This window comes from Arthrobacter sp. NPDC057013 (assembly GCF_042674585.1).
In the GTDB taxonomy this organism is placed as follows: Bacteria; Actinomycetota; Actinomycetes; order Actinomycetales; family Micrococcaceae; genus Arthrobacter.
Genome location: NZ_JBHUSE010000012.1, coordinates 57672 through 113962, shown reverse-complemented (window position 1 = coordinate 113962; position 56291 = coordinate 57672). Strand labels below are relative to the sequence as shown.

The 56291-nt window shown below is 61.7% G+C and carries 58 protein-coding genes and 3 pseudogenes (1 of these 61 only partly in view); 29 read left to right on the top strand and 32 right to left on the bottom strand.

From position 1 onward, the window contains the following. The 8 genes from ACFTSA_RS16020 to ACFTSA_RS15985 all read right to left on the bottom strand — a co-directional run. Positions 1 to 633, bottom strand: partial view of a bifunctional 2-methylcitrate synthase/citrate synthase gene (locus ACFTSA_RS16020; RefSeq protein WP_377952513.1) — the 5' portion only. 510 nt of this gene lie to the left of the window's left edge; the window shows 633 of its 1143 coding nt (coding positions 1-633); its start codon is at positions 631 to 633; its stop codon lies beyond the left edge, outside the window. Between the two features lie 32 nt (positions 634 to 665). Beyond that, positions 666 to 1571 carry a methylisocitrate lyase gene (prpB, locus tag ACFTSA_RS16015; RefSeq protein WP_377952512.1) on the bottom strand — a complete coding sequence of 302 codons (906 nt, stop codon included), beginning with the start codon at positions 1569 to 1571 and terminating at the stop codon, positions 666 to 668. Next, positions 1571 to 3091, bottom strand: coding sequence for an MmgE/PrpD family protein (locus ACFTSA_RS16010; protein ID WP_377952511.1), 1521 nt, complete (start codon positions 3089 to 3091; stop codon positions 1571 to 1573). The genes prpB and ACFTSA_RS16010 overlap by 1 nt, the downstream gene beginning before the upstream one ends. Positions 3092 to 3411: 320 nt before the next feature. Beyond that, positions 3412 to 3963: a gamma carbonic anhydrase family protein gene (locus tag ACFTSA_RS16005; RefSeq protein ID WP_377952510.1), complete on the bottom strand. Its 552-nt coding sequence runs from the start codon at positions 3961 to 3963 to the stop codon at positions 3412 to 3414. Continuing rightward, positions 3956 to 4741 carry an SDR family NAD(P)-dependent oxidoreductase gene (locus ACFTSA_RS16000; protein WP_377952509.1) on the bottom strand — a complete coding sequence of 262 codons (786 nt, stop codon included), beginning with the start codon at positions 4739 to 4741 and terminating at the stop codon, positions 3956 to 3958. Before ACFTSA_RS16000 ends, ACFTSA_RS16005 begins: the two co-directional genes overlap by 8 nt. After that, complete coding sequence (locus ACFTSA_RS15995; RefSeq protein ID WP_377952508.1) at positions 4738 to 5634, bottom strand: PCC domain-containing protein; 897 nt, start codon at positions 5632 to 5634, stop codon at positions 4738 to 4740. The genes ACFTSA_RS16000 and ACFTSA_RS15995 overlap by 4 nt, the downstream gene beginning before the upstream one ends. Then, the gene (locus ACFTSA_RS15990; RefSeq protein WP_377952507.1) at positions 5631 to 7292 is read right to left on the bottom strand and encodes an AMP-binding protein; all 1662 of its coding nucleotides are present in this window, start codon (positions 7290 to 7292) and stop codon (positions 5631 to 5633) included. The genes ACFTSA_RS15995 and ACFTSA_RS15990 overlap by 4 nt, the downstream gene beginning before the upstream one ends. Further along, entirely contained in the window at positions 7289 to 8461 is a 1173-nt protein-coding gene (locus ACFTSA_RS15985) for a thiolase domain-containing protein (RefSeq protein WP_377952506.1), read from the bottom strand. Before ACFTSA_RS15985 ends, ACFTSA_RS15990 begins: the two co-directional genes overlap by 4 nt. Positions 8462 to 8656: 195 nt before the next feature. Between ACFTSA_RS15985 and ACFTSA_RS15980 the strand changes: the two genes are divergently transcribed. Then, positions 8657 to 9871, top strand: coding sequence for a PucR family transcriptional regulator (locus tag ACFTSA_RS15980; protein WP_377952504.1), 1215 nt, complete (start codon positions 8657 to 8659; stop codon positions 9869 to 9871). Positions 9872 to 10156: 285 nt separating this feature from the next. Further along, positions 10157 to 11542: an MFS transporter gene (locus ACFTSA_RS15975; RefSeq protein ID WP_377952503.1), complete on the top strand. Its 1386-nt coding sequence runs from the start codon at positions 10157 to 10159 to the stop codon at positions 11540 to 11542. 737 nt (positions 11543 to 12279) lie between these two features. Here ACFTSA_RS15975 and ACFTSA_RS15970 read toward each other — a convergent pair. Together ACFTSA_RS15970 and ACFTSA_RS15965 are read right to left on the bottom strand one after the other, a co-directional pair. Beyond that, entirely contained in the window at positions 12280 to 13524 is a 1245-nt protein-coding gene (locus ACFTSA_RS15970) for an MFS transporter (protein ID WP_377952501.1), read from the bottom strand. Between the two features lie 30 nt (positions 13525 to 13554). Continuing rightward, the gene (locus ACFTSA_RS15965; protein ID WP_377952500.1) at positions 13555 to 16416 is read right to left on the bottom strand and encodes an FAD-binding and (Fe-S)-binding domain-containing protein; all 2862 of its coding nucleotides are present in this window, start codon (positions 16414 to 16416) and stop codon (positions 13555 to 13557) included. Between the two features lie 433 nt (positions 16417 to 16849). On the opposite strand from ACFTSA_RS15965, the gene ACFTSA_RS15960 reads away from it, so the two are divergent. From ACFTSA_RS15960 to ACFTSA_RS15915, 10 genes are all read left to right on the top strand, one after another. After that, on the top strand, positions 16850 to 17617 hold the full coding sequence (locus tag ACFTSA_RS15960; RefSeq protein WP_377952499.1) for an electron transfer flavoprotein subunit beta/FixA family protein: 768 nt from the start codon (positions 16850 to 16852) through the stop codon (positions 17615 to 17617). A 13-nt stretch (positions 17618 to 17630) separates the two neighbouring features. Beyond that, entirely contained in the window at positions 17631 to 18602 is a 972-nt protein-coding gene (locus ACFTSA_RS15955; protein WP_377952498.1) for an electron transfer flavoprotein subunit alpha/FixB family protein, read from the top strand. Positions 18603 to 18664: 62 nt separating this feature from the next. Beyond that, complete coding sequence (locus ACFTSA_RS15950) at positions 18665 to 19597, top strand: cytochrome b/b6 domain-containing protein (RefSeq protein ID WP_377952497.1); 933 nt, start codon at positions 18665 to 18667, stop codon at positions 19595 to 19597. Between the two features lie 80 nt (positions 19598 to 19677). Next, on the top strand, positions 19678 to 20814 hold the full coding sequence (locus ACFTSA_RS15945; protein ID WP_377952496.1) for an acyl-CoA dehydrogenase family protein: 1137 nt from the start codon (positions 19678 to 19680) through the stop codon (positions 20812 to 20814). 18 nt (positions 20815 to 20832) lie between these two features. Then, positions 20833 to 21900, top strand: coding sequence for an enoyl-CoA hydratase/isomerase family protein (locus tag ACFTSA_RS15940; protein ID WP_377952530.1), 1068 nt, complete (start codon positions 20833 to 20835; stop codon positions 21898 to 21900). 49 nt (positions 21901 to 21949) lie between these two features. Beyond that, positions 21950 to 22861 (top strand): 3-hydroxyisobutyrate dehydrogenase, encoded by a 912-nt coding sequence (mmsB, locus tag ACFTSA_RS15935; protein WP_377952495.1) that lies wholly within the window; start codon positions 21950 to 21952, stop codon positions 22859 to 22861. Continuing rightward, positions 22858 to 23634, top strand: coding sequence for an enoyl-CoA hydratase (locus ACFTSA_RS15930; RefSeq protein ID WP_377952493.1), 777 nt, complete (start codon positions 22858 to 22860; stop codon positions 23632 to 23634). The genes mmsB and ACFTSA_RS15930 overlap by 4 nt, the downstream gene beginning before the upstream one ends. 69 nt (positions 23635 to 23703) lie before the next feature. After that, positions 23704 to 25203: an aldehyde dehydrogenase family protein gene (locus ACFTSA_RS15925; RefSeq protein ID WP_377952492.1), complete on the top strand. Its 1500-nt coding sequence runs from the start codon at positions 23704 to 23706 to the stop codon at positions 25201 to 25203. Between the two features lie 2 nt (positions 25204 to 25205). Further along, positions 25206 to 26441 (top strand): CaiB/BaiF CoA transferase family protein, encoded by a 1236-nt coding sequence (locus ACFTSA_RS15920; protein ID WP_377952491.1) that lies wholly within the window; start codon positions 25206 to 25208, stop codon positions 26439 to 26441. Positions 26442 to 26497: 56 nt separating this feature from the next. Continuing rightward, complete coding sequence (locus ACFTSA_RS15915; RefSeq protein ID WP_377952489.1) at positions 26498 to 27268, top strand: enoyl-CoA hydratase/isomerase family protein; 771 nt, start codon at positions 26498 to 26500, stop codon at positions 27266 to 27268. A 40-nt stretch (positions 27269 to 27308) separates the two neighbouring features. On the opposite strand, the gene ACFTSA_RS15910 is transcribed toward ACFTSA_RS15915, so the two are convergent. From ACFTSA_RS15910 to panD, 3 genes are all read right to left on the bottom strand, one after another. Then, positions 27309 to 27842 carry a MarR family winged helix-turn-helix transcriptional regulator gene (locus ACFTSA_RS15910; protein WP_377952488.1) on the bottom strand — a complete coding sequence of 178 codons (534 nt, stop codon included), beginning with the start codon at positions 27840 to 27842 and terminating at the stop codon, positions 27309 to 27311. Between the two features lie 661 nt (positions 27843 to 28503). Beyond that, entirely contained in the window at positions 28504 to 29409 is a 906-nt protein-coding gene (panB, locus tag ACFTSA_RS15905; RefSeq protein ID WP_377952487.1) for a 3-methyl-2-oxobutanoate hydroxymethyltransferase, read from the bottom strand. Between the two features lie 66 nt (positions 29410 to 29475). Next, positions 29476 to 29925, bottom strand: coding sequence for an aspartate 1-decarboxylase (gene panD / locus ACFTSA_RS15900; protein ID WP_377952529.1), 450 nt, complete (start codon positions 29923 to 29925; stop codon positions 29476 to 29478). Positions 29926 to 30560: 635 nt separating this feature from the next. Between panD and ACFTSA_RS15895 the strand changes: the two genes are divergently transcribed. After that, positions 30561 to 31427, top strand: coding sequence for an ABC transporter ATP-binding protein (locus tag ACFTSA_RS15895; protein ID WP_377952485.1), 867 nt, complete (start codon positions 30561 to 30563; stop codon positions 31425 to 31427). A gap of 286 nt (positions 31428 to 31713) precedes the next feature. Further along, positions 31714 to 32373: pseudogene (locus ACFTSA_RS15890) on the top strand (transposase); the annotation flags it as partial. Between the two features lie 608 nt (positions 32374 to 32981). Here ACFTSA_RS15890 and ACFTSA_RS15885 read toward each other — a convergent pair. The 3 genes from ACFTSA_RS15885 to ACFTSA_RS15875 form a co-directional block, all read right to left on the bottom strand. Continuing rightward, positions 32982 to 33218 (bottom strand): hypothetical protein, encoded by a 237-nt coding sequence (locus ACFTSA_RS15885; RefSeq protein ID WP_377952484.1) that lies wholly within the window; start codon positions 33216 to 33218, stop codon positions 32982 to 32984. A 293-nt stretch (positions 33219 to 33511) separates the two neighbouring features. Further along, positions 33512 to 33640, bottom strand: a complete 129-nt coding sequence (locus ACFTSA_RS15880; RefSeq protein WP_377952483.1) for a hypothetical protein — start codon at positions 33638 to 33640, stop codon at positions 33512 to 33514. A gap of 6 nt (positions 33641 to 33646) precedes the next feature. Further along, positions 33647 to 33952, bottom strand: coding sequence for a transposase (locus tag ACFTSA_RS15875; protein WP_377952527.1), 306 nt, complete (start codon positions 33950 to 33952; stop codon positions 33647 to 33649). 337 nt (positions 33953 to 34289) lie between these two features. On the opposite strand from ACFTSA_RS15875, the gene ACFTSA_RS15870 reads away from it, so the two are divergent. Beyond that, a complete protein-coding gene (locus ACFTSA_RS15870) occupies positions 34290 to 34847 on the top strand; it encodes a DUF4334 domain-containing protein (RefSeq protein WP_377952482.1) in 558 nt (185 codons plus the stop codon). Positions 34848 to 34885: 38 nt separating this feature from the next. On the opposite strand, the gene ACFTSA_RS15865 is transcribed toward ACFTSA_RS15870, so the two are convergent. Continuing rightward, positions 34886 to 35185, bottom strand: coding sequence for an SDR family NAD(P)-dependent oxidoreductase (locus tag ACFTSA_RS15865; protein WP_377952481.1), 300 nt, complete (start codon positions 35183 to 35185; stop codon positions 34886 to 34888). Here ACFTSA_RS15865 and ACFTSA_RS15860 point away from each other — a divergent pair. The 3 genes from ACFTSA_RS15860 (at position 35107) to ACFTSA_RS15850 (ending at position 36950) form a co-directional block, all read left to right on the top strand. Next, the gene (locus ACFTSA_RS15860; protein ID WP_377952479.1) at positions 35107 to 35481 is read left to right on the top strand and encodes an SDR family NAD(P)-dependent oxidoreductase; all 375 of its coding nucleotides are present in this window, start codon (positions 35107 to 35109) and stop codon (positions 35479 to 35481) included. The two genes, ACFTSA_RS15865 and ACFTSA_RS15860, sit on opposite strands and share 79 nt — an antisense overlap. Before the next feature lie 144 nt (positions 35482 to 35625). Continuing rightward, positions 35626 to 36138: a TetR/AcrR family transcriptional regulator gene (locus ACFTSA_RS15855; protein ID WP_377952477.1), complete on the top strand. Its 513-nt coding sequence runs from the start codon at positions 35626 to 35628 to the stop codon at positions 36136 to 36138. A 566-nt stretch (positions 36139 to 36704) separates the two neighbouring features. After that, positions 36705 to 36950, top strand: a complete 246-nt coding sequence (locus ACFTSA_RS15850) for a hypothetical protein (RefSeq protein ID WP_377952476.1) — start codon at positions 36705 to 36707, stop codon at positions 36948 to 36950. Positions 36951 to 37145: 195 nt separating this feature from the next. Here the strand turns inward: ACFTSA_RS15850 and ACFTSA_RS15845 are convergent, their stop codons facing one another. From ACFTSA_RS15845 to ACFTSA_RS15805, 9 genes and pseudogenes are all read right to left on the bottom strand, one after another. Then, positions 37146 to 37352: an MmcQ/YjbR family DNA-binding protein gene (locus ACFTSA_RS15845; RefSeq protein WP_377922884.1), complete on the bottom strand. Its 207-nt coding sequence runs from the start codon at positions 37350 to 37352 to the stop codon at positions 37146 to 37148. After that, a complete protein-coding gene (locus ACFTSA_RS15840; RefSeq protein ID WP_377952475.1) occupies positions 37334 to 37471 on the bottom strand; it encodes a hypothetical protein in 138 nt (45 codons plus the stop codon). The genes ACFTSA_RS15845 and ACFTSA_RS15840 overlap by 19 nt, the downstream gene beginning before the upstream one ends. A gap of 114 nt (positions 37472 to 37585) precedes the next feature. Next, positions 37586 to 38518, bottom strand: coding sequence for an SDR family oxidoreductase (locus ACFTSA_RS15835; RefSeq protein WP_377952474.1), 933 nt, complete (start codon positions 38516 to 38518; stop codon positions 37586 to 37588). Further along, the gene (locus tag ACFTSA_RS15830) at positions 38515 to 39003 is read right to left on the bottom strand and encodes a MarR family winged helix-turn-helix transcriptional regulator (protein WP_377952472.1); all 489 of its coding nucleotides are present in this window, start codon (positions 39001 to 39003) and stop codon (positions 38515 to 38517) included. The genes ACFTSA_RS15835 and ACFTSA_RS15830 overlap by 4 nt, the downstream gene beginning before the upstream one ends. Positions 39004 to 39079: 76 nt before the next feature. Then, a complete protein-coding gene (locus ACFTSA_RS15825; protein ID WP_377952470.1) occupies positions 39080 to 39973 on the bottom strand; it encodes an alkene reductase in 894 nt (297 codons plus the stop codon). Positions 39974 to 40125: 152 nt separating this feature from the next. Continuing rightward, positions 40126 to 41031 carry an NADP-dependent oxidoreductase gene (locus ACFTSA_RS15820; RefSeq protein WP_377952467.1) on the bottom strand — a complete coding sequence of 302 codons (906 nt, stop codon included), beginning with the start codon at positions 41029 to 41031 and terminating at the stop codon, positions 40126 to 40128. Positions 41032 to 41279: 248 nt separating this feature from the next. After that, positions 41280 to 41560: pseudogene (locus tag ACFTSA_RS15815) on the bottom strand (transposase); the annotation flags it as partial. 187 nt (positions 41561 to 41747) lie between these two features. Then, positions 41748 to 43574 (bottom strand): GAF domain-containing protein, encoded by a 1827-nt coding sequence (locus ACFTSA_RS15810; RefSeq protein WP_377952466.1) that lies wholly within the window; start codon positions 43572 to 43574, stop codon positions 41748 to 41750. Positions 43575 to 43718: 144 nt separating this feature from the next. Further along, positions 43719 to 44129 (bottom strand): hypothetical protein, encoded by a 411-nt coding sequence (locus ACFTSA_RS15805; protein ID WP_377952464.1) that lies wholly within the window; start codon positions 44127 to 44129, stop codon positions 43719 to 43721. 1338 nt (positions 44130 to 45467) lie between these two features. Between ACFTSA_RS15805 and ACFTSA_RS15800 the strand changes: the two genes are divergently transcribed. Beyond that, positions 45468 to 45848, top strand: coding sequence for a helix-turn-helix transcriptional regulator (locus ACFTSA_RS15800; RefSeq protein WP_377952463.1), 381 nt, complete (start codon positions 45468 to 45470; stop codon positions 45846 to 45848). Positions 45849 to 45852: 4 nt separating this feature from the next. Here the strand turns inward: ACFTSA_RS15800 and ACFTSA_RS15795 are convergent, their stop codons facing one another. Then, positions 45853 to 46161 carry a hypothetical protein gene (locus ACFTSA_RS15795; RefSeq protein ID WP_377952462.1) on the bottom strand — a complete coding sequence of 103 codons (309 nt, stop codon included), beginning with the start codon at positions 46159 to 46161 and terminating at the stop codon, positions 45853 to 45855. Between the two features lie 49 nt (positions 46162 to 46210). Here ACFTSA_RS15795 and ACFTSA_RS15790 point away from each other — a divergent pair, with 49 nt between their 5' ends. The 3 genes from ACFTSA_RS15790 to ACFTSA_RS15780 all read left to right on the top strand — a co-directional run bounded on the left by ACFTSA_RS15790 (position 46211) and on the right by ACFTSA_RS15780 (position 47324). Next, entirely contained in the window at positions 46211 to 46414 is a 204-nt protein-coding gene (locus tag ACFTSA_RS15790; RefSeq protein ID WP_377952461.1) for a hypothetical protein, read from the top strand. Positions 46415 to 46804: 390 nt separating this feature from the next. Then, the gene (locus ACFTSA_RS15785; protein WP_377952460.1) at positions 46805 to 47125 is read left to right on the top strand and encodes a hypothetical protein; all 321 of its coding nucleotides are present in this window, start codon (positions 46805 to 46807) and stop codon (positions 47123 to 47125) included. A 7-nt stretch (positions 47126 to 47132) separates the two neighbouring features. Beyond that, a complete protein-coding gene (locus ACFTSA_RS15780; RefSeq protein ID WP_377952458.1) occupies positions 47133 to 47324 on the top strand; it encodes an LGFP repeat-containing protein in 192 nt (63 codons plus the stop codon). Positions 47325 to 47591: 267 nt separating this feature from the next. Here ACFTSA_RS15780 and ACFTSA_RS15775 read toward each other — a convergent pair. Then, positions 47592 to 47996: pseudogene (locus tag ACFTSA_RS15775) on the bottom strand (deaminase); the annotation flags it as partial. Between the two features lie 132 nt (positions 47997 to 48128). Here ACFTSA_RS15775 and ACFTSA_RS15770 point away from each other — a divergent pair. Next, a complete protein-coding gene (locus tag ACFTSA_RS15770) occupies positions 48129 to 48386 on the top strand; it encodes a helix-turn-helix domain-containing protein (RefSeq protein ID WP_377922869.1) in 258 nt (85 codons plus the stop codon). 383 nt (positions 48387 to 48769) lie between these two features. Beyond that, positions 48770 to 49936 (top strand): MBL fold metallo-hydrolase, encoded by a 1167-nt coding sequence (locus ACFTSA_RS15765; protein WP_377952457.1) that lies wholly within the window; start codon positions 48770 to 48772, stop codon positions 49934 to 49936. An 83-nt stretch (positions 49937 to 50019) separates the two neighbouring features. Here ACFTSA_RS15765 and ACFTSA_RS15760 read toward each other — a convergent pair whose 3' ends face one another. Beyond that, positions 50020 to 50451, bottom strand: coding sequence for a hypothetical protein (locus ACFTSA_RS15760; protein ID WP_377922868.1), 432 nt, complete (start codon positions 50449 to 50451; stop codon positions 50020 to 50022). A gap of 140 nt (positions 50452 to 50591) precedes the next feature. Between ACFTSA_RS15760 and ACFTSA_RS15755 the strand changes: the two genes are divergently transcribed. After that, the gene (locus ACFTSA_RS15755; RefSeq protein WP_377952456.1) at positions 50592 to 51092 is read left to right on the top strand and encodes a hypothetical protein; all 501 of its coding nucleotides are present in this window, start codon (positions 50592 to 50594) and stop codon (positions 51090 to 51092) included. A gap of 77 nt (positions 51093 to 51169) precedes the next feature. After that, entirely contained in the window at positions 51170 to 51454 is a 285-nt protein-coding gene (locus tag ACFTSA_RS15750) for a hypothetical protein (RefSeq protein WP_377952454.1), read from the top strand. A 112-nt stretch (positions 51455 to 51566) separates the two neighbouring features. On the opposite strand, the gene ACFTSA_RS15745 is transcribed toward ACFTSA_RS15750, so the two are convergent. Then, complete coding sequence (locus ACFTSA_RS15745; protein ID WP_377952453.1) at positions 51567 to 51701, bottom strand: hypothetical protein; 135 nt, start codon at positions 51699 to 51701, stop codon at positions 51567 to 51569. A gap of 34 nt (positions 51702 to 51735) precedes the next feature. On the opposite strand from ACFTSA_RS15745, the gene ACFTSA_RS15740 reads away from it, so the two are divergent. Together ACFTSA_RS15740 and ACFTSA_RS15735 are read left to right on the top strand one after the other, a co-directional pair. After that, positions 51736 to 52080, top strand: coding sequence for a hypothetical protein (locus ACFTSA_RS15740; protein WP_377952452.1), 345 nt, complete (start codon positions 51736 to 51738; stop codon positions 52078 to 52080). A gap of 51 nt (positions 52081 to 52131) precedes the next feature. Then, complete coding sequence (locus tag ACFTSA_RS15735; RefSeq protein ID WP_377952451.1) at positions 52132 to 53037, top strand: DNA/RNA non-specific endonuclease; 906 nt, start codon at positions 52132 to 52134, stop codon at positions 53035 to 53037. Between the two features lie 340 nt (positions 53038 to 53377). Here ACFTSA_RS15735 and ACFTSA_RS15730 read toward each other — a convergent pair whose 3' ends face one another. Then, entirely contained in the window at positions 53378 to 53812 is a 435-nt protein-coding gene (locus ACFTSA_RS15730) for a hypothetical protein (protein ID WP_377952450.1), read from the bottom strand. 1372 nt (positions 53813 to 55184) lie between these two features. Between ACFTSA_RS15730 and ACFTSA_RS15725 the strand changes: the two genes are divergently transcribed. Further along, complete coding sequence (locus tag ACFTSA_RS15725; protein WP_377922852.1) at positions 55185 to 55646, top strand: GIY-YIG nuclease family protein; 462 nt, start codon at positions 55185 to 55187, stop codon at positions 55644 to 55646. A 339-nt stretch (positions 55647 to 55985) separates the two neighbouring features. On the opposite strand, the gene ACFTSA_RS15720 is transcribed toward ACFTSA_RS15725, so the two are convergent. Next, complete coding sequence (locus ACFTSA_RS15720) at positions 55986 to 56216, bottom strand: hypothetical protein (RefSeq protein WP_377952448.1); 231 nt, start codon at positions 56214 to 56216, stop codon at positions 55986 to 55988. Positions 56217 to 56291: the final 75 nt, after the last annotated feature.

The following is a 56291-nucleotide window of genomic DNA, read 5'->3' as shown; positions in this document are numbered from 1 at the left end:
TGCCGAATGCAGGTCCGAAAGCGATGAGGTGACCACCCGCGCCGTGAACGTGGAAGCATTGAAGGAGTGCTCGGCGTAAAGGATCATCGACACATCAAACGCCTCGACGACCTCCGCTGCCGGGTCTTTCCCAAATGTCATGTAGAGAAAGTTCGCCGAATAGCCCAGATCCTCACGGGGCTCCACTATCTCCTGGCCGCGGCGGCGGCGCTGATCGTAGGCCACCACGGCAGGAAACGCGGCAAAGAGATCCTTTGCTTTGATGAGGTTTGCCGCCGCCGAGGAGTCTTGTGCCAGCGGGTGCTGCGCCCCCATGACGGAGGCGGCCGTGCGGCAGACGTCCATGGGGTGCGTTGACATGGGGAGGGAATCTATGACCGTCTTGACAGTGGGGTCCAGGGCGCGGCCTGCACGCTCAAGCTTTAGGAAGCGATCCAGTTCCTCTTCGGTCGGCAGCTCGCCGTTCCACAGCAGATAGGCGACCTCTTCGATGCTGCACTTGGCCGCAAGCTCCTGGACGGGGTAACCACGGTAAAGCAGTGAGTTCGTGTCCGGGTTGACCTTTGAGACGGAGGTGTAGTCCACTACGACTCCGGCGAGTCCCTTGCGGACTTCAATCGTTGGGGTGCTCATGTGACGTCCTTGCCTTGTAGATGTGCGCAGTACTAACTTCGTCCGGGGATGTGAAAGTCGAAGACCCCTGTATCGAAGCGGTTGTAGCCTTCGTAGTCCACCAAGTCATAAAGCCTTGCCCTGGTCAGCATGGCCTCCACTTGAGTCTCCTGGCAGCCTTCCAGACGCAAGGTGTCCAAGACGCGTTCGGCGGCGCCCATGGCACTACGGAGGAGCGTGACGGGGTAGATGACCATGTTCACGCCCACGGCCTGCAGCTGTCGTGTGGAGAAGAGCTCGCTTTTTCCGAATTCGGTCATGTTGGCCAGTATGGGCACGGTGACGGCGTCGCGGATGGCCTGGAATTCGGCGAGGTCGCGCATAGCTTCGGGAAAGATGGCGTCGGCGCCGGCGTCCACGAGGGCTTTGGCGCGGTCTTTGGCTGCGTGGAGTCCGTCGGTGGCGCGGATGTCGGTGCGGGCCATGATGAGGAAGTTCGGGTCACGGCGGGCGTCGGCGGCGGCACGGATGCGCTTGGTGGCCGTCTCCAGATCCACGACGTTTTTGCCGTCGAGGTGGCCGCAGCGTTTGGGATTGAACTGGTCCTCGATGTGCAGCCCGGCCAGGCCCGCGTTTTCGATCTCCTGGACGGTGCGGGCCACGTTCATCGGTTCGCCGAAACCGGTATCGGCGTCCACAATGGCGGGCAGGTCCGTCATCCGGGCGATCTGCCCGGCCCGGGTGGCCACCTCGGTGAGGGTGGTCAGGCCGATGTCGGGCAGGCCCAGGTCGTTGGCCAGGACCGCTCCCGAGATGTAGACGCCGGCGAAGCCTTTCTCCTCGATCAGGCGGGCCGAGAGCGGGTTGAACGCCCCCGGGAACTGGGCGATGGTGCCTGAGGCAAGGATTTCTCGGAACCGGATGCGTTTCTGTTCAGGGGTGGTTGTCGAATACAGCATCAGAAGAGTCCCTTGGGTGCGGCGGTCAGGTCGATGACGCCGGGGGCGGCGGTGATGTTCAGCTGGTCCAGTTCCCCTGCGGTGAGTTCGGGGAGGCGTTCGACGGCGGCGAGGAACCGTTCGATCTCGGCCTCCTCCACGAGCCCGGCGGCGAGGGTGCGGAACTTGTGGATGTACTGCTCCCGGCCGAACGGCCGGGCCCCGAGGGGGTGGGCGTCGGCGACGGCGATCTCATCGGTGATCACGGTGCCGTCGGTGAGGGTGATTTCCACGGACCCGCCGAAAGCCTTCTCGGCAATGTCCAGGGAGTGGTAGCGGCGGGTCCATTCCGGGTCCTCCACCGTGGAGACCTTCCGCCACAGTTCCACGGTGTCGGGGCGGGCGGCCCGTTCGGGGGAGTAGGAGTCCACGTGGTGCCAGGCCCCGTCCTGCAGCGCGACGGTGAAGATGTACGGGATGGAGTGGTCCAGGGTTTCCCGGGAGGCCGTCGGATCGTACTTTTGCGGGTCGTTGGCGCCGGAGCCGATCACGTAGTGGGTGTGGTGGCTGGTTTTGATGAGGACGGACTTCACGTTCGCCGGATCGGTGGCCTCGGGGTGCTCGCGGTTGAGCTTGCGGGCGAGGTCGATCCAGCCCTGGGCCTGGTACTCGGCGGAGTGTTCCTTCGTGTAGGTGTCCAGGATGGCGCGCTTGGCCTCACCGGGCGTCGGCAGCGGAACCTCGTAGGAGGCGTCCGGGCCGTCCAGCATCCAGGCGATCACGCCGTCCTCGCCTTCATAGATCGGCACCGGTGACGTCTGCCCGCGCATGGACCTGTCCACCGCTTCGACCGCCATCTTCCCCGCGAAGGCGGGGGCGTGCGCTTTCCAGGTGGAGATCTCGCCCTTGCGGGACTGGCGGGTGGCGGTGGTGGTGTGCAGGGCCTGGCCGACGGACTGGAAGATGGTTTCGACGTCGAGCCCTAGGAGAGTGCCGATGCCGGCCGCGGCCGAGGGGCCAAGGTGGGCGACGTGGTCGATCTTGTGCTTGTGCAGGCAGATCGCCTTCACCAGGTTTACCTGGATCTCGTAGCCGGTGGTGATGCCGCGGATCAGGTCCCGGCCGCTGGAACCCACGTGCTGGCCCACCGCGAGGATGGGTGGGATGTTGTCCCCCGGGTGCGAGTAGTCCGCGGCCAGGAAGGTGTCGTGGTAGTCCAGTTCACGGACAGCCACCCCGTTGGCCCAGGCCGCCCACTCCGGAGAGACACGCTCGCCGATGCCAAAGACTTTCGCGCCCTTGCCACCCGTGCTCGGGCCATGGGCGAGTGCCTGGGCACGGGCCGCCACGATCGGGGCCCGGTTCAGCGAAGCGATGGCCACCGAGGCGTTATCGATGATCCGGTTGATCACCATCTCCGTGACGTCGGCAGAGACCTCCACCGGGTCGGCGGCGACCAAGGCGATCTTATGCGCCAGCTGGTCCTCGCGGGCGAGGTTTTCCTCGCTCTTGTAGACGCGGACGTGGTGTTCCTTGACCATGGTGCTCCTTGTCATGCGGTGTGAGCGTGTTTTTGACATGTGAAAGGCTCGGGTGCAGATGCAAACTTGGTGGTAGCCACGCGACGCGCTAGTTGCTGAGGGCCACGGCTTGGGCGATGCCGCATCTGAGCGCTTCATCGGACTGCGTATCAGGCGTGTCGTGAATTCCGGCGGCCACGTAACGGCGGTCTACCGGAATGTGACCGGTAATATACGAAGCATCATCCGAGCACTGGATATCGACGGCGGCAGCCGTATGTGATTGTCGAGCCACTGGGGTTTCAGCAAGTAGTGATGCAAATAAAACGTGCTTGCCTTAGTCACATGGTGGTACCGGATAGGGAAGGGCCAGCAACTTCCTGCTGGCTGGAGACGGGCTTTTGCGCGAACTGGTTTGCCTGATGCTGTCCTGCGAGCGCCGTATAATTTCGGGCGTTGTCGAGGAGTGCAGCTGCCTCGGCATCCGTGACAGGCCTGATCACTTTGGCTGGGACCCCGGCAACAAGCGAGCGCGCAGGGATGTCCGCGCCTTCAAGAACTACGGCTCCTGCTGCAATGAGACTTCCGTCGCCGATTGTTGCCCCATTCATGACAACGGCCCCCATCCCTACCAGTACTCCGTCACCGATTGTGGCGCCGTGGCATACGGCGCCGTGGCCAAGGGTGGTGTTATTGCCGATGGTAAGCGGGAACCCGGGGTCGGCATGGAGGACACAGTTGTCCTGGACGTTCGTCCGGTTGCCGATGTGGATTGGTGCCGAATCTGCCCTGACGACTGCGCCGTACCAGATGCTGGATTCCGACCCTATGGTGACATCACCTACGACAGTGGCGTTGGGTGCTATCCATGCTGTTGAAGGGCGATCAGACACAGCGCGCCGCCAGGCCGCCGTCGACGGGAAGGCAGACGCCGTTGATGTAGGACGCCTTGTCGGAGGCCAGAAAGACGGCTGCGTTTGCGATGTCCTGGGGACTTCCCATCCGACCCGTGGGACTCATTTCATGACGGGCTGCCAAGGCCGCGGGGTCATCCGTGATCTTGCTGCTGACTAGTGGTGTGTCAATAAGTCCCGGCAAGATTGCATTGGCCCTGATGCCCTGCCTGGCGTAGGAAAGCGCCAGGGAGGTAGTCAGCTGGTTTACTGCCGCCTTGGCGGAGCTGTAGGCCGGGTAGAGGTAGCCGGTGTCGCGGATACTGGCTACTGACGAAATGTTGGTGATGACGCCCCGGCCGGCCTGCAACATATGCGGGATGGTGTGTCGGCAAGTCAGGTAGGCGCTGGTCAGGTTGAGACCGATGGAAGCGTTCCAGGCATCAAGATCAGTCTCCAGGACCGATCCCATTCTCGGCACACCGACATTGTTGTGAAGAACCCCGGGGATCCCAAGCTCTTGCACCGCGGTGGCTACGGCCCGGGCGACGTCGGCCTCGCTTGTCACATCAGCGGTGATGCTGATGCCGGTCCCGCCTGCGGCATTGATCTCCTTGGCGACGCGGTCCGCCTCGGCGGTGTTAAGGTCTATTGCTGCCACCGCCGCGCCGGCCGCAGCATAGGCCAGGGCAGCTGCTTCACCATTGCTCATACCGGCGCCACTGGAGCCGGCGCCGAAAACAAGGACAACCTTGCCGTCGAGTTCACGTACGTTCATCGGATAACTTCTTCCACGAGCAGTTCCATGGCACAGGCCACTATGGTTTCTTCCTCGACTAGCTCGCCGGTATGGACGGCACCGAAGCGGTCGATGGCCATACCGCTGAACCAAGAGGCAGGGGCATTCGGATCGCGCAAGTCGAACTCGCCAGTGAAGGTGACTTCCGTAGCGGGACCATCGACCACGGCAACGGTGTTGTCCCGGCGATGAAAGGCAGCGCCGACCAAACTGCCGACGCTGCCGGCTATTGAAGCTTGTTGGAAACCCTGTTCACGCATAATTTCCCGGACGGCCGCGGCCACTTCAACGCCAGGAGCCAAGCGGGATATCACTGCCCGAACGGAGTTTGCCTTTTCCAGCTTGCGGGAGGGGCAAGGATGAGGTGTGAAGACCGGGAGCCTGCTCTCGGGGTCGATGTCACAGATCAACTCCGCTTCGTCCAAAGCGTGAACAATGGCATGTACGGGGCCGGGTCCAATGACCGTTTCCCACCAGAGGTGGCCGCCACGGACGTCGCCGTTGGAATCGAACCAAGTGGCGTGGCAGTGGGCGAGTCGCTTTCCATCACGGTATCCAACGGTTGCCGACCCTGCGATCAGCTTCGCCGGTACCGTGGCCTCGTGCGTCGAGCTGTAGGTGACAGCGGTCGATCCGTCCTCACACAGAGCGGGAAAACAGTAGCTGACCCTGGACAGGGATCCGTCTAGTAGTTCGACCTGTCCAGACGTGGCTCCCAAATCCTCTAGCGCGTCCACCATGGCATCAAGGAGTTTTGCCCCGGCCGGCAGGGTCACCCCGCGTGCGATGCTGCGGGTAACTACGGACGTCCGGCGCTCCGCAGCGACGACTCCAGGGTGTTTGAGAGGCTGGATTCGGCGGGTGAGAGTCAAGGTGTGTCTCCCTTGTTCTGTCCACCGACGGGCCCGAGTTGGGGGTCCCAGCCAAGTTCGAGGAAGAGTTGCCGTACGGTGCGGCGCACGATTTTGCCGTTTCCGGAGCGCGGCAGCTCACCCCAGAACACGATGTGGCGGGGTATCTTGTATCGCGCCATGCGCTCGGAGAGGTACTGGCGCATCTCTTCTTCCGTCATGGTGTTGCCCGGGTGCAGCACGCATACGGCCACTCCAACCTCGCCCCACGTGGGGTCAGGCATTCCGAGGACAAGCGTCTCCTGGACGGCCGGATGTGTAAGGATCTTCTCCTCGATATCGCGTGGGTGGATATTGGAACCGCCTGAAATGAACATGTCGGAGGAGCGGCCTGTTATGTAGAGGAAGCCCTCGTTATCGAATGTTCCGATATCTCCGGTGCGGAGCCAGCCGTCGCGGAAGGCGGCCTCATTAGCCTTGGGGTTATTCAGATATCCGGGAAAAACAGCGGGCCCGGCGACGCAGATCTCTCCGTGTTCAAGAGGCGCCAGTTTATTGCCCTGCTCATCCTGGATGCTCACCTGCATCCCAGTCCGAGGGAAGCCGCAGGTGCTGAACTCGATGCCGGGAGGTGACGGATGACCGTGGTGGTGAGGGGGAAGGACCGTAATGTTGCCCGTGGCCTCGGCCAAGCCATAGTACTGCACGAGAACCTCGCCGAGGACCGCGCGAGCCTCCTGCTGGTCCCGGCTGGGCATGGGCGCCCCGGCGTAGATGACGTAGCGAAGGGAAGAGTGGTCATAGCTGTTGATGGACTCGTCGTCGACCAGACGCTTCAGGATGGTCGGGACTGTGAACATGTTGGCCACACGCTCAGCCTCGACCAGTTTCCACACCTCTTCAGGTTTGAGGCTGAATGAGATCGGGATGACCGTTGCTGCTCCTCGTGCCACTTGCGGTAGGAGGTGAACGCCTGCGCCGTGTGACAGGGGGGCCACAACGAGAGAACGATCAGTCTCCGTTGTGGTGGGCATCAAGTCTGCCAAGTGATTGGTAACGACGTAGCCGAGCTGGTCGTGGGTCAGCACAGCAGCTTTTGGTGGACCGCTGGTTCCGGAAGTGAAGAAGTACCAGGCTGCGTCACCTGTCCACACGCTTTGGTCCGGGAGGGGACCGGCTGGGCGGGTGTAGGCGCTGACTGTGTCGGGACCGGGAGAATCATCCAGCCATAGCGTTTCCAGTTCCGGGCTGATGGCCGCCTTGACGGCGTTGACGTGGGAAGCCGTGGATGAATGGGCGATCATTAGCACCGGTTCGCAAACCCGGGCGATTGAAACGATGTCACTGTCGTGCAGACGGGTATTAACTGGCGCCAGCACTGCACCGATGCGCCAGGTAGCGTACATTGCCTGTACGAATTCTGGGTGGTTCGGTGCGTCCAGCAGTACGCACTGTCCGGGCTTAACCCCCCTTTCGATCATGTGGGCGGCAAGGGCGGTGACCCTGTCATTGAGGTCGCGCCAGCTCCAGCGTGTTTGCCCATAAATGAGGGCGTCAGCGTCCGGGATTCGTCTGGCCGTCTGGGTCAGAGCGTGAGCCAGGTTCACTGCCCTATGGGCTGGGGCGCTTGTCGCCCTTCCGATGGGGTGGTTAGTCATCTCGACGTTGACGGCGCTCATCGGGCACTTTCCAGAACGGTTGCATAGTTTGCGACTGCTGTGCCGCCCATGTTGAACACTGCTGCCCGATTGGCTTTGGGCAGTTGCATGGCTCCGGCTTCGCCTACCAGCTGCATCGCTGCCATGACGTGCTGGGAAACGCCCGTCGCTCCCAGCGGGTGTCCCTTGGACTTCAAGCCGCCGGAGACATTAACCGGCAGCCTTCCGTCCCGGTTGGTAGCGCCGCTGGCCAGAACTTGGGCTGCCTTGCCTGGTTCAGCAATCCCGAACGCTTCGTACTGCAGAAGCTCAGCGATGGTGAAGCAGTCGTGGGTCTCAAGGAGGTCCAAGTCTTCCAAGGTGACCGAAGCTTCCTCGAGAGCGCGACGGAACGCGCTTGCCGCACCCGCTAGTGCGAGGGGGCCTGGACGTGCGGCAATTGCGAAGTGGTCGTTGACGTGCGCGCGGCCGCGGACGGCAACGGAGCGGCGCGCTGTTCGGGCTAGATCGGCCCCGGTGATCACCAGCGCTGCCGCACCGTCAGAAACCATTGAGCAGTCAGTGCGCAGCAGTCGCCCCGCCACCCTGGGGTTTCGCTCGGACTCGGCGGCGCAGAAATCGAAACCCAGGTCCTTGCGCATGTGGGCCCATGGGTTGTCAACGCCATTGCGATGGTTCTTGGCGGCGATCATGGCCATGGCGTCATGGGGGTCTCCGTACCGGTCCGCGTACCGGTCAGCGAGTCCGGCAAAGACACCAGCGAAACTGCCGGCATTGCCTTCAGTCCGCCGGTGCGAGCCGCTGAGCAGGATATCGTTGACCTCAGCGTTTGCCGTCGCAGTCATCTTTTCCGCGCCCACGACGAGTACTGCCCGGGCTCTGCCGGCCTCGATCCGGTCTAGGGCTCCGAAAATGGCAGCGGAACCGGTGGCGCAGGCATTTTCCACGTGCGTGGCGGGAACTGCCGCCAGCGCTGGCAGGGCTGCGCCGACCAGCGCACCCTCGAACCCTTGCGCGGAGAACCCGTTGTTAAATACTCCGACAAAAATTGCATCAATGTCGCCGGGCTCAAGCCCTGCGTCTTCAATGGCGGAGCCGCTGACAGCCGCGATCAGCGCCTCAACGTCCTCATGCGGTTGGCGGCCGAACGGGGTATGGGCCCATCCAATGATGTGTGGTGAAGTGACCATCGAAACCTCTTCGTTTCAAAGTTTGTGCCAAAGCTCTTGATCCGGTGGAGCAAGGAGTTGGCAACATAACTGGGAGGGAAGCCCGCTGTGGTGGGCCATTGTGTTTCCCATCACGATGCCAAAGAACGCAGTGAGAGGGCACCGCCCGCCGACGAGATAATGTCGACGTTGTTCCTCTGGCTGTAGAATCAAACCGTGACGGAGAACGCAATTCAATCGGCTGTGGACCAACTGGCGGAACAGCTCCAACGATCCGTGGTAATCAATGACCCCGGAGTTCATATGCTCTATTCCAGTGTCCACTTTGGTGATGAGGACCAGGCAAGGGTTCAAGCAATTCTCAAAAGGGACGCCGGCACTAAGGCCATAGGTCATGTACTCGCGCAGGGCGTTTCGACGTGGACCACGGCGGGTGTCATTCCGGCCAACGAAGAGATCGGGATGAAGGCGCGCGTATGCGTGCCCATTAGGTGGCGCGGCGAGCTGCTGGGTCAGCTGATGGTGATGGACGCTGAGGGATCTCTGACCACTTCCGAGTTGTCCAAAATCAACGAATCGGCAATGGACATTGCTGCGGTGATGGCAGTTGAAGGACAAGGGGAATCCGACTCCGGCGTCCAGGAGCAGACGGTCCGTGACCTGCTTGGCCGCGAGGCAACATTGCGTCGGCGCGCTCTGGAAGAGCTTGCTGCAAGCCACATGTCCGGACGTTTCGAGAACGTCACTGCCGTGGAGTTCGGGCTGCAGGGCACCTTGGACAGTGCCACCAGATCGCATGCCGATGCAGCGCTGCGCACTGTCTTGACCATGGGTTCCAGGCAGGGCCGCGTCGCGGAGCTTCACGCTGTGGCCCCGGGGGCGGGTTTTCTGCTTCTTGGCAACGACACGTCTTCCGGCGAGGCCGCCATTCGCGTTCATGTCCAGAAAATGCTCGATCAGTTGAAGGACTTGTCTTCGGGGAGATTCGCATGCGTGGCAGGTATCGGACCCTCTGTCCCGGGCCTTGAGCAGGCCCACAAGACTGCTAGGCACGCCCACTTGGCGCGACGGGCAGCGGCAAGTGGCCTAGGTTCGCCGCTAGCAGTCTGGGCTGATTTGGGACCCTACGCCCTCCTGCTACAAATACCCGACGAGGATGTAAATGACGAAGCATTGCCTGAAGAAGTCCGGCGGCTTCTCGCCGTCGATCCTGGTGGAGATCTGACAGCGACTTTGCGAGCCTACCTCGACCACGCCTGTAACGGTCCGTCGGCTTCCGAAGCGCTGCACATACACCGCACGACCCTCTACTACCGTCTGGGACGCATCACGGAGTTGACCGGGCTGGATCTGAGCGACGGCCGCACGCGGCTCAGTCTTCACGCCGGGCTGACCATGCTTGACCTGATAAGGGCGTCCCCTTCGCGCTGAACCCGACGGTGTTTGTGTCACCGCGCTGCGCTACCTATCGGCTCTGACCGATGCCCTCCGAAAGCAAGGAGTTCTCGCGTTTCCTTGCTGGGATCAGCTTCGTCGGCCCTTCAGCGCGGGTTCGACAGAGAGAGGAAAATGCGCACCAAGGTCTCAACGTTGAGTAGTAGTGACGCAGGGCACAGTTCGCCCAAGCTGGTGTAACAGACAGCTCTCTGTCGGCGGGCTGCTCCCGGGTGCCGTTCTTCGCGGTTCCTCTCTTCAAACAGCAAGGAGGCTGTCTTCATGAGTTTCGGAACTGATCAGATCCCCCATGGGAAGGACCGGCCGGTCATCCAAGCGCAGGTCATGCGCAAGGTCGCCATGCGGCTCATTCCCTTCCTCGCAGTTGCCTATTTCTTCAACTACCTCGACCGAACCAATATCTCCTTCGCCAAGCTCACGATGAGTGAGGACCTGGGGCTCACCGAGACGATGTATGGCCTGGCGAGCGGGCTCTTCTTTATCGGTTACGTCTTCCTGGAAGTTCCCAGCAACCTGGCATTGCACAGGTTCGGTGCCCGTCGCTGGATCGCCCGGATTGTGGTCAGCTGGGGCCTTGTCACCGCAGCTATGGCATTCGTTAACACGCCAACTGCGCTATACATCACAAGGATCCTGCTAGGCATTGCCGAGGCCGGATTTTTTCCCGGCATCATGCTGTACCTCACATTCTGGTTTCCGCGTGCCGTACGGGTTCGGCTTATCGGCATGTTTATGCTTGCACTACCCATCTCCTCCGCCTTGGGGGCTCCGGTATCCGGCGCGATCCTCCAATACTTGGACGGCGTCTTCGGTTTCGCCGGATGGCAGATGTTATTTCTGATCCAAGGTATCCCCACGGTACTGCTGGGCATCGCTGCGTGGTTCTACTTGACGGACCACCCTCGGCACGCGAAATGGCTCACTGCCGCCGAACGCCAGTGGCTCGCTGCAACCATAGAGTCAGAGCACCAAACAGCATCACAGGTAGGACACGCCTCCGTTGGCCGCACTCTCCGCGATCCTCGGGTATGGACTCTGGGCATTGTTTACTTCGGCATCGCCTATGGCCTCTTCGCACTGAGTTTCTTCCTCCCAACAATCGTTGGCGGACTCGCCGCGACGTTCAACGCCAAGTTTTCCATCCTTGAGACGGGCCTGATCGTCGCCGTGCCCTTCGCCTGTGGTGCGATCGCCATGGTTTTCTGGACCAGGCACTCTGACCGTACCGGGGAGCGGGTCTGGCATGTCGCTTTGCCTGCTCTCCTTGCGGCCGTAAGCATCCCGATGGCTCTATACACGAACTCGCCCCTTGCCACGATGGCGGTAATTTCGGTGACGGCCATTGGCATCTTCTGCGCGCTGCCCGTCTTCTGGTACCTGCCCTCAATTTTCCTTTCCGGTGCGGGGGCAGCGGCCGGCATCGCGCTGGTCAACACTTTGGGTGCCTCATCCGGCCTCGTCGCCCCTTACCTGACCGGGTGGCTGCTCGACGCTACGGGCGACTCACGTGCCGCCATGTGGGTCGTCGGAGGATTTGAGCTCGTAGCCGTGATCGCAGTTCTCCTGTTGCGCAAGAATCTCCGCGCTGCAGACATTCACCGCGGTTCTGCGGACGCCGCTACGTCGGAGGCCAGTCACAATTCTTGAGCGTGCACCTTTTGCCAGCAGGCCTCGGCCAACGAGGTTCCCCACGGCGGCAGCATGGGAACCCAGTGTCAGCAACAGGCGTGTGAATGTTCATTTGGATCAGCGCATGGCAGCCGGCGCGGTTGCTTATAGGCGATGATAAAAAGTCGATGCAGATTTAGGGATGATTACCTAGGGCATTGATAGCCCTTCGCTGACTGGTCGTCGGCCCTGGTCGTTGATCCCTTCACGGACGCCCCGGCGAGGTCTTTGATCTCGGCGGGGCGTTCTCGGGTGTTGACCAGCGCGTCTTGGAAGGGACTAGTTGTGGTTCTTGTGCTGCTTGCGGTGTGTCCGTCCGATGAAGAGCACCTTTGGACCTCGCGTTTGAACTCCGGAGGTCTGACAGTAGGTGGTGTCGCGGCCGACTCGGATCTATTCACAGTCGAGTGCGTTGATCAGCAGGCGGGAGATTGTAATGGGAACCAGCGAGTGTGGAGCCTGGTCCTCAGGGCAAGGCCATGAGGAGTCGCCGGGTCTCTGGAGCATAATTGCTATCCCACAATAGAGCTCTGTTGCCCCAGCAACTACGAGGGGTGCGTCCTTCCGGACCCCCTTCTCGACGCTGGCGCAGATATTGAATCTGTTCTCTACGGCGCTGCAGAAGGGTAGAACTTCTGCCGGCATTGGGCCACCCGGCTGCGCTCATCCAGGTTGTACAGCCTTGTGGACGAAGGAGGACTTACGGGCCGTTCGCGTTACGGCACTGGCGCTGATGGTCTGTGGAACATGCATAAAGCTGCGAAGATCAGCGCAGCCCCGGCAGCGCCCCACAGGAAGGCGTTGACCGCGGCTGTCGCGCCCCAGAAATCCATAGCCAATCCAAGACCGAGAACCGGGATGGCACTGCCAAGATAAGTGATGACGTACATCAGACTGACAGTCTGGGCAGCGGTCCCGCTAGGCAACTGCGAGTTGAGGGCGGCGAAGAGCGTCCGGAAGGCAACTCCCTGGCTCAACCCTGTGAGCGCAGCGGAAATAAAGAGCAACCCCGCGAGATGCTGAAATTGGGCTACCACAATGAGCGCAAGGCCACTTACCATTGCCGCCAGGCTAACCGCGGCTTTGTGCCGCCCTCGGATCGGCAACAGTTGGGCGCAGGCAGAACTACCTAGTAGCAGCGCACCCGCGAGTCCGCCCATGATTCTCGATCCACTCAGTATCGGGGCATAAAAGGCCGGGGCTACGGAGAGAAAGAAACCAAACACGGCAAAGGACAAAAAGCCCACACCGGAGGTCAGAAAGAAGATCCTGAAAGTAGGCCGGGGAATAGACGGGCGGGGAGGACGCAAACTGCCCAGGAACCCACCCGATGGGGGAACCAGAGTTGGGGGATATGCCCGCACCACGGCCAGCAGGACAACTACCACCACCATGGTCAGGAGATACACAGAGAAGGGTGTTCCAACCGGATCCCCGAATTCTGATAACCATCCGCCCACGAGGGGGCCTGCGGCGCCACCTCCCACTGACGCAAGCAAGATGATACGCGCACAGAGAGTGGGCTCACCGGGCAGCAGATCCCTCAGTGCAGCCGCCCCGGCACCGAAGGATAAGGCGACCGCCAACCCGTGAAGCGCCCGTCCTGCAAGCAGCCCGGGGAGCCCCGAGGCAAAGAGAAGAACCGTGGCGGCTACTATCCCAAGCGCGAGGCTTGCGACCAGCACTACCCGCCGGCCCATGTACTCAGACCAGTGACCGAAGAGAGGCAATCCCAAGACGACCGGCAGGACGTAGGCTACAAAGGCTGCTGTGATAGCGCCGTTGCCCAGCATCATGCGTTCCTGGAACAAGGGAAAAAGCGGGGTCATCAGATTGGTGCCCAGGGGGAGCAGGCCGATGCCAAGAGCGGCGAGCCCGACTCGTACCGCATGAGGTGCGTCCCACCCCCGAGGCGTAGGGTTGGGACGGAGCAGGAACTCCCGGGCAAGGTTCAGCGGCATTTATGTTCTCAATGTTCGATTCGGCCTGGTTTAGCTGGTACGGGTTACCGTCTCCAAATGCTGTAACACATGCCAGTAGGCCCGCCCCGTGGCTTCTGTCATGCCCTGCTCACAGGTTCGGTTGAGCGAGGCATAGGCGTCGTACTTCCCAGACTTGATCTCGGCGGCCTCTGCTGCAGTGGCAGAGGCTGTCAGCTCGGGATGCAGCATCCCCCGGTCACCTGCGTAAGCGCAGCAGCCCCATTCTTTGGGAAGAACAACTTCAGTAGCTACTGCCTGCGCCACCTTCTCCAGCGCCCCCGTTATGCCCAGATGGATCGAGGAGCATGTTGGATGAACAGCCAATGAGTTAAAGGGCTTGGAGACTGTCAGGTGGGGAAGGACGGTGTCTGCGACGAATTCCACCGCATCAACGAACCGGAGCTTGCTGTATTCCGGTGACCCCTCGGCGAGCTCACGCATGGCTCCTAGTCCTTCCGTGCATGACGATGCGTCGCAGACCACCGGCAGCCGGCCATGATCCGTTGCCTCCCATAGCATGCTGAGCGTTCGGGGTGCCATTGTTCGGTATCCAGAGGGTAAACCCTTTGACTTCCATGGTGTCCCGCAGCAGGCACTGTCGATCCCGTCCGGGATGGTGATCGCCACGCCTGCTCGTTCGCATAACGCGAGGAAGGCCTCAGAGACAGACATCCCCGTCCCGTCGGGTGTGCCGAACATGCTGGATACACAGGCGGGGAAGAATACAGCCGTAGCAGCCTCGTCCCGGTGCGCTGGCCGGGCGCGCCCACCGCCAGGCAGCAGGTCTTGGTACTGAGGAACGTGTTCTGAACCGAGGACGGCGCGGCCAACTTTAGTTACCGCCCGAGGCAACGCTGGTGGCATCGCATTCGCCACGCTGAGCCCCACGCCAGCCACGCGGGTCGTTGTTCCCCAAACCGACGCGGCAGCCCCCCAAACCCTATCGGCCACAACGGAGTGGTTTTCCTCACGCAGGCGACGAACGAGATCCCCGGTGTTGATGTTCACCGGGCACGCCGTGGCGCACATGCCGTCCACAGCGCAGGTCTGCAAGCCCTCGTAGTCATAATCCTCCCGCAGTCTCCGCGCCAGTTCTTCATCACCGTTGGCTTCCGCAGCCGCGATCTCCCGGCGCCCGACGATGCGCTGTCGCGGCGTGAGAGTGAGGTCTTTGGAAGGACATACGGGCTCGCAATAGCCGCACTCCACACACCGGTCCACCTCTTCTTCTACGGATGGCGCGGTTTTGAGATTATCGAGATAGGAGCGCGGATCATTGCTTAGGACCACCCCGCGGTTGAACGCATTGCGCGGATCAACAAGGGCCTTGAGTTCGCACATGACCTCGTACAGTTCGTCCCCGTACTGCCGCTGAACGTACGGAGCCATGATCCGGCCCGTCCCGTGCTCGGCCTTCAACGATCCTCCGTGATCCAGGATGAGCTGAACCATCTCCTCAGTAAACTGCTCGTACCGCTTCAAGGACCCTGCGTCACCGAAGTCTTCGTTCAGCATGAAGTGGACGTTGCCGTCCTTGGCATGGCCGAAAATCACCGAATCCTCGTATGCGTGCCTATCGAAGAGCCGGGTGAGTTCCCGGCACGTTTCGCCCAGAACCGCCACGGGAACAGCGATGTCTTCGAGCAAGGCGTTGGACCCACTGGGCCGGTTCCCGGCAACTGTTGCATACAGGCCCTTGCGGACCTTCCATAGGGCCGCACGTTCCCGGGGCGCATCGGTAAGCGTCGCGGGGGTAGTGAGGTTCAGTCGCGCGAAAAGTCGTTCAGCCCCAGCGATCCGGTCCCGTAGTTCCTGATCGTCACGTCCCTGATACTCCACCAGCAATGCTGCGTGCTCCTGCACACTAATCGCCGCCATTCCGGCAGGGGCTTGACCAGTGCGCTGAGCCATCCGCAGGGATGTTGCATCCAGCAGTTCCACGGTGGCAGATTGCACGTCTACCAGGTCCGGAACGATGCTCGTTGCACTCATCAGGTCCGGGAAGACGAGCAGCCCTGTGGCCACCTTAGGCATGACCTCAACCGTGCGGAAGACTGCCTCCGCCACAAAACCCAGCGTGCCCTCGGAGCCGATCAAAAGGTGCTCCAAAATGCGCACCGGTTCCTCAAAATCAAGGAACGCATTGATCCCATAACCCATAGTGTTCTTCATGGAAAACAAACGGCGCAGGGTCCTCACGGATTCCGCATTCTCGTGCACCCGCCGTCGGAGGCCCAATAAACCCGCGTGCAGCTCCGGCTCCCGCTCGCGGAAGATGCTGTCTGCCCCCGTATCGGCCGTATTCACCACTGTGCCGGAAGGCGTCACGAAGGTCATGGACTCCAGAGTCCGGTAGGTGTTGAACTCCGTACCACAATGCATTCCTGAAGAGTTGTTCGCCACCACGCCGCCGATGGTGCAGGCCGACTCGCTCGCCGGATCCGGACCCAGCTTTCGCCCGTACTGCGCCAGCCGCTGATTAACTTGTCGTACAGTCGCTCCTGGTTGGACGCGGACCCGGTGACCGGCATCCAGGACCTCAATCTTCCGAAAGTTCCGTCGGGTGTCGACCAGGACTTGATCCGAAACCGACTGGCCCGACAGTGAGGTGCCGCCGGAACGGAACGTCAGTCCCAGTCCGTGGCGGTCAAGGACCCGAAAAAGCTCACCCATGTCATCCACTGAACCGGGACGGACGACAGCGCGGGGCTGGAGAAGATAGTGGGAAGCGTCGTGGGCAATCGCCCGACGTTCGAGTTCCGACTCCACTACCGACCCGGGACCTCCCCATGTCCCGAGGTCCTGCAACAACGCCTGGTCCTCAGTGCGGGGAGGTCCCTGCGGCCGATGCGGCGAGTGGATAAGAGTCATCGTTGAGTTCCTCAATAGGTATGAGCTCGGAATGTTGGCAGGACGTACCTGCCTGTTAGAAGCCACGGCGCGAGGTGGGTCTGCCGCCCTTTCCACTATGCCCGGGACTGCACCTGGACAGCACCCGACTTCAGACGAAACACCGAAAGGAAAGTTGCTCCACCTGTAGCGCCCTTTTGATCGTCTGGCTTGCGAAGATTAGGTCCCGGAGTGAAGAGCCCCTGCGTTAATCCGCCCGAGCGCTGCTAAGCGACAGGTTTCCCCGTCTGCCCGTCGAGCGCCTACATGATTTCGATTTTGCTGCCCACGAAGCGTTCACGCGAAACGGTTGGAAGACAAAGTAAATAGTAGGAACCCCTAGTAATTACTAGGAAGTCCTAGTATATTCGTTCTGGGGTCAAATACGACGTAGCTCAAGGAGGAGGAAGGTCCGATGAAAATCATCGTGCTGGTGAAGCAGGTGCCCGATACTGCAGAGGAGCGAAGGTTCGACCCGGCAACCGGCCGCGTGGACCGAGACGCAACCGAACGGGTGGCCGACGAGATAAATGAGCGCGCCCTCGAGGTAGCCCTGCGCCTGAAAGACGTGGATAAGAAGACCGAGGTTGTAATTCTGACGATGGGCCCTGCCGATGCCACTCAGGCGCTCCGCAAAGCCCTTTCCATGGGTGCAGATTCTGCGGTCCATGTTGTTGATGACCGGTTGGAGGGGGCTGACATCGCCCGAACAGCCGAGGTGCTGGCTGCAGCGGCTAAGCAGACCGGGTTTGATCTGCTCGTCGCTGGCAACGAGTCCACGGACGGTCGCGGCGGCGTTATACCGGCGATGATCGCCGAACATCTTGGACTGCCGTCGTTGCCCTCGCTGAATACGGTCGAAATTGACGTTGAGTCCGTTACCGGCGAGGTGGGTATCGAGGAGGGCATCCTGACTGTGCGTTCATTGCTTCCGGCGGTAATTTCTGTGACGGAGCGGGTGGCCGAAGCCCGCTTCCCCAACTTCAAGGGCATCATGACCGCCAAGCGGAAGCCTTTGGTCACTTTGAGCCTCGATGATCTGGGGCTGCGGAGTGCCGGTCCGGCAACCGTAGTGCTCGCCACGTCCGAACGGCCAGCCCGCGCTGCCGGTAAGAAAATTTTCGACGACGGCAACGCCGGTTCTGAGCTTGCCGAATTCCTGGCCGCCGGCCGCCTGATCTGAGCGAGGAAAACCTATGTCAAACGTACTGGCACTCATTGAAACGTCGCCCACCGGTGACATCGGGGGCAGCGCAGCGTCCGTCCTTGCGGCCGCCTCTAAGCTCGGCACTCCGATCGCGGTTCTGACTGTGAAACCCGGTCACGGTGCTGGTCTCATCTCCCAGCTTGGCGACTTCGGCGCCCAGCATGTTTATGTCGCCGAAAGCGCCCAGACCGGCGCGATACTGGCGGCCCCCCAAGTTGCCGCGTTGGCCGAGGCCTCCCAGGCATTCTCTCCCGTTGCGGTCATAGCCGCGAACTCGGTGGAGAGCAGGGATATCGCTGCCCGCTTCGCCGTTCGTTCCGGCGCGGGCCTGCTGGCCGATGTTGTCGACGTCGCACTCTCCGCTGATGGCACCACCGCCTCCCACTCGGTGTTCGGTGGTGCCTACCACGTCCAGGCAGCTGTCCCACGAGGCCCTGCAGTTATCACGCTGCGGCAGGGCGCACTGGATGAGCGTGCCCCGGCCGGTGCACCAGAGGTTACCACCGTATCGCTGGACGTCGAGACCGGCGCTGCAGCAGTAATCGAGCAGGTTCACCCGCCTGCCGCAGATTCGGGACGGCCGCCACTGCACGGCGCGTCGACCATAGTCTCTGGTGGCCGCGGTCTGGGCTCGAAGGAGAGCTTTGTTTTGGTCGAGCAGCTTGCCGATGCGCTCGGGGGTGCCGTGGGTGCCTCCCGTGCGGCAGTTGATGCAGGCTTCATTCCGCAAAGTTCCCAGGTCGGGCAGACCGGCATCACGGTCTCGCCGCAGCTCTATGTGGCGTTGGGAATTTCCGGCGCGATCCAGCACCTGGCCGGTATGCAGACGGCCAAGACCATTGTGGCAATCAACAAGGACGAGGACGCCCCCATCTTCGACGTCGCAGACTTCGGCATTGTGGGCGATGTCTTCACCGTTGTGCCCCAGCTGATCGAAGCCCTCAAGGCCCGCAGCAACTAGCGCTTCCCCTCCCCGGCCGGAAGCGGCGGGGGAGGGGAGTTCCACGGAAAGGTACCAAGGATATGACGACGACGAAGAAGCTGGCCAAGGTTTCCAAAAACAAGCCGACCAAGCTGGCCGCGATCGTGGTGGCCGCTGTCCTGGCACTGCTCGTGGTGGTGCTCGTTGCTCAATGGATGCGAACACTCCCCGCCGTCCAGTGCTTCATGGCAGACTACCCGGGACACACGGAGCTGCCCGCCGGCGCCCCGACAGGGCTACCGGCATGGCTGGGGTGGCAGCATTTCCTCAACGCCTTTTTCATCCTGCTGATTATCCGCTCGGGCTGGCAGGTCAGGACAATCACCCGGCCTAAAGCGAACTGGACCAGGAACAACAAGGGCCTGATCCGGACAAAGAACCCGCCGTCAAAAATTAGCCTGGACCTGTGGTTTCACTTGACCATGGATGCGCTGTGGGTACTTAACGGCATCGTCTTCATGGTGCTGCTCATGGCCACGGGACAGTGGATGCGCATCGTACCGACCAGCTGGGACATCATTCCGAATGCCTTGTCCGCGGCCCTGCAATACGCGTCACTGAGCTGGCCTACCGAAAACGGCTGGCTCAACTACAACGCACTTCAGGTGCTGGCATACTTCACCACCGTTTATATTGCCGCTCCGCTGGCTCTGGCCACTGGGCTGCGTATGTCGGGTGCGTGGCCCAAGAACGCCGTGAAGCTTAACAAGGTGTATCCGATTGAGCTTGCCCGCGCTATCCACTTCCCAGTGATGCTCTACTTTGTCTTTTTCATCATCGTGCACGTGACCCTTGTCTTGGCCACGGGAGCACTGCGCAATCTAAACCATATGTATGCCTCCCGCGACGACGGCAGTTGGGTGGGCTTTTGGATCTTCGCAGCTTCGCTGGCGGTCATGATCGCCGCCTGGTTCCTGGCCCGACCTCTGTTCTTGCGCCCTGTCGCCTCCCTGACAGGCAAGGTTTCACGCTAGCGGCCAGGCCGCCTGCCGATACGGCTTCGCCCTCGGGTGCGGCTACATAATTGACCACCATCAGCTCGGAAGGGCGAAAGATGTTTGAACTTAATGAAGACCAGCAAGCGATGGTCGAGATGGTGCGGGACTTCACGACTGAAGCCCTGGCGCCCAATGCAGCAAAATGGGACGAAAGCAAGCATTTCCCCGTGGACGTGCTCCGGGAGGCCGGTTCCCTGGGGATGGGCGGCATCTACGTACAGGAGAAGTTCGGCGGTTCCGGGCTCACGCGCAGTGACGCGGTGCTGATTTTCGAGGAACTGGCCAAAGGTGACACGACGATCGCGGCGTATATCTCCATCCACAACATGGTGGTGTGGATGATCGATACCTTCGGCAACGATCAGCAGCGCGCGCAGTGGGTTCCGCAGTTGGCCTCGATGGAGGCACTGGGCAGCTACTGCCTCACCGAACCCGGTGCAGGCTCGGACGCTGCCGCGCTCAGCACCAAGGCGGTCCGTGACGGGGACGAGTACGTGCTCAATGGGGTCAAGCAGTTCATTTCCGGTGCGGGAGCTTCGAGCTTTTATATCGTCATGGCCCGCACCGCCGACACCGGTGCCCGGGGCATCACCGCAATCGTGGTCCCTGCCGACACGCCCGGACTGTCCTTCGGAGCCAACGAGAAGAAAATGGGCTGGAACGCGCAGCCTACCCGCCAGGTCATTCTTGAGAACGTTCGCGTCCCGGTCGCCAACCGGCTGGGCGAGGAAGGCAGCGGCTTCGGGATTGCTATGAAGGGGCTTAACGGCGGCCGCATCAACATGGGTGCCTGCTCGCTGGGCGGCGGCCAGGCCGCCTTGGACCAGACCGTGGCCTACCTCAAACAGCGTTCTGCCTTCGGGGGACCGCTGATTAACCAGCAGGCACTGCTATTCCAACTCGCTGACATGGACACCGAGCTTGAAGCCGCGCGGACGTTGCTGCGCCGGGCCGCCGATGCGCTGGACCGGGGCTCCGTGGACGCCGTCAGACTCTGCGCGATGGCCAAGCGGGTTGCCACGGACGCCGGTTTCAACGTCGCCAATACCGCCATCCAACTTCATGGCGGGTATGGATACCTGTCCGAGTATGGCATCGAAAGGATCATGCGGGACCTGCGGGTCCATCAGATCCTGGAAGGCAGCAACGAGATCATGCGGCTCATTGTCGGCCGGATGCTGGCGGAGGGGTAGACAGTGCAAAACGAAGCAATGCAGAACGACGAAATCCGACTCAGACGCGACGGTCGCCTGGGCCACATTATTCTGAACCGGCCCAAGTCCATGAACGCACTGACCCACGGCATGGTCAAAGCGATGACGGCGGCGCTGACGGAATGGGAAAATGACGACAGCGTCTCGACCATTCTCCTGACCGGGGCCGGCGAAAGGGGGCTCTGTGCAGGCGGGGACATCGTGGCCATCTACCATGACGCCCTGGACGGCGGACATGAAACCGCCAGTTTCTGGGCCGACGAATACAAGCTGAATGCCCTGATCGCCCGGTACCCGAAGCCCTATGTGGCCGTGATGGACGGGGTGGTGCTCGGCGGCGGAGTCGGCGTCTCGGCCCACGCCTCGGTGCGGATAGTGACGGAGAGGACGAAACTTGGCATGCCGGAGACCGGCATCGGCTTCGTCCCCGACGTCGGCGGCACCTTTCTGCTTTCCCGCGCTCCGGGCGAGCTGGGCACCCATGTAGCGCTGACTGCGGGCACCATCACCGGGCAGGACGCCATCGCGCTGGGACTGGCGGACTACTACGTCACCAGTGACAAGCTGCCCGCGCTGGTACAGGCACTGGCCCATGGGGAGGCCCACCCAACGGTCCAGGCATTCGCGGCGAACTACTATCCGCCGTCGCCACTCGCAGAGGAACGAGCGTGGATTGATGAATGCTACGCATTCGACGACGTCCAGGCGATTCTCGATGCCCTCCAGCACGCATCGGCACCGGCAGCACGGGATGCGTCAGAGCGTATCCGCGCCAAGTCACCTACAGCACTGCAGGTAACACTGGAATCGCTCCGCCGGGCACGCCGTCTTTCCCTGCTTGAGGAAGCACTCGACCAGGAATACCGTGTGTCCCTTCGTTGCCTGGCCGGCAGGGATTTCCCGGAAGGCATCCGGGCGCAGGTCATCGACAAGGACCGCAGCCCCCGTTGGTCTCCGCCGTCCCTGACCGAAGTCTCAACGGACGCGGTCGAAGCCTACTTTGCCGACCTGGGCCCGGCGGAACTGGGCCTCGCCGGGGCTGCCGTTCAACAGTCCAACAAGTAGGCCCCTTTCAACGCACCGACTCATCAAGCCACAGTAGGAGAAGTGTTTAATGACTGAACAGATAGCCTTCATAGGACTGGGCCATATGGGCCTTCCCATGGCCATCAACCTCGCCAGGGCCGGGTACACGGTCACGGGCTTTGACCTGGTGCCCGCCGCCTTGGCACAGGCCCGGGACAACGGCGTGAGCGTCGCATCGTCCGCCGCGGCAGCAGCCAAGGACGCAGACGTGATCATTACGATGCTGCCCGCAGGCCGGCACGTCCTAGCAGCCTATGAGGGCGAAACCGGTCTTCTGACGGCGGCCAGGCCGAACAGCCTGTTCATTGATTGCTCCACTATCTCCGTCGAGGATGCACGCTCGGCCCATGACCTCATCACGTCGGCAGGTCACCACGGGTTGGACGCCCCGGTCTCCGGGGGAGTGGTTGGGGCGGCGGCCGGAACTCTGACGTTCATGGTTGGTGGAAACGAGGAAGACTTTGCAACAGCGAAACCTGTCTTGGAAGCGATGGGCAAGCGCCTGGTGCACTGCGGTACCCCAGGGGCGGGACAGGCTGCCAAGGTCTGCAACAACATGATCCTTGCCGTCTCCATGATCGCGGTATCTGAAGGCTTCGTACTGGGGGAGCAGCTGGGATTGTCGCATCAGGCCCTCTTCGACGTCGCCGCCAACGCCACCGGCCAATGCTGGGCCCTGACCACCAACTGCCCGGTGCCGGGCCCAGTAGCTACCAGCCCGGCCAACCGCGGCTATCAGCCCGGGTTCGCAGCCGCCCTCATGGCCAAAGACCTGGGCCTGGCTGCACACGCTCTGGAAAGCACCGGCGTCGATGCCCGGCTCGGTGCGATGGCCGAAGAAATTTACCGTCACTTCGCCGAAGGAGAAGGCGGGCAGCAGGACTTCTCCGCAATCATCAACGAGATCCGGGCGAACTCGAAGACAAAGGAAGCAGTATGAGCGCTCACCAGAACATCCTTGTCAAGATCCAGGGCCGCGTTGGCATCATCACGTTAAATCGTCCTGAGGCCTTGAATGCCCTCAACGATGAGCTCAGCCGGGAGCTGTTGGCGGCAGCCCAGGAGTTCGACCGTGATCCTGACGTGGGGGCGATTATAATCACGGGCTCCGACCGGGCCTTCGCTGCGGGGGCCGACATCAAGGAAATGGCCCCCAAGTCCTACACCGACATGTACTTGGAGGACTGGTTTGGCGTGTGGGACCAGGTGGCTAAGGTCCGCACCCCGATGATCGCAGCGGTCGCAGGGCACGCCTTGGGCGGCGGATGCGAGCTGGCAATGATCTGCGACATCATCATCGCCGCAGACAACGCCAAGTTCGGCCAGCCGGAAATCAAGCTGGGCGTGATTCCAGGGATGGGCGGCTCCCAGCGCCTTACCCGGGCCATAGGCAAGGCCAAGGCCATGGAGATGGTGCTTACTGGAAGGACCATGGGGGCCGATGAAGCCGAAAGGTCCGGACTCGTCGCCCGGGTAGTTCCGGTTGCAAACCTGGTGGATGAGGCTCTCGCTACCGCCGCAACGATCGCCTCCATGTCGAAGCCGGTTGCCATGCTTGCGAAGGAAGCCGTCAACGCCGTGTTCGAGGGGAGCCTTGCCGAAGGTGTCCGTCTGGAACGCCGGCTCAATCATTCCTGTTTCGCCACGGAGGACCAGAAAGAGGGGATGAACGCTTTTATCGAGAAACGCTCCCCGGATTTCAGTCACCGGTAGCTCCACCGTCTCCACAATAAGCCAGCGTGCCCTTCACGAGGCGCCAAAGAATTCTGAATGCGAGGAAGCATGACTGAGGTAAGCGTGTCCCCCACCATAGGGTTGATTGTGGGAGACAGAGATCAATTGATGTGGATTGACGGCGAGCGGACCGAGGCGGCCACCGGGGAGTGGCGCGAGGTCGAGAATCCCGCGCTCCGGGATACCGTCATTGCCAGGGTGCCATCGGCAGGGGCTGAAGACGTGGACCGGGCCGTCACCGCATCGCGGAGGGCGTTTCCGGGATGGCGCGCCCAGCACTTCACGGAGCGGGCCCGCGCACTGTCCCGGATCGCCGACGATATCGAAGCCCGGGCCGAGGACTTCGCCCGGCTGACCGCCCTGGACACCGGCAACGCACTGCGCACGCAGGCCCGTCCGGAGGTAGCTACCCTGGTGGCCCTGTTCCGCTACTTTGCCGGCATCACCGGGGAAGTCAAGGGCACCACCCTGCCCGCGGGTGACAACCAGCTACAGTACACCCGGCTGGAGCCCCTGGGCGTCGTCGCCTGCATCCTGCCGTGGAATTCACCGCTGATGATCGCCGGTTTCAAGGTCCCCGCCGCCCTGGCCGCGGGCAACACAGTGATCTTGAAGGCAGCCGACGACGCTCCACTGACCATCCTGTTGCTCGCCGAAATCTGCAACCGGCACCTGCCTGCCGGTGTCGTCAACGCCCTCACGGGCCGCGGCAGTGTCATCGGCTCTGCCTTGGCACAGCACCCTGGTGTGGACAAAGTTTCCTTCACAGGTTCCACTGAAGTGGGACGCGGTGTAGCGCGGGACGCCGGGCAGCGTCTCGCCCACGTGTCCCTGGAGCTGGGCGGCAAGAACCCCTCCATCGTCTTCCCCGACGCTGTCGACGACGAGCTGATAGACGGTCTGCTCGCAGCCTCCCGCTTCACGCGCCAGGGCCAAAGCTGCACCGCCGGCTCCCGGTTGTTCCTTCACGAGGACGTCTACGACGAGGTGCTCGATCGGCTGGTAGCCAAGCTCGGTGCCCTGAAGGTGGGCGACCCTCTGGACGAGGCCACGGACATGGGCGCCATCATCAACAACAGCCAGTTCACCCAGATCAGCCAGTACCTCGACGAGGGACGCGCCAGCAAAGACCTGCAAATTGCGCTGGGCGGTAACGTCCCGGCCGATGGCCCGCTGACCGAGGGCTACTACCATCTGCCGACTGTCTTTGGCGGCGCCCGGAACGACTTCCGCCTCGCGCAGGAGGAAATTTTCGGACCCGTCCTCGTGGCTATACGGTGGAAAGACGTTGACGACGTCGTCCGCATGGCCAACGACACACACTTTGGGCTTGCCGCCTACGTGTGGAGCCGGAACCTGGACAACGCGCTCAACACCGCCCACCGCGTGGAAGCCGGCTGGGTCCAGGTTAACCAGGGCGGCGGCCAAGTGGTGGGGCAGTCATATGGTGGCTACAAACAGAGCGGCATCGGCCGGGAGGTCTCCCTCGAGGGTATGATCGCGGGCTTTACCCAGACCAAACAAATCAACGTCAAGCTGCGGGGCTGACCATGACTGAATCAACCGCAACAGCCGGACCCCTGGCCGGCATTATAATCCTGGATCTTAGCCGCGCTCTTGCCGGGCCCTTCGCCACTGCTCTCCTGACCGACATGGGCGCGGCCGTTATCAAGGTTGAGAGCATCAAGGGCGGGGACTCAACCAGGTCCTGGCCACCCTTCGAAAATGAGCACAGCCTTTATTTCGACTCCACCAACCGGGGAAAGTCATCCCTTGCCTTGGACTTCTACAGCCCGGAGGGCCAGCGGGTGCTACGTCAGCTGGCCTTGCAGGCCGACGTTCTCGTGGAGAATTTTCGTCCGGGCGTCCTTAGCGACATAGGACTGGATCCGGCAGCGCTGCGGGCCGATAAACCGGAGTTGATTATCGCCTCAGTAAGCGGCTTTGGCACCTCAGGTCCCCTGAGCCAGGCCGCGGGCCTTGACCAGGTTGCTCAAGGCATGTCTGGTCTGATGTCCATCACTGGTGCGGATTCGGAGAATGTTTACCGCGTGGGGGTCCCCGTCATCGACATGTACGCAGGCGTGTTCATCGCGTTCGGCATCGCCTCGGCGTTGGCCGGCAAAGAACGCAACGGAAACGGTATGGAAGTTTCGACCTCGCTTCTGGAGTCAGCGCTGGCCATCTCGTCCTTCCAGGGCCAGCGGTACCTCAGCACCGGCGAAGTACCCGTACCGCAGGGCAACAATCACCCGGTACTGTCACCTTACGGCGTTTTCAAAACCGCCGACATCCCGGTGATCATCGCCGTCGGGAACGACAAACAATGGCGACAGCTCTGCACGCTGGTAGGTGATCCCGCACTGGCCGATGAACGTGAGTATCTCACCGGCCGCGACCGCACGGCACACCGGGACGCCCTCACAGCTCGTCTGGAAAAGCTGCTGGCATCACGCCCGGGCAACGAGTGGGTGCAGATGTTCCGGGCCGCGAAAATCCCTACCGGGCCAATTTACAACTACCGCGAAGTCTTCGATGACCCGCAAGTCCAAGCCCTGGACATGGTCAAGAACGTCACACGGCACGACGGCTCACACCTGCCACTCTTGCGGGGACCGCTGGCCATCAACGGGGAAGGCACACCCATCCGCAAGCCCCCTCCGGCGTTAGGCGGGGACACCCGACGGGTGTTGGAGAGCTTAGGGCTCAACGAGGAGCAGATCACCGGGCTCCTTGAGGCCGGAGTAGTGAGGGAAGCTCTCGTTCCGCAGGAGGCGCCGCTATGAAAACCGCGAGGGAGGACACTGTGACCGGAACCCTCCGGGTCGAATACAACGGTCCCGTGGCAACGATCGTGCTGGACAACGAGCGCCGGCGGAATGCTATGACAAAGGATATGTGGCAGCAGTTCCAACCCGTACTCCAGCATCTGGCCGACAAGGAGTCGGTCAAGGTCGTGGTGGTACGTGGGGCGGGGGAGCACTTCTCCGCCGGAGCAGACATCAGTGACCTCAAAGACATCCTTCACGATCCCGACACCGGCCGCCACGACGGCGGCCACGTCAGTGCCGGCGAAAATGCCCTGGCCAGCTTCCCGAAGCCGACCATCGCGGCCGTCGATGGTTACTGCATCGGCGGCGGCTGGCAGATCGCAGGTGCCTGCGACATTCGGCTCGCCACCGACCGGTCGACATTCGGCATTACCCCGGCGAAGGTTGGCATCGTCTATCCGCTGTCAGGAATTGAAAGGCTCGTCAGGCTGGCTGGGCCGGCGACGGCGAAATACCTCCTCTTCAGTGGAGACTTCATACCGGCCGCGGAAGCAATGTCCTTGGGCCTCCTGGCACGGGTGATACCTCACTCAAACTTCTGGACGGAAACCACGGCATTGGCCGAGCGTCTGGCCTCCCGCTCGCAGCTATCCATCCAAGCGATGAAAGACATCGTGGACATCATCTCCCAAGGCCGAGACGGCCTGGGAGAGGCCAACGCCGCGTGGCAACGTGAAATGGTCCTCAGCGGAGAGCCCGAAATCGGCATAGAGGCCTTCCTCGGAAAGAAAACTCCCGAATTCAAGTGGACGCGACGCGATTCCCGGCTCTTCGAGCTCTAGGTGCGTTCCCGCCATTCTGCTCGAGCTGCCCGCCGGGACGTCACTCGTCGTCCAGGCGGGCATTTTCGTCGAAGTCGCCCGCCTGGCGCCGGAACCGACCAAGTGTTGTGATCAGGCCGTCAACCTCCTCAACGGTAAATCCGGTCCGGGTAAATACCTCCGCGTTCAGGTCCTTGGTAGCTGCCAGGACGACTTTCCGGCCCTCAGCGGAGATTTGCACCAAGGTCGCTCTGCCGTCCGTTGGATGAGCGACCCTGTCCACGAGCCCGGCCTGCTCCAACCGGTTGACCGCACTTGTCACGCTCGTGGGATGAACCTGCAAACGTGCGCTGGCCTTGGCCATCGGCAGCGACCCGTTCCTGGTGAAGCTGAGCAGCGCCAGCAGTTCATAGCGGGCAAACGACAACCCATGCGGTTTGAGCACCGCTTCTATACGGCCAAGCAGGATCTGCTGGGCCCGCATCAGAGCAGTGACTGCAGCCATGCCGTCTGCGGCGTCGGCCCACCCGTGCTCCTGCCAATGACGCCGCGCCTCCGCTATCGGGTCCTTGAGCAGGGGAAAGGTACCCGACACATCATCTCCTAGGTTTGGGCCAGCTATGGCAAAGAACTCGCCATCAACCATTCTCTCATTTCGTTGCTCAATCCATTGGAGGTGGCGTCAGCACCGTGATGTCCGCTGGAGCGCTGGAGTCGCATGTGCAGCATTTCCAATGCTAAGGAAGCATGTGTTGATCGAAGCGTCTCGCTGGCTCAAAGTGCAAGGTTGAGTTGGTGAGGCACCACGTCCTGCTGCGCTTTGGCCGGAACGGGGGTGGTCTGCGGACGATAACTCCGGTCTCTCCCAAGGTTCTGCACCCGACGATGGGCACCTTCCGCGCTACCCCGTGTACTGGTGCCTGCCCTCGCTGTTCCCCGCGGCAGCGGCGCGATTGCTGGGACCCCGGCTAATCCAACCCCAGGCCGAATTTCTTGGAATCAGACGATCCGACTTGGGAGGCTAGCAGTTGAAGATCTTGAAGCACAAGGCGTTTTGCAAATCGCCTTTTATCGGGACCGCGACGCCACTTTCTAGCTGCGTTGCCTCTTTGTGGCGGCCGTGCTTCGGAAAATGCACCGTCTTTTGGGCTCGGGCTTTCACGATGTGCCAGAGGGTCATAAAAAATCGGATCACACATTTGTTCTCCTCAAATCATCTTGAAGATGGCAAGCAATTACCAGGGGAGCAGTACTTACTAAAAGCTATGCTCTGGGCCCGGGAATTGACCGGTACGGACTTCTTGGGCGAAGGCTTTGGCGATTTCGGAAAGTGAGGAGCGCAGGTCCGCGTACTGCTTCACGAATCTAGGCAACTTTCCGGTGCGTAGCCCCGCCATGTCCTGCCAGACGAGAACCTGTCCAGTCGTCGAGCTTCCAGCCCCGATGCCTATGGTCGGAACCGGCACCGCAGCGTCAACGGCCGCCGCAGTAGCCGCGGGTACCATCTCCATGAGTATGCAGAAGGCCCCTGCCTCTGTAAGAGCCACTGCATCGTCGATTAGCCGCTGCCCGTCGTCGCCCTTGCCTTGAACTCGATAGCCACCAAGGGCATGTTCGCTCTGAGGAGTGAAGCCGATGTGAGCCATCACCGGGATGCCTGCCTCAACCATGGACCTGACGGACTCTGCGTAGAAGCCGCCGCCTTCGATCTTTACTGCGTGCGCCAGCCCTTCTTTGAGGAATCTGATACCCGTGGTAACGGCCTGCTGCGGGGACACTTCATAACTGCCGAATGGAAGGTCGGCGACTACGAGGGCACGCTTGGCGGAACGGGAAACGGCCCGACAGAGCGGAAGGAGCTCGTCAACAGTAACCGGCAGGCTCGTCTCGTTGCCGAACACGTTGTTGGACGCCGAATCGCCCACGAGGAGCACTTCAATGCCGGCCTCGTCGAAAATTTCTGCCGTGTATTGGTCGTAGGCCGTCAGCATAACGAAACGCTCGCTGTTATCTTTCGCCTGCTGCAGGTAATGCGTACGGATCCGTCCAGCCGGTTTTGCGCCGGTGTCGGAGGTCGAACGACTGCGTGTGCTAGCGCCGACTCCGTATGGAGCGGGAAGCTCAGCGGCGCCGGGAGCACGAGTGCTGGTGCTATCCGCCATGAGGGTCACCTTCGACTTTCTTGCCTATGTTTGTAAGGGGGTCTGTTACAGCGCGGAGAAGCGGTCTTACAGAGTCTGGGCCGAATCCACAAAGGGCACTGAGGTTTTCAGGGCATGCGGCGGGCGTACGAGTCCAGGTGTAATGCCTTCGGCGGGGTCATTGCCTAGATGGAGTACTTTGTTATGTTCGTCTACATGAACTACCCGGGGCTCATAGGCCCTGGCTTCCTCTGAGGTCATCTGTGAATAGGTAATCAGGATGACAATGTCGTTCTCCTGCACCAGGTGTGCTGCTGGCCCATTGATCCCAATCACACCCGAGCCACGTTCTCCAGCGATGGTATAGGTCTCCAAGCGCGCACCATTGGTCACGTCCACAATGGCTACCAGCTCGCCGGGCACAATATTTGAAGCATCAAGGAGGTCCAGGTCCACTGTGACTGAACCAACGTAATGGAGGTCAGCATGGGTGACAGTGGCACGGTGAATTTTAGACTTGAACATTGTCCGGTACATCAAAGCTCCAACCGATTTAGGGTCCCATGCGGCTCCAGCAGCCAGGGTCTGGTTTGACCATGGCATGTTTTCGGATATGATGCCGTCATCCGATCGCGTCGACATGTGGCAGCACGGCCGCCTTGATTCTTCTGAACTACAGTGGCCGTCAACGGACTCCCCACATCATTGTTTGTCGGGCTCAGCAATTCTCTTGAGGACCGCGACTAGTAGCCCCGGACCGTTAATGGGCAGTACCATCTTCTGGCCGTGTTCATCTTGGGGGAACTGTGAAATTCACGAAGGGGTGGACCCAGTCTTCACGAACTTACAAGCCCCCTTCTACCTTTAACTCCGGCTTAGTTCCAGGACGACGAGGAAACTTGTGGTTATGCGACTCTGGAAGGCAGGTAGACCCGCGTAGCTTATGTTCACTATGCCGTTGGGGAAAGGGCATGATCAGGTAGGCTTCCCTCCAGTTCCTGCTCGACCAACTCTTAGAACCAACCGTGTAGCAGCGCAGGAGCTGCCGCGCTGGACGAATCTGGACTTGTGTCCGTAAACGACCCGAGTCGCGGCCCTTCCACGAGGAGGATGCTCCCGCAGCCATCGAAAAGTTGTGTGGTCGTCTGAAAGAATTTTGAGGAGATTTTGTTATGGCCTACCAGCCGAACCGTGAGAAAGTGCTAGAGCTTGACGATGTTACTTTCCGCCGGGGGGAACGGTCCATCATAAGGGGAGTTTCGCTGTCCGTAAGCGCTGGAGAACAGTGGACACTTCTCGGCGCGAATGGAGCCGGAAAAAGCACGCTTATGGGGCTGTGCGGAGCTATGTCACACCCTAGTTCCGGGACGGTTAGGATCTTGGGCGAGCGACTCGGACGAGTGGAACTGCAGGCCCTTCGGCGGTTAATCGGTCACGTGAATCCGCGGCACCAGGTTCTCTCACCTCTCACGATTCATCAAGTTGTGCTGACAGGACTGACAGGCAGCAAAGAACTGCCTCAAAGATGGAATCCAACCCCGGAGGAATCAAACCGCGCGGACAGTCTTATAGAAGACATGGGTCTTACGAGAAAGGCTGGCTACCGCTGGTCTAACCTTTCCCAGGGGGAACGGGGACGGGTCCTCATAGCCCGGGCACTCATCTCCTCTCCGAAACTGCTGCTGTTGGATGAGCCATGCACTGGGCTCGACGTCGCCGCGCGCGAACAACTTCTGGAAACGATTTGCAGCCTTGGCAAGTCGCACCCCGAGATGGCCTCTGTCTTGGTTACTCACCATCTCGAAGAGCTGCCAACAACCACCAGTCATGCCTTGATAATCGCTGACGGGGTCGCGGTCGCAGCGGGGCCTGCGGCAAAAGTCATCACTACCGAGAACATCTCTACTGCTTTCAGACATCCGATCGAAGTGGAACACCGTTACGGTCGTTGGAGCGCTCGGGTCGATCGACGGCCGGGTCTACCCGCTTTTCCTGCGGAGGATGGAAATATGGTCCTGGCTGCTGCAAGTGGCTGGTGACTCACCGCCGAGGAACAAGCGAAGCACTTAAAAGAACCGCCGCTCAGAGACCCAGCACTTTGCTGGGAAGGAGCCGAGCGCCCCGCCAGGACTACGCTGCGGGCGCGGACATGTTGCTACCAGGGCTCTCCGTGCCTCGACGACGCCACTGCAGGGTAGCCAGGACCTCGAGTAGACATGCCCGCCGGCTGGACCCTGCGTACACCGTGCGGAGGTTTCGATGGAGGTTATCCCACCGGGCCGGGGGTCTGCCGGTGGTTGCCCAATCCCAGCCGCTCCAGATCCACGCGACGGCACCGGACCTTCTCGGTTCTTGGACATGGTCAAGGGGCCGTTCAAAACGCGTCTTCACGACCTGGCTGAAGGGCGCACGGATGCGTGGCGGGACGAGGTGGAGGTTGTGGCCATGGACGGGTTCTCCGGATTCAAAAGCGGCCGGCAGGAACTCCTTGACGCCGTCCCGGTCCTGGCCTCTTCCATCTCATCCGTCTGGCGGCAGACGGGCTCGACGTCTGCCGGCGGCGCGTTCGACAGGCAACATGCGGTCACCGCGGATATATGGAAACCTGCTCTCTAAAGCCCGCCGAACAATGCGGTCCGAGATCGATCTCCTGACTGACAAGCAACGTCAACGCTTTGAAGACGTGTTCTCCATCGACACCCATGTTGAGGTTGAGGCCAACCGGGGGGGGTGTATCAGCGAATGAGCGCCGGCTATAGGGCAGCCCGGGTCCAGGGAAAGAAGCTGATGCAGGCCGTGATCGGTTCCCTCAGCACAGGAGTTCCGGCCGCCCTCACTGAGCTCAATACCTTGGGACGAACCCTCAAACGTCGGTCCGACGACGTCTTGGCCTACCTCAACCGGCCCTGCACCTCGAACGGCCCCTCCGAAGCGAGTAATGGCCGCCGCCCCGAGCACCTACGCGGCTCCACACTCGGAACGAGGTGACCACCGCCAACATGGACCAAAGCGCGGCCAGCCATTCTGGCAAAATCAGATGATTCCACGAAGTCTTGACGTGACTCCTCGGTGAGGTGAGGTGACTATACGACATCGAATATTATGGGTTCGGGGCGTTCTTGAGCATCAGGAGCCCGCCGAAGGCAAGCTCCTTAAAGGCCTCGATAGGTATATGCCCAGCACTTCGTTCTCAACGAAGCAAGTTCAATTTACGGGCCAGGCATGGTGGATGACGATGCGGCGGTATGGCCGTTTGTGTTACTGGAACTGACTACCACCTCGCTTATTTGCTGGTGTTTTTGCCGCACACTGGGCTTCGATCAAGCGTCCCATGGGGTAGCGGGCGGGAATAACGCTCGCAGCTGGGAACTCGGAAGTTGTTGCCGACGTGGGAATGCAGCGTCGTGGCGAACCCGATAAAGGGATCAGCCGAGATATTACCAAGCGCATTCATCATGCTGGAGCTTCATCTAACTAGCTTTAAGCATCCAAGGGGCAGAAGTGAAAACGTAGTTCAACTCCTGGGACGGGGGCGAATTTCTCCTAATATTCACGCCGGAATAGAACTTCACCTCACCCCAGGGAGGAGACGCTTATGTGGTCAATTGCGAACAGACATCTTTGTCGTACAAGTCCTCCCAAATAGAAACCGCCGTGTACCCTTCGTATTTCTCATACAAGCTTCGGTGCGCAGCGCCTTCCTGACCTATCCATAGAATGTCAGCCGAAGGGGTGACTGCATCGACGAAACCTGTTCGGACAATCTTGCCGTCCTTCTTCACATGTACTCGTAGTCCAAGCAGATCTAACCAGTCAAATGAATTTTCCACTTACTTGCGCCTCCTTAACTTGGGGGTTTTATAAAGATTGGCCACAGAGCGCGGCTCGGCGTGCATGTGTCGCTCTAGTGCTGATGGCTTTGTATTCGCCCATCGAAGCACCTGGACTTTCTAACTGCTAAGAGGGTAGTTAGTCCTTAGACAAACCGGACGTAGAAAAGTAACGGCAAGGCTGATGCAGAATTTGTGAAACTTCCAGTGTCAATAGCCGGGACTGCTACGAGGTACCTTGTCCCAGGCACCTTGAAGCAGCCCTATGATTCTGGGGTAGGCAGACGGAGGTGCTACCGTGTTGAGGCTGTCACATCCCTTGTCCTGCGGGTTTTCAGAAAACCAATTTCGACGGCCTCGGTGCCGATCAGGGTCACACTTTGCTCGCCCAGCGCCGCAAAGACCCCGTCGATGAGTTTCACTGGGTCCTAGCGGCTGTGGTTTCTGGCCCAGGGCAGCACGTTGGACCGCCCGGCGGTGCGCAGTCCGGTGGGTCCGGAGTACTTGATGAACAGCTCCAGCACCAGGGATCGGGTCAGCACGGTTCCGGGGAAGCCACGCTCCAGGGCGGGGAAAATCTGCAGCTGCGGGGAGCGCAGGCGGTTGATCGCCCTGGTGCACTCATGGGTCAGATCGGCATTGAAGCCGGAAAGCACCGTCAACGCCGCGAGCACTTCGCTGTCCCGGTCAACAGCCCGGAGAGTGTGTGGCATCGCTCGTGCTGTCTCAGCAATGACGAACGCATCTCGGGCGTCCGGTTGGGCTTGCCGGGATACAGATCGGCGGCTTTCCGCATCGCGGGTCCCGGCAGGTAAGCCACGGTGTAACCGCAGTCCCGCGCCACGGCTATTGGCAGCGCGCCTATGGTGTTGTGTGCTGATCCACGATCACCAGCACCCTGCCGTGCTGCTGCAGGTCTGTGAACAGCTCCCGCAGCCGCGTCTCGTCCTGTGGCAACGGCTTATCAAAAACCCGTTCCCCCGCGGCGTTCTGAAGAGGTGCGCACGGCAGAAGAACGTCCTAAGCTCGATGTTAATGAAACGCTAACGTATCGATAACGGGAATGTCGTCATGGCACTACGAGATGGTCGGACCGTCGAGGATCTCGCGCGAGGGACGACACTGCAAGCGGCTCTCGAGCTGTTCGACTCGTGCGCTCCCGTCGTTGTCGAGCAGATGACCGGCTTCTGGCGCGGCGCGGGCCTGCCGACCGGGAACCCATTCGATGGTCTGCTCGAGTCCTTCGGATGGGTCGGCAAGCGCTTCGAGGACTCGGAGAACGCGCATCCGCTGGTGTTCGAGGACGCGCGCGGGCTGTTCAGCCTGGATCCTGCAGGTCTTCCCCTCTCGCTGGCCGTCCGGTTCAGCGGAGCCCTGCATTCGCCCGTCGTGTCGAGTGTTGCTCGGAAGGTGATGCGAGGGCGTCGCACTACGAAGCCCAAGGCTCGACTGCGAATGATCGAGTACCGCGGAGTGGTCAGCGGCACGATGGTCTACGACGCACTTCCCATCAACGACTACTTCCGTGCGCTCGGTGAGGACACCCTGATCGGCGCTATGGATATGCGAGTCCTGGAAGTGCCGTTCCTGTTCACACTCCGCCGCTCCGACTCCGCGGTGCGCGCCTGAGCCGGTCGCACAGACGGTGCCCTCGTAGTTGACGGACATCACGCGCAGGATCGCATGGGCGTCGAGGTCACCACGAGGCCGCCGGGCATGATCCCGGCGGAATGGAACGTCAGATCGACCGGGCCGAAGCGTTGCTCGGCGAGAGCTACGAGCTCGGCGGCGTAGTCAGGGTCGATGATGTCTCCTGCCAGCCCGATGTAGTCCGCATCCCGCGAGCGCAACTGGTTGACGCGCTCGTCCCGGTCGTCGCCCACGACGTGTGCTCCGCGCGCTCGCAGCCGGGCCACTTCGGCGGCACCGATTCCGCTGGCCGCTCCCGTCACGACGGCGGTGCGCACCGGAACCTGAGCAAAGACTCAAAGCCGTGCTGCCGGGCATGCGCTCACGAGGTTACGGACAGATCGTCTTACTCGGGTCCCTGACCGGCAACGTTCCCAGCCGAGGTTTTGGCGCATACTCCTCCAGCAAAGCCGCGGTCAACGCGTTCGTCGAGACGCTCGCGTACAAGGAGAAGGCGCACGGGATCCAGGTCCTTCTCGCCGCCCCGAATGCAGTCAAGACCCCGCTTCTCACCCAGGCGACCGGCGGCCCAAAGCTCATTGCCCTCTCGCCACCAAGGAGAAGTTACCGCTGATGATCCCCACCGACTCCGTTTTGGACACCATCGAGACCGGCCTCGCTCGAAAGAAGACAGTAGCGGTACCCGGCGGACGTGCCATGCACGCGCTGCCGCGCCTGTTCCGAGTGCCGCCTGGTCTCTCGCAGCGAGAATGCGTGTATGAGCGCCGCCGCTGCTCCCGTTATGACGAGACTCCGCCTGTCCGAGCAGCGACGTAGCGAGATCTTCGACGCGACGATCGACGTCTTGCTCGACGACGGATACGAGAACGCCACCATCGAAGCGATCGCCCAACGCGCGGGCGCGAGCAAAGCGACCCTGTACCGGCACTGGACCGACAAGCCCACGTTGGTCCTCCTAGTCGCCGCTCGTGCCCGCAGCGGAATCGACCTTGACCAGATCAGCTCAACCGCACTGCGCAGCGATCTGGCAGAACTGGTGCGGATGCTCAGTGCGCACGGGGAGCGGAATATCGGGCGCGTTCTCGTCCTCGCGCACGCTGCGCGGCACGACCGAGGCCTCGCCCACAGCATCGAGGTTGTGCTGCAGCCGCTGCGATCCGCTCTGTCCGCCCTCCTGGCGGCCGCTGTCGAACGCGGGAGAAACGACCGCCCGAAGGGCGCAGTACGCCCCCGCACCTCATGCTCGGCGCCCTGTTCGCACCCCTGCTGATCGGGGGAGCGCCGACTACCGTGACCGCGACCTACCTGCACCGCTACGTTGAAGACGTCCTCCTGCCCTATCTCCTCGGTCAGCCCGCTTTTCACCAGGAGTGAGCGGCTGTCATCCGAAGAAGTGAACAGCGAGCTCGGCTTCACCCTCACCGCGCACGAGCTCGCACCCGTTTTTCGCCACAGACAGCCCGCAGTCGGCCGTCGAGAGCATTAGGGCGACTCGCCAGTTCACGACAGTCAATACATTTCTGCCATGTGGCCGTGACGACTCGTCTCGACGGCGGAGCCGCAATGTGACCGGTGATCTTTTATGAGTTCGTGATCCCGTTCCGTTCATCGCCGGGCAAGTGGCAGCTGTGGTTGAGGAACGGACTGGCAGGCATTGGGAAGCGCTGACTACGAGCCAACGGACGGCGGTGCCTCCTTCATGGAACGAGGGGGAAATCAATTTGCTCGTTCGAGCCAGAGACAGGTTTCACACTGAATCTATCCACCCTCGATGAGCTGCGCTGGTACGCCTACCTGAATCCCGAAGATATTGATGATGCTTGCTAGAGTCCGAGGGTGACGACTGACTTCACCGCCGAGGCGGAAAGGCTGACAGAGGTATGCCGAGGTATTTTTGAGGACGAGAGCAAGTGGATTGCCGCCGATGGCTACCCGCACAGCCTGGCGCTCTGCATCATCGACTCCATCTTCTCGACGGGCTCTCACTACAACAGCGGAATCAATGTGGTGACTGAGTACCGGGCCCACCGGCGCCCCGCGACTGGTCTAAGGCGGTCCGACCCGCGTCGCTCGATGACGTGAGGATCGCGTCGGACGAATTGAAGGTCACTGCGAGCGCCGTAACGGTGCGCGCGATGAGGCTGGGAATGATCAATGCTGAGACCACGAGCAACTACCTTGCGCAGTTGCGGAAGGAGTTCCCGAGCCGCCCCAAGGGCGGGCCTCGAAGTCCGATTCACCCTGAGAATGCCGTTCGCAAGTACAACGGGAGGGAACTCAGCCGGCAGATGCTGCACGCGCAGTGACGAGATCATCTACCAGGAGTGCGTCGATGTCCTTGCCCTCGAACAGCGTGATCCAGTGCTTCTTGTTCATGTGGTAGCCAGGGGTGATGTGTTCGTGCGACTGCTGTAACACTTTGCTGTCTGCGGGGGTGGCCTTTAGCACCGCGATCGGCTCTCCGGTCACTTCTGTGAGAAGCATGAAGCCTTCCCGCGCACCTTGTACACGTCCCAGTCCTCACCGAATGGGTGTTCCAGCTGCGAGCCGGGCAGCTCCTGCGCGCGGGCTGCTGCCCGCTTTTGCAGCGTCGTTCCTTTCAAAAGGACATTCCTTCCAAGATAGGACAGCGAAGACCCTTGCCGACTGGCGGGAGGGCATGCCGACGGCGGGCAGAAGGGGAATTCAGCCCGGCGCCGGCGGGACTTTGACGTCAGTTATTGGGGCACTCCTGCGTGGTGGTTCGGTTTGACCAGTTCGTTGGTGAGGCGGGTGATAGCGTCCTCGGCGGTGGGTGGGGGCCCGAACAGCTGCTCCTGTCGGCGGGTGTTCGCGACGTATCGGCCGGTGTCGAACCAGCCGAACATCGCTGTCATGTCCGCCACGATAGGCCAGAAGCGCCCGGCAACGGCGCCTATGAAACGGGTGAGCGCGGAAGGAACTGCGCGCACCCTGATCGGCTTTCCACCGCTGACTGCGATGAGATTTGCCACCTCTAGCACGCTGACCGGCCGGTCCCAGCCGATGTCGACGCGCTCGCCGTCTTCGGTATCGGCGTCGACGGCGGCGGCCAAGTATGCCGCGAGGTCGGAGGTATGGACGAAGGTCAGCGGGACGGACGCCTTGCCCGGCCACATCATTCGACCCTTTTCGATGGGATTGCCGCCCATGCTTGCGACCTGGTCGATGAATGCCCCTGGACGCAGGGCGATGAACGGGACCCCGAGCTGTTCGAGCTTGTCCTCTGCCACTTTTTTGTGCCAGAAGTGGGGGACCTTGGGTGTCTGGTCGCTGGTGAGGATGCTGGTCAGGACGAACCGCCGGATTCCGGTCAGGTGGGCTGCCTCGGCGAGGTTGGCGTTGCCGACTGTATCGATGTCCTGGGCGTTCTTGCCGCCGCGGGTGTATCCGGCGGCGGTAGTGATGACGGCGTCCGCTCCCTGCATGGCGGCGACGAGCGAGCCGAGGTCGAGCATGTCGCCGCGGGCGATCTCGACCCCCTTGTTTTCGAGCCGGCTGGCGTCGGTAGTGGAACGTACCAGCGCGCGAACGCTCTTGCCGCGTATGAGCAGTTCGTCGACGACCTTGCCTCCGAGGGAGCCGGTGGCCCCGACGACGAGGACCGGGAGGGTTGAAGGGGTGGTGGTCATGAGGTCTCACTTTCTATCCGGTCCGTTTTGGTCCGGGCGTTGATGGCATAAACGATGGCGTCAGCGGCGTCTATTACGGACTCCGCCTGCTGTGGTGACAGGTTCCGGGTCGTGATCTCTTCCAGGTTCCGCCACATGGAATCGATCGGCTCACGCATGGCCCGGCCCTTCTCGGTGAGATGGACGACCATGACGCGCCGGTCGTGGTCGGCCGGCTGGCGGATCAGAAGGCCGGCATCCTGCATGCGGCGCAGGGTTTTGGAGACGGTGGAGTGGTCGAGTCCGACGCTGGCGAGCAGTTCGGACTGGGTCTGGCCGTCGCGGTCGAAGAGGTGCATGAGCACCAGTTCCTGTCCGGGGTGGAGATCCAACTGTCGGAGCAGGCCGGCAGCGTAGCCCCGGTGGGCGCGGGCAAGTTGAAAGATCGCGTAGCTCACCCGGCCCTGGTCGAAGGTAGTGGGGGTGTGCAGGTTTGGAGTCGGCATTTTTGTGTCCATTCAGCCACTGTGTGTCGGGTAGTCGGTGTAGCCTACAGCGCCACCTCCATAGAAAGTCGCCGGATCAGGGGTGTTCAACGGTGCATCCGAACGCAGCCGCGACCAGGTCCGGGTTGGCAAGCGTGAGGGCACCGACGGAGATAAGTTCGGCTTTGCCGTTTTCGATGTCCTTGGCTCGGGTGGACAGGTCAGCGCCGGAGCGGTTGAGGATCAGCGTGGACGGCCATAGCTCGCCAAGCGCGCCCAACAATGCATCGTCGCCGGCGTGCAGGACGTGAAGATACGCCAGGCCCAGCGGACTGAGGGTGCGCAGGAGCGCCGGATACAGCTCGGCTGTGTCGGACTCGGCGATGTCGTTGTAGGGGTTGCCGGGGGAGATACGCAGGCCGGTTCGCTCGGGGCCGATCTCGTTTGCCACGGCAGTGGCGACCTCCACAGCGAAGCGGATGCGGTTGTCGATGGAGCCGCCGTAGCGGTCCGTGCGCTGGTTGCTGTTGTCCGACAGGAATTGGTGCACCAGATAGCCGTTCGCTGCGTGGATCTCCACGCCGTCAGCCCCCGCCGCGATGGAAGCCGCCGCGGCGCGGCGGAAGTCGTCCACACTCGCCCCGGCCTCGTCGGTGGACAGTGAGCGCGGGGCGGGCATCTCTTGCGGCCCGGAGGCCGTGAACATGACGCCGGCCGGGCGGATCGCCGACGGCGCGACAGGCTGGCGTCCGTGCGGGGTGTTCTCGGGGTGGGCGATGCGCCCGGTATGCATCAGCTGGATGAAGATCCGGCCGTTGGCTGCGTGTACGGCGTCGCTGACCTGCCGCCAGCCGGCGATCTGCTCATCATTGTGAATCCCTGGAGTAAGCAGGTAGCCCTGTCCGTCGGGGGAAGGCTGGGTGCCCTCCGTGATGATGAGCGCGTTCGAGGCCCGCTGGGCGTAGTATTCGTCGTTGAGCTCCGTCGGCACCCCTCGGGGGTGGAGCGGTCGCCGGTCATGGGGGCCATGACGAGGCGGTGGGGGAGCAAGGTGCCGCCGACGGTGGTCGGGGTCCATAGGGTGTTCAGCATGTGTATTCCTTCGGTGCGGTGATGGTCAAGTGGTGGAAAGCCACGGTGTGGTCAGGCGACGGTGAGCACAAGCTTGCCCCTGATGTGCCCGGCATCGCTGACCTGCTGGGCCGTGGCGGCCTGAGCCAGGGGATAGGCCCGGACTGTCGTGACGATTTTTCCGACGGCGGCGTCCTGCGCCAGCGCAGCCAGGTGGTCGGCCGAGCGCTCCTTGGGACTGGTGGCAAAAGTGATCCCGAGCTGATGAGCGCGGAAGTCGGCGAGAGTGACGATCCGGTCGGTGCCGCCGCGCAGGGCGATGGAGTCCTCGAGCGCTCCCTTCCCTGCAACATCGAGCACCGTGTCTACGCCATTGGGGGCAAGGGTCCGCACCCGCTCGACCAGCCCATCGCCGTACACGGTCGCCTCGGCGCCGAGGGAGGCGACATAGTCCTGATTGGCGGGGCCGGCAGTGCCGATGACGTGCGCACCCCGGGCAACTGCAAGTTGGACCACGATGGTCCCGACGGCTCCTGCGGCACCATGGACGAGCAAGGTCTCCCCGGGGGCGACACTGAGCAGGTTCAAGACCCGCTCGGCTGTTTCGCCCGCCACAGGGAGCGCGACCGCGTGTTCCCAGTCAAGGTCGGCGGGCTTGGGGGCCACGGTAGTGGCCAGGGCGTACTGGGCGTAGGCGCCGGTATCTGACCACCCAACGACCTCGTCTCCCACGCTCACATCCGTCACGCCGACGCCCACTGCATCCACCGCGCCGGAGACCTCGTAGCCTGGAATGACGGGCAGCGGTGTCGGGAAAGCGTCTTGCAGCGCGCCGGAGCGGATCTTTCCGTCCAGTGCGTTCACTCCGGCCGCCCTGACCCGGACACGCACTTGCCCTGGACCAGGCTGTGGGACCTCGACGTCCGCCTCGTGCAGAACATCGGTTCCGCCGAACTGATCAAATTGGATGGCTTTCATGATCTCTTCTCTTCCTGTCGAAACGAAGTATGTGGCTAGCCACATACAATACGCGAATATGTGGCTAGCCACAAGTATTCATGATGACCAGCCCCGTATCGACAAGGTGTTCCACTTCGGGTGCTTCCGATACTTGGCCGATGGCCGCCCCGTTCTGCTCTTTGGTGGCAACGCCACTGCCGCCGCGGCCCGTGGCCCACTGGGTTGGGCAATGGCGGCGAGCGGTCCGGAGATGACCTGGGGGCGCGGCTTAGCTTCTCGGTCAACCGCGCATAGCTCATCGCCTTGCGCCGTGACGCGTTGGCCCGCACCTTCGTCTCGTCCAACGCGACCCGGCCCAACGAGACCATGCCCGCGGCCCGGCACAGTTCCAGGGCCTGAAGGAACACATTCCCCAACGCCGACAGATGGCGCTGGCGGAACCTGCAGATGGACCGGAAATCCGGGCCTGCTGCGCGGCGAGCCAACAGAACGCCACCACGTCCACGCACGCCAGTCCCAGCTCCCGCGAGGAACGCACCCCGACGCAGTGCCAAACAACGGCGACGCCAGACCAACTGCCGCGATTATCGGGGTGACGAGCGCCGCAGCCGTTCAAACTTGCTGCTAGTCGCCCAGGTCTTCATCACTGGTCTCTGATGGACGCGAGGAAGCTGACCAGATACCAGGAGTGGCGGATTGCAGAAACCTCACAATCGAAAGTGCATACATTGTGGCTAGCTGATTGAGCCGCCGAATATGTCCTGCACCTCGATTGCCAACGACATCTTCATCAGGTCTGCGATACGTGAGGCCTTGAGGTCAAGAACGTTCTCCGCCAGTTGGACGTTCTGTTCGAATATGCTCTTTTCAAGCCGACATACAGCGGCTGCCGCTTCAACGTCCAGGTCGTGGTGAATGAGCGCTGAGATCGTTGGCAGCAGGAGCGTATGGTGCGAGACATCGTGTGCACGCAAGGGTTTGAGGACCTGGTCCGCGTATTGGCTAAGAGCGGATATATTTGCGTTTTGTAGCAGCAGCTTAAGAAGTCCCTGATCGATCAGCAAGAGTGTCCGGGACGGTGAGCCGCGAAAGCCTGCCAATCGCAAGGCTCCTCGTGCCGTTGCAAAGGCCTCTGCACTCTCGGTAACGTCTGCCAAGGGTCCGACGATGGCTGCATAGCGGACGGCAGACGTCTCGTCATCGGCGGCTTGTCGGAGCCTCTCTACGACGTTCCTCAAATCAGCAGTCTTTTTTTCCTGAAGGGGCCATAGGCCGGCGATATATCCGTTGTGAATGCCGAGGATGGGCATGGGGGACAGGTGAGCTGCAATTTCGGTGAATGCTGCTGAAAGCCAGTAGGGGAACTGTTCCTGCTCCCTGTCGGGTGCGATGTCAACGCAGAGCAGCGCTTGTGGGCATGTCAGATCGTGTCCTGAATCGGCGGCCCGGGTAAGGAGTCCGGATCGGCTTCGACCCTTTCCCGTCAATATTTCGGCGAGAAGCTGGCCGGACGTCTGCCAGGCGTATTCAGGTACTGCACGGGTACGGAAAAGTTCCAGGGCCAGGGGCGAAACCGCGCGTTCGAGAGTTTGGCGCTCCAAGGGTCGCAGCTCGGAAATTGGCCCGCTTGTCCATAGCCAGGCGACGGTTTCTCCTCTGATCATGACGGGCGCACAAACGACCTGCAACGTGCCCTCGGGTACAGGCAGGCGAACGCCGTTTAGCAGCCCGGACCTCCCGCCGGGTGCCGACGGAGTGGGAGCGGCCGCGGTAAGGATGGAAGTGGGAAGCGCAGTGCCGGAACGTCTGGAGCTGTAAAGCACAATTCCGTTCGTCTCGCACACTGCCACGGGACGGTTCAGGATTTCAGTGAGGGCTTCTCCTATCTCGTGCATGCCTCCGCCGTTCAGGATGAGGGCGGTTAGTCGTTCCTGAGCGGATTCAGCTTGCTTTTGCAGCTCATACTGCTCTTCGAGATTATTAAGGCTGGCGATCCTTTGCGCCTCAACGGAGCGCAGGCGACTGGTCGTCACGGCAACGGCTGCCTGGTCTGCCACCATAATGAGGAGAGACTCTTCCTCCTTGGTGAAGTGGCGCAGTGAACGTGAATAGCAGTTCAGGGTACCCAGAACTGCGTCAGCGGAATTCAGCGGCACGGAAATCATAGAAGTGAGCCCGGCTTCCTTCGCCGCGGCCTGATACGGTGCAAGCGTCGGATCGCTCCCGATGTCAGAAACCTGAACGGGAATGCCTAAGGTGAATGCTTGGGCTGTTGGCGTGGGCTCATGGACACCATCCAGACGAATCGGGTGAGAGTCGTTCACATAACGGATGTAGTCCGGTGATAGTCCGAAAGATCCTTCGATGACCAGAACGTGGGAAGAGTCGTCAGGAATTGTGACGGCGCAAAAATCGCAGGACATGAGCTGGCATGTTGAGCGTGCTATCTGATCCAACAACTCCCGCAGAGACGTACCGCGGTTGACGGCTGCACCAATATCGGCCAAGGCCTGCAACCATCCCTGCAGGTATTCGGCCAGACGATCTGGTCGTACTCTCACCCTTTGATTTTGGCACTGATTCCATAGACCGGCGAGATCACCGACTACGTCTACGATGCCCAGCTCCAGAAGCTCGTCGAACGCAAATGAGCTGAGATCGCGATGTACTAGGTCCTGCGGCTCATATCGGTATACGTAGAGATGTCAGTATCGCGTGACACGCTGAGAGAAAGACAGAACGAGAGATTCGAGCTTCCAGCCGACCTTCCATGCCTTGTCGAGGGGCTTGATCCGTCGTGTCCAGGATGGCGCTGGTTGTCCGAGGCGGTGTGCGGTGTAGTTGGTGATTCCGGCGAGGGCCGCTGACCAGGAGGGATGCGTTGGCGTAATCGGCGAGCATTTTGATGGCGAACTCAAAATCCGTTCGGTGATGAGGCGGGTGAAAGTTGCCGCGTAATCCTGCCGTGCCGGGTCGTGGTCGCTTCCGTGAGGGATGGGATCTGTGGCGGCCAGGGACAGGCCGAGGGCGGCCGTGACGGCCAGGGTTTTGGCGAGTTCGGCGTGGTCGTGGCCATCTTCCAGATCGATGAGGAACTTCCGTGACAAGGGGGCCATGTCGCCAAGGGTTTGCAGGACAGCCCCTTGGCTGTGCGGCGGGCGCGGATAATGGCGCCCGCTGCTGCGGGCGAGTCGAGCTGGTTTCAAACGTCATGCATCCTCCTGTGCTGTATCCCGTATGTCACCGAATGGTGACACGAACATCATGGCTGGGAGGCTTCGTGTTCGCTTGGGGGCGGTCATGTCCTGTGCCGCCCAACGCCCATGAGCTAAGTAGGAATCGCCGGCGGATGGAAGGGGACGCGTTATGTCTCTGAACCCCCTCGATTGGTGGCCGAATGTCGTGGCTCGGCCGAGTCGGCACTGGTGGCTCGTCGTGGTCGTTCGGTGGTCGCTCCCGTGCGCCGTGTGCCCCAAGGCGAAGAAAAAGGGGGTGTGCACAATGTGCACACCCCGGGCTTCGGATTCGGTTGTACCGGCGGTGGACTGGGCCGGATTACGGATGTTTTCGGGAGAGGGCGGGTTTTCGGGGTCTGGCACCCGGTTCGAGTCCCATCTCGGGCACGTGTTTTCCCTGTTCAGAGGCTTTTTAACCTCTGAATGTGGACATATTGTGTTGTGAAGGGCCCCTGCGGGGGCTTTTTTCGTTGGTGGCCAGCTGCCTCCTTGCCTTCCTAGATCGACGGTTCGTCGTTCATTACTTGTTCATGGACGTCCTTGGCCTGTGCAACATGACCTGAGGAAAGGTCCGGCTGGATTCCTTTTCCGCGTCGTTGGTCCTTCATTGGGTTCCTCCTTGCGGTTGTGGTGTTCTTTCTGCTTCTTCATCGTTACCTCCGGCATCTACTGCATGACGCTGTGCATTTTGAAGGGGTTTTCCGTCGTGAGGCGTGGGGGCGCTTTTTGTTCTGCATGCCTGTTCATTGCCTTCGCGTTGGTTCACCTACATGACGATCGGGGTTTAGGGCGGGCCGTCCCGAACCGGGTGGTGGCTGCCTCACGGTTGTTCATGTCACTTCATTGCCCACGCTTTGCCTGGCAGTATGACCGAAGTGGACGAGAGCTCATGTGTCTGCACAGGGCGCTGTTCCCGTATTTTCGGGGATCGATCTGGTCGTCCGCGGGTGTGGGATTATAGCAAAGGCCGGCATGGCGAAGAACCAAGCGGATCCTGGTCCCTCCGGGCCGGAATCCACCTGATGACCTTTCATTACGAGTGAAGGGTTCCCGGGCATCCCTCCACGTCCCCGCCCATGCCTCGAGGTCCGGAATGTAGCGGATTTCCCCCGGACAAGCATTCCCGCGCACCCCCGCCAATCACTTTCCAAAGTGTGCCCACATGCGGTGGAGTCGCAAAGCGACACTCGTCGCGGCGGTGGCCGCATAGAGATAAATATGAAGACAAATAACGAGACCGAGCAAAAAGTCTGGCTCACCCGGAAAGAGGCCGCTGCCCACATGAGGCTGAGCTCCGCGACGCTCGCCAACTGGGCAAGCCTGGACTGCGGCCCCGCGTACGTGCGTATCGGGCAGGGACGCGTCCTCTACCGCCTGACAGACGTGGATACCTGGATGGACAACCAGGTAAAGAGGGTATGCACTCGCCTTCGGCGGGGGCAATACGGTGACGGGTCACCACGGACTGGAAAGTGCGTAAACATGGCGAAGAAATCCCGCCGCTCCCGCCGTATCAGCGACTCATCTACGGCGATCGTCGCCGCAATGACGCCGCTCGTGTACGTCTTGACCTATGCGATCATTCAGCAGCTGAAGTAGGGCGTCAGCGGGAGACGAAATTTCCGTGCCACTCGCCAGCGGAGGGGCGCCGAACCTTCGCGGCCGGTATCCAGGCATGGAAAAGCTGGGCGTCGTCGTCGGTCCAACCGACGGCGACCTCCTCCTTCCTCCAGTGCTCGGCGTATCCGTGGATCTCGACTGCAGAGCCGTCCGCCAAGGCCAGCTCGGCGATCACTTCCGGCTCCTCGCCGTAACTGAAGCGCTGGACGTCCTTCCCAGAGAGATCCGGCTGGACGGCCTCGAAGGTGTGCTCGACGCCGTCCAAGCGGAAGACGGAGAGGTTAGAAGCCATGCGAGCCAGCATCCAGAGGGGCCGCGGGCTGCTATGGCATGATGCTCGAATGACTACAGCAGCCACAGAAGAACTCAAAGCCGCCGCCGCTCGCTACACCGAGGCTCTCCACACTTGGGAAAAAGTTCACCTTGCATGGTCCAAGGGTGAAGCCACGATCGAAGAGGACCGGGCCGCGGACGAAGCTCGCCGGGCCGCACTGGCCGAGGTCCAGCGGATCGAAGCCACGATCTTGCGCCTCGGTGAGGACTAGGGCTAAGTGCCAACGCAAAGACCCCCACCCCTCAAGAGCCGCAGGGATTTGCCTCAAGATTCGATCAAAAATAGGCCGGGCTGCGCTTCGAGTGGTGGCCCCCTCCGCCGCGGCTGGGGGGGGGGTAGCTGGCGACGGAGGGGACGATCAGGGAACGCCGGAGCCGTAGGCGGGTCGTTGCTGTCGGTGGCGACCGGATGCTGTCAGTGGAGGCGGTGGCCTCCGGCGTTAACTGTCACTTTGCTCCCAGAGGCTCAAGGCACCCGCGGTGAGTGCGCAATGCTCGATCAAGATTTTCCGCTGACATTGGGTGTCGGGGTGTCACCGGTCAGCCTCCTGGGCGCCTGTAGCATGACCGTGACGGAGGACTGTGACGGGGACAGGAGTTTGATGACGCCCAACCATCAGCAGTTGCGCGGCCTATTGATTGCTGTGGACCCTGGGTTCGTTGCCGGCCGCTTCGCAACCGAGTTCACCCGTCAGCCGGGACTGGTCGGCGAGACCGGCTCGTTCACTTATTTCGGCAACGGTTTCTGGGATGTTCGCTTCGAGGGCGCCGGCCGGGAGCTCTCAGCGCCGTGGGGCATGCGCATTGAGCTGGAAAGCGGCCTGGTCGAGGAAGCCCCGCGGAGGCGTACACCGCCCCGCCGCCCGCCATCGGTCCATGGTGTTGCCGCGCCACTCGACCTTCCTGGGCCGCGAACACGATGACTGGCAAATGGATGCCACGAAGCCGGTCGTAGAGCGGGCCGGTGAGCTGGCCCAGAACGGCGCCCTCGCGTGCCCGACCACGGGCGAAATGCTCAACCCGGACGGCTTCATCAAGCAGCAGTTCCAGGGCGGCCAGATCATCTGGAGCGCAAAGACCGGTGCAGTCGTTCAGGCGGGCATTCCGCATGCCAGCAGCTGACTGATCTCGGACTTTGACCAGAGGTGACCGTGCTCCATCCGTGGGCACCTCTGGTTCTGCTCCGGCGGCCTGTCCTAACCTCACCGCTCCCGTTGGCGGTATTCGTGATGCAGAGCCAGCAAGCCGGCGGCCAGGGCCGCCACACCACCTTTTGACCACACGATCGCATGTGCCGGAGCGGTCAGCACGGTCCAGGTGCGCGGCGGACTGGGGCAAACCGCCGCACCGGCGGCACCAGTCCGCCATCCGGGGTTGCGCGCGTACGCGCTACTCGGCGATGTCTTCAGCCCAGAGTTCAGGGTGTTCGTCCTGGAACGAGCGCATCATCTCGACGCACCGGGCATCGTTCAACACGACCACTTCGACGCCGCGGGAGCGGAGAAGATCGAATTCGCCGGGGAACGTCTCCGCCTCGCCCACCACCACACGCGGAATTTTGAACTGGATGATGGTCCCGGTGCACATCGGGCAGGGCGCCAACGTGGTGTAAAGGGTGGTGTCGCGGTAGGTCTTCTGGCGTCCGGCAGCCCGCAATGCGGACATCTCACCGTGGGCGATGGGGTCGCCGTCCAGCTCTTTCATCTTGCGGGCCGCCGCTTCCAGCGTCTCGTTCTCACCGACGCATTCGACGCCGCCGGTCATGATTTCACGTGCTGTCGTCATGGCGCCTCCTCAAACTAGACTGGCTCGTTCTGGACCGAGCCCGTGCCGCTGTCCTCCATCGGCTCGGGCACGCCTTAACGCTAGGAATGCCGAGCTTTGGTGTCCAGAGGCCGTCAACCGCTGCGCACATAGGATGATCGGGTGACCGATGAACCCCGAACCCGCCGTTTCCTGACCATCTCTCAGGCGGTTGAAGAGCTGAACGTGACGCCGAGCCAGATCCGGGCCCTGCTCAGCACCGGGGAGCTTCGCGGAATCCAAGTCGGCGGCCGGGGACTGTGGCGCATCGGGGTTAACGACCTCGAAGACTACATCGCCGAGGCCTACCGTCGAACGGCCGAGCGCATCGCCGCCGGCGAACTCAAGGACGGCGGGGAGTCCGACTCAGAACACGCGTGACGCACCTCAACCGGTTACACATCTGCGCTGTCCAGCGGCGACCTTCGCGCCGGAAGTTCCAACAGGCTGCGGTGACTTTGTACACACCGGCCACCGGCGCCTTCGCCGCAGTGCTAAAGCCCTGTTTTGGAGGCGGTGGCACCGGCTTCCTGGCGGTATTGGCAATCATCAGTGCTGAAAACGTTCTGCTGCGACACTCCCTCGGGCTATTCCACCGCACCCTTAGGCGCCGGCTGTGGCGAAGCAAATTGATTACGAGCGCACGGCTCTTGTCGAGCAGTGCCGGGGTCGGGTGATCAGCGGCACATCCCACGCGGACGCCCGCAAACTGGTACCAGACGCCGGCGTTCATCCGATGCCGGATGCCAGCGGGAGGATTATTCGTGACCGATAATAAGAACAACCAGGCACTGGATAGACGTGCCCTGCTCTCAGGAGGCGCGGCCGCGGCCACTGCCGGCTTAGCCGCCATGCTGACTGGATGCACCCCCTCAAATCCCAGGCCTGCAGCCTCGACGGCGCTCCCGGCTGCGGAAGTATCCGCTCCGCTGAAGGTGCCCCATGTTGTCTTGCTGGGCATCAACGGCGGACCCGGATGGTATCCGAAAGTCCAGCCGGCGGGCATCTCCACAGCTGTTGTCGTCGGCGATGCATCATATGTCGTGGATCTGGGTGACAGGGCCCCAGACCAGTACATGCTTGCTAACCCCAACGGCAATAAGGAATACGAGGAGTTCTCAACCCTCCGTGCAGTCTTCCTTACGCATCTGCATTCGGACCACACCATCGAATATTTCAAATTGTTCAACTATGGCTGGTGGAACGGGCTCAACCTCGTGGAGAAACCGGTCAAGGTTATGGGCCCGGGTCGGCGCAAAACCCTGACCACGGTCCGCGGCGAAAAGAAGGCACCGGCCCCGGCGAGCCCGAAGAACCCGATGCCGGGCACGGTGGATATGACTGACGCACTGTTCGACGCCTACGCCACAGACATCAATGACCGGGTGCGGGACAACGGCTTTATCAATCTTCGCGATCTGCTCGACGTCGAGGACATCAAGATCCCTGGGTACAGCGAAAAGTTGGAAACGATGCGGACCATGCCGGACATGGAGCCCTTCCAGATCTACGAAGACGACAGGGTCAGGGTCAGCGCGATTCTGGTGAATCATTTCCCGGTGTTCCCAGCGTTCGCTTTCCGCTTCGATACGGACGGCGGCTCCGTAGTGATCTCTGGCGACACCGGGCCTTCGCAGAACATCGTGACCCTGGCAAAGAATGCCGACATGCTTTTGCATGAGGTGATCGATGACGCCTGGGTGGATTCGGTCTACAAGGACCAGCCGGGCGTGCGTGAACACCTGTTCTCGGCACATACATCGGCCTCAAAACTGGGTGCCATCGCTGAGCAAGCGGGAGTCAAGCAACTGGTACTGAACCATCTGGTCCCGTCCGAACCACCGCTGTCCCGGTTCGATCAGGCCCGAAAAGGTTTCTCCGGCAAATTCCACGTTGGGAAGGACTTGGAACGGCTCCCCATCCGGCTCTAGGGGCAGTCAGGGGACGCGTCCCCGCAACAGCTCAACTGTGGCCGTGGCTTGAATCATCTTGCGTCGTGATGCAATCGGCAGCCTTAGCTCGCATCAATCGTGAATCCTGTGCCTGAGCGGTAGATGAGGTTCCAGTGATGGTCTGATGCCGTCCATGCGTTGCCCCGCTGAGGAGCTTCACCAGCCCAGGCGATGGCCTGTTTCAGCCACCTGTCGCGCAGCGCCTGACCTACCGGCAGCCGCAGGGACGACGGGACGGCCTGGACAAACATCATGAGCGGGTCCCGGCGCATGCCTTGTGAGTGGAAATACCTGGCCCTGGCGTCGGATGGCCAGTGGACGCGCAGGACGTAGAGCTCGTCTGCACGCAGCGTTCCCGCGCTGAAGGACAGGCTGCCCAGAGTCACACCTCCGGAGACCAGAAGCCTGGCGAGTTCGTCACGGCCGACGGGGTAGGCCCACCCCTGGGGCAGCCTGTCCTTGTCGTACCATTCCCACGGATCCACCCCTGCCATTCCTGCATCCTAAACATTCGCGAAGCTGTCAGCTGCCGACAGGTCGTCAACCGTGTCAGGATGTGCCCATGGGGCACAGCAAACAGTCGCGGAGCAAGATTCGGTTCAGGCTAGAGCAGTCCAAAGCGCAACAGCATCCGGTGAGCGTTACCCGGACCGTTGTGCGCGGCGTCGAACGGCATGGGGTGGTGCAGGAAATCGGTGAAGAGTGGGTGCTGATGGCTGCCGTCCGCGACGGCGGCTACCTCAACGGGTACATGGCCCTGAGACTGGACCTGATCCGCCGCGTCCGGGCGGCGCACGGCCTGGAGGATTTCCTCCGACGGCGGCCGGACTGGCCGCCCGCACCGCTGGCATCAGGAATCAGTACAGGTGCACAGGGCATCCTTGAGCGCGGCACTGAAAACAGCCAGGTCCTGTCGGTGTTCCTCGAAGAGAAATGGGAAGGCATATTCTTCGTTGGTGTCCCGGTGAAGTTCTCCAAGAAGACGGTGGACATGGTGACGATCGGCAAAAACGCCCGCTGGGAGGAGGGGACCTTCAAGGTTCGGTACAAGGACCTGAGCCAGATCAGCTTCGGCGGTGACTATGAGAAAGCGCTGTGGGCAGCTGTCGGTGGGCCGGCTTCCGTCCCCGTCTAGCAAACCCATGTCCAGGAGTTTGATGACACGCGGACTGGCGTCCGCAACGTGTCAGACTCCAGGAGCACTATGGTCGTATGACGGCTCCAAGAGTGGAAGCGGCGATCAACGACCTGATGGATCGCGCCTGGAATGTTGTCTACCACCTGCTCGCGGAGCGGGGCCTGCTCGGTGACGGGCTGGATGTCGAGGAGTACACCGGGATCCATTCATGGGTGGACGGCCTCACCCGCTACACCGTCGTCCACTCCCGAACAGTGGCGGTGCTGTTCGCCGACACCCGCCCGGTGGACGCGATCCCGTTCCATCATGACCTGCTTGGGGCAGACAATCCGAAGAGCTTCTTCACTTTTCCTGAATAGAGGCTACAAGCCCGATTGGCGCCGGCCTACTGGGCAGGGTCCACCTTAGGCAGCTCACCGCTCCCGCCCCTAGTATTGGCCCATGAGGAAGTGGGACAGTGAACACCCCGTTTTAGTGATTGCGATGGCTCTCGCCCTCTGTTGGGGCACGGGCTTCGCCATCAGCCTTGTCATCGGGGGCCGGCTGGATGATGCTCTCTTCAACGCCAATGGGTTCGATCAGCACCGCTCTGATCTGGTATTTCACCGTGAAGCGCCTGAAACAGAGCTCCGACAGGCTAATGAGGCAGGGGCAACACCTGGTCTACCTCCGGTATCCGGAGGCCCGGCCGGGGTCTCTCAGCGGCATCTGGAATATGGGCGTGGCCACGCTGTCCCCGGGACGCGTTGATTTTCAGCCGGCCGTCTATGACACACTCGAACCCTCAGGCAGGCCCTCGGTCTTGGAAGGGCTCGAAGCAGCCTCTGTGCCACGCCGGCTCAACCGACAGGACACCAGGTACGTGACGCCGCGGACTTTCATGGTCATGACATACCAAACTAGCGGCGGGACCATCGAAATTGCCGCCAGCCCGGACTCGCTCCAGCAAATCCGCGAGACAGTACTGCAGCCACCCGTCGCCTGACCGATGCCGATTGTTCACGTGGCCGACAGCCACCACTGGTAGTGTCCGGCCATGGATGAACTGCTGACGGACCCCACCCCAATTCCTGCCGCAACCTCGAACGCCTACGCCGGCCGGGAAGGCTTCGACGAGGACTTCCTAGGGCAGCACGTGCCCATGCCAGACCTGCGCCGGGCGAAAACCGTCCTGCTGCCCTACACGCACTTCTCGGTGCTCATGCGCCCCGACAAGCGGCTCGCCGCCGTCACGGGGCTCGGCATGGACGGCGAGAAACTCATGGACCTGGACAGGGCCGGAATCCAATGGCGGCTGGATCCCCGGCTGCCGGCCGACCAGCAGACGGGGGAGCGGGTGTACGCCCGGAACGACATCGACCGCGGCCACCTGGTCCGCCGTGCCTCCGCCATCTGGGGTGACACCGTCGCCGAGGCCGAGCTGGCAAACGAGGACACCTTCCACTACACCAACGCCGCCCCGCAGGCGGCCAAGTTCAACCAGGGCATGGAGCTGTGGCTGGGTCTCGAGTCCTACCTGCAGGAGCACGCGGCCCAGTACCGCAGCCGCGTCGTGGTGTTCACCGGTCCGATCTTCAGCGGTGTCGATCCGGTGTACCGGGGCGTGGACATCCCGCTGCGCTTCTTCAAAGTTGCCGCCTTCGTCAACCAAGACGAGCTGGCCGCCGTCGGCTACGTCGTGGACCAAACCCCGCAACTGGCCCAGCTGCCCGACGTGCCACGGCCCGGGGCTATGGAAGACGCGCCGCCGCTGGGCCCGTTCCGCACCTTTCAAGCACCCATCCGGGACATTGCCGAGCTCACCGGCCTGGACCTGGACCAGCTGATCGCTGTGGACCGGATGCCAATCGCCGCGACCCTCGGCACCGCCAAGATCGGATCTACCTGGCGAAAGCTCGGCGACGTCGAAGACCTCGACCTGGACTTCGACCTGGAGGAGTAGTCCTACGTGGTGATGTCATGCCGCCAGCCCCGGGCTGCTTGGGTACCTTTGCGCCCGCGCATGCCAACCAAGTGTCCAGCGTCGGTCTCGACACTTGGTTCGCGGCGCGACCGCTATTGCCGGCTTGCCGTTGCAGACAGTTCTGAAGCTGACGAAACAGGGTCGATGTGCGCTGTGAGCACCATTTTGTATGCGGAACCCAAGCTGACCAACTTTATGGTCGAGTCCGTCGTGATTTCACCGCCAGGCGAAGTCACCTGAGTACGTGAGGTGTTGGTGACGGTTGCCCCGACAGCCATACCGTGAACGACGAATTTGGCGAGACAGACGGGCAGGCCGATCAAGGTGCGACGGTGTAGCTGACGCTCCAGCTTCCGGTTTGGGTTTTTTCGATAGTGCAGTTGAAGTTCACGTGCGCCTTAGCGCCTGCGTAGTCTTCCGCGAATCCTGAAATTGACCACTGGGTCAGTCCGGTTTTCGTGGTTAGAACGTTTCGCGTGTAGGTGAATGTCGCCCCTGCCCGGAGGGAGTAGCTTGGCGAACCCTTCACCGATTTCGTGCAGGCCTCTTCGGGGTTCCCGGCCGTCGCATTGAAATTGATTCTGGGCGTCGCTGAAGGTGAATTGGCGGCGGTGACCGCCTTCGGGGTGCCGCGGTTGCTGCTGTCGGCGTCTGACGCCATGAAGTACCCGGCGATGACAAGCCCGACGACACCAGTGAGGACGACAATGCTTCCAAGCGCTGGTTCGAGGGAAGACTTTGCGGAGTGCTGCATGACGTGCTGTAAGTTGTCGGGTTGGGGCGCGGGTGCCTGACGCCGGGTGTGCTGTCGTTGTGTCTGCCGTGGTGCTCCTGAAGCTGGTGCCGCGCTTGCCGTCGGCGGCGTCGTGCGCAGCGGAGTTGGCCGAATGAGCTTCTTCAGTGCGGTGTACCGCCGTAACGACCTGTAGGACCGGATGCCGCACCACAGCGCCGGGCCCCAGGCTATGAGATAGTGGCCGCCATATGTCATAGCTGCGCTTACTGAAGTAACGGCGATGAAAATTGCGGTGAGGCATACCGTGCCGTTGATCCAGGCCGAATTTCGCGCTTTGCTGATGAGCCGCGGGATGTCAGGTGGCGATTCTTGAGGCGTAGGCATTGAATTCGAGGCGGGAGAGTGACGGCTCTGGCTTCGGTCGGCTCCTGCCGTCGGCGTGCTCGAAGGCGTTGTAGCGCGACCTGCCGGTTGGGGGCCGGAGGCGTCGAGAACTTCCTGTATACGCGCGCGTGCCATTGCGGGGAACCCATCCCTGCTCTTCCGCAGGAAGCTCAGAAGACTATACGCGGCGGCACGCTCAGTTGAGCCTGAAGGAAACCGATTGGTCCAGACCTCGGCATCATGGATGAGCGTAGAGTACACGCGGGTTTGCGCTTCTCTCAGCGCCGCCTCAACCTGTGGTTGATAACGAAGGTAGGCCACAGCAGGCAGGATTGCGGATTCAATAGCCAGCTCACACAGCCGCCAAGCTACTGAGTCCGCAGCTTGTCGGGCCGCCGCCTGGACGGCGTCAGCACGGATTTCACTTGGCGGGCCAAGATGAACGTCTTTGCTCAGATCGAGCGGCGACATCCTCAAATTAGCCGGCACTCGAAACGTCCACCACGCTGGCGCGCGCGGCCAGGAAGGAGGGGGAGTCCATCCTGGTCCGGGTTCCCAGCCGCGGGGCATTGCTGGCCAACCGGGCGGCGGGTTGAAGACCAGCATTGCTTCCCCCTGGAATGCAGCCGAATTTTATTCTGGCATTCTCGCATGACCGACATCAGCGGGTCCCCACGTTACGGGAATTTCAGATGCCCGTCCAAGGGAAAGTCGGAGTAGGACCGGCGGAGTCTCCACTATAGGCGCGGGCGCCAGCTCCACGGCGAACAGTGCGCTGGGAGTTCTGTTGCCGCGGCAGGTCATGCCAAGTTTCGTGGAAGGAACTGGTTCCGAGAATGCCTGCGGCGGTGCGCCTCCTGCGGTCGGGCGGCCTCGAAGTAGAGGTAGTCCCCGGCCGCCTCGCGGAATCCGAACTCCATCCAGTACCGGTGCAGCTTTTCCGTGACCGCCACATGCTGCGGCGAACCTTCCATCGGGGCTGGTCATTGAATGGACGAAGGACGCAGTGAACTGGGCCAAGACGGGAGACCAGGCGGTCAGCATGACCGTGGTCGAGATCGCCGACCCGTCCAGTGTCCCGTTCCCTGGCTTCGACTCCCTCCTGGTCAGCTACGACGAGCTCCAGGCGGTCATTGCTGACGACCGCTACGGGCAATGGCGGACGGCCCTCAGCTCCGTTCACGGCATCTACCTCATCGCCGACACGCTGACGGGCAAGCTGTACGTGGGGAAGGCTGACGGCGCCGAACGCTTTCTGGGCCGCTGGGGCGAGTACGCCAGGAACGGTCACGGGGGCAACGTCGCACTCCGGGAGCTGGCTGCCGCCGATGCGCGGCACCGGCAACACTTCCAGTTCAGCATCCTGCAGGTCTTCTCGCCGAGCGCGCCGGCCGCCCAGGTCGATGCAGCCGAAACCCACTTCAAGCGGGCTCTCCTCACGCGGCAGTTCGGCATGAACCTGAACTGACATGACCTCGACCTGTAGAGCGTTCAGGCGTGCTTCCTGCCGGGCAGGCCGCAAGCGTCGCTCCGATCCTCAAGGTCATCGGCGGTGCCCTTCGCAGCGCGCTGACACCTACTGTCGTTCATTCCGACGATCTTCAGGAAGGATTTAGGCAGGATTAGTGTCAAAACTGACGAACGCGAAGATGAATCGGGAGTTGGCCAGATGCCTCGGCCGAAGTAGATCGTCAAGTTGTTCCTTGGTCAGAAGTTGTTCATCCAGGACGGGTCCGTCACGGCTAGTCCATTCCGCCGACCGCGGATGTCAGAGTAGCGCGGGCTGGCCGGACTCTTGGGCGGTGGCTTATTTCCCAGCCGTTCCTGGAGCCGCCTCCGTGGGGTTGAGCCAAGCTGAAAAGCCTTCGGCTTTGTGAAACAGCGTGCGGAGTTCGATTCCTTCTTGCCGCAGCCACAACATGTCTCCCGTTGCGGTTACGTCTTCAACCTCACCAAGGCGAACGAGCCTGCCCAGCTTTCGAATGGCTATGTGTTGGCCAGGCAAATCAGCCCAATCTTCGACTTTTTCACCCTTCATTTTGATCTCCGATGTTCCATTTCTGGGGGTGAACCGGAGCGCCTGCCGGTTTGGTCGGTCAGACGCTCCGGGTTC

Bases quoted from the DNA above. Each gene is read 5' to 3' on its own strand.
- prpB (WP_377952512.1), bottom strand. From the start codon at position 1,571: ATGCTGTATTCGACAACCACCCCTGAACAGAAACGCATCCGGTTCCGA.
- ACFTSA_RS16010 (WP_377952511.1), bottom strand. From the start codon at position 3,091: ATGGTCAAGGAACACCACGTCCGCGTCTACAAGAGCGAGGAAAACCTC.
- ACFTSA_RS16000 (WP_377952509.1), bottom strand. From the start codon at position 4,741: ATGAACGTACGTGAACTCGACGGCAAGGTTGTCCTTGTTTTCGGCGCC.
- ACFTSA_RS15990 (WP_377952507.1), bottom strand. From the start codon at position 7,292: ATGAGCGCCGTCAACGTCGAGATGACTAACCACCCCATCGGAAGGGCG.
- ACFTSA_RS15985 (WP_377952506.1), bottom strand. From the start codon at position 8,461: ATGGTCACTTCACCACACATCATTGGATGGGCCCATACCCCGTTCGGC.
- ACFTSA_RS15975 (WP_377952503.1), top strand. From the start codon at position 10,157: ATGAGTTTCGGAACTGATCAGATCCCCCATGGGAAGGACCGGCCGGTC.
- ACFTSA_RS15970 (WP_377952501.1), bottom strand. From the start codon at position 13,524: ATGCCGCTGAACCTTGCCCGGGAGTTCCTGCTCCGTCCCAACCCTACG.
- ACFTSA_RS15965 (WP_377952500.1), bottom strand. From the start codon at position 16,416: ATGACTCTTATCCACTCGCCGCATCGGCCGCAGGGACCTCCCCGCACT.
- ACFTSA_RS15960 (WP_377952499.1), top strand. From the start codon at position 16,850: ATGAAAATCATCGTGCTGGTGAAGCAGGTGCCCGATACTGCAGAGGAG.
- ACFTSA_RS15955 (WP_377952498.1), top strand. From the start codon at position 17,631: ATGTCAAACGTACTGGCACTCATTGAAACGTCGCCCACCGGTGACATC.
- ACFTSA_RS15950 (WP_377952497.1), top strand. From the start codon at position 18,665: ATGACGACGACGAAGAAGCTGGCCAAGGTTTCCAAAAACAAGCCGACC.
- ACFTSA_RS15945 (WP_377952496.1), top strand. From the start codon at position 19,678: ATGTTTGAACTTAATGAAGACCAGCAAGCGATGGTCGAGATGGTGCGG.
- ACFTSA_RS15940 (WP_377952530.1), top strand. From the start codon at position 20,833: ATGCAGAACGACGAAATCCGACTCAGACGCGACGGTCGCCTGGGCCAC.
- mmsB (WP_377952495.1), top strand. From the start codon at position 21,950: ATGACTGAACAGATAGCCTTCATAGGACTGGGCCATATGGGCCTTCCC.
- ACFTSA_RS15930 (WP_377952493.1), top strand. From the start codon at position 22,858: ATGAGCGCTCACCAGAACATCCTTGTCAAGATCCAGGGCCGCGTTGGC.
- ACFTSA_RS15925 (WP_377952492.1), top strand. From the start codon at position 23,704: ATGACTGAGGTAAGCGTGTCCCCCACCATAGGGTTGATTGTGGGAGAC.
- ACFTSA_RS15920 (WP_377952491.1), top strand. From the start codon at position 25,206: ATGACTGAATCAACCGCAACAGCCGGACCCCTGGCCGGCATTATAATC.
- panB (WP_377952487.1), bottom strand. From the start codon at position 29,409: ATGGCGGATAGCACCAGCACTCGTGCTCCCGGCGCCGCTGAGCTTCCC.
- panD (WP_377952529.1), bottom strand. From the start codon at position 29,925: ATGTACCGGACAATGTTCAAGTCTAAAATTCACCGTGCCACTGTCACC.
- ACFTSA_RS15895 (WP_377952485.1), top strand. From the start codon at position 30,561: ATGGCCTACCAGCCGAACCGTGAGAAAGTGCTAGAGCTTGACGATGTT.
- ACFTSA_RS15870 (WP_377952482.1), top strand. From the start codon at position 34,290: ATGGCACTACGAGATGGTCGGACCGTCGAGGATCTCGCGCGAGGGACG.
- ACFTSA_RS15855 (WP_377952477.1), top strand. From the start codon at position 35,626: ATGAGCGCCGCCGCTGCTCCCGTTATGACGAGACTCCGCCTGTCCGAG.
- ACFTSA_RS15845 (WP_377922884.1), bottom strand. From the start codon at position 37,352: ATGCTTCTCACAGAAGTGACCGGAGAGCCGATCGCGGTGCTAAAGGCC.
- ACFTSA_RS15835 (WP_377952474.1), bottom strand. From the start codon at position 38,518: ATGACCACCACCCCTTCAACCCTCCCGGTCCTCGTCGTCGGGGCCACC.
- ACFTSA_RS15830 (WP_377952472.1), bottom strand. From the start codon at position 39,003: ATGCCGACTCCAAACCTGCACACCCCCACTACCTTCGACCAGGGCCGG.
- ACFTSA_RS15820 (WP_377952467.1), bottom strand. From the start codon at position 41,031: ATGAAAGCCATCCAATTTGATCAGTTCGGCGGAACCGATGTTCTGCAC.
- ACFTSA_RS15805 (WP_377952464.1), bottom strand. From the start codon at position 44,129: ATGGCCCCCTTGTCACGGAAGTTCCTCATCGATCTGGAAGATGGCCAC.
- ACFTSA_RS15800 (WP_377952463.1), top strand. From the start codon at position 45,468: ATGAAGACAAATAACGAGACCGAGCAAAAAGTCTGGCTCACCCGGAAA.
- ACFTSA_RS15795 (WP_377952462.1), bottom strand. From the start codon at position 46,161: ATGGCTTCTAACCTCTCCGTCTTCCGCTTGGACGGCGTCGAGCACACC.
- ACFTSA_RS15790 (WP_377952461.1), top strand. From the start codon at position 46,211: ATGACTACAGCAGCCACAGAAGAACTCAAAGCCGCCGCCGCTCGCTAC.
- ACFTSA_RS15785 (WP_377952460.1), top strand. From the start codon at position 46,805: ATGACGCCCAACCATCAGCAGTTGCGCGGCCTATTGATTGCTGTGGAC.
- ACFTSA_RS15780 (WP_377952458.1), top strand. From the start codon at position 47,133: ATGGATGCCACGAAGCCGGTCGTAGAGCGGGCCGGTGAGCTGGCCCAG.
- ACFTSA_RS15760 (WP_377922868.1), bottom strand. From the start codon at position 50,451: ATGGCAGGGGTGGATCCGTGGGAATGGTACGACAAGGACAGGCTGCCC.
- ACFTSA_RS15750 (WP_377952454.1), top strand. From the start codon at position 51,170: ATGACGGCTCCAAGAGTGGAAGCGGCGATCAACGACCTGATGGATCGC.
- ACFTSA_RS15740 (WP_377952452.1), top strand. From the start codon at position 51,736: ATGAGGCAGGGGCAACACCTGGTCTACCTCCGGTATCCGGAGGCCCGG.
- ACFTSA_RS15735 (WP_377952451.1), top strand. From the start codon at position 52,132: ATGGATGAACTGCTGACGGACCCCACCCCAATTCCTGCCGCAACCTCG.
- ACFTSA_RS15730 (WP_377952450.1), bottom strand. From the start codon at position 53,812: ATGCAGCACTCCGCAAAGTCTTCCCTCGAACCAGCGCTTGGAAGCATT.
- ACFTSA_RS15720 (WP_377952448.1), bottom strand. From the start codon at position 56,216: ATGAAGGGTGAAAAAGTCGAAGATTGGGCTGATTTGCCTGGCCAACAC.